The sequence below is a fragment of the Hymenobacter glacialis genome (genome assembly GCF_001816165.1).
In the GTDB taxonomy this organism is placed as follows: domain Bacteria; phylum Bacteroidota; class Bacteroidia; order Cytophagales; family Hymenobacteraceae; genus Hymenobacter; species Hymenobacter glacialis.
This window is the reverse complement of sequence record NZ_MDZC01000015.1, coordinates 1-57,671: the sequence shown is the minus strand read 5'-3', so window position 1 is coordinate 57,671 and position 57,671 is coordinate 1. Positions and strand designations below refer to the sequence as shown.

At 60.6% G+C, this 57,671-nt stretch carries 42 protein-coding genes, 1 tRNA gene and 1 other RNA gene (1 of these 44 running past the window's edge); 25 read left to right on the top strand and 19 right to left on the bottom strand.

What is annotated here, in order from left to right:
* Window positions 1-44, top strand: partial view of an arylamine N-acetyltransferase family protein gene (locus BEN48_RS01475; RefSeq protein WP_070732228.1) — the final stretch only. It extends 745 nt beyond the left edge of the window; only the last 44 of its 789 coding nucleotides appear in the window; its start codon lies off the left edge, out of view; its stop codon occupies window positions 42-44.
* On the opposite strand, the gene BEN48_RS01470 is transcribed toward BEN48_RS01475, so the two are convergent.
* The 3 genes from BEN48_RS01470 to mqo form a co-directional block, all read right to left on the bottom strand.
* Window positions 37-774: a hypothetical protein gene (locus BEN48_RS01470; RefSeq protein ID WP_070732226.1), complete on the bottom strand. Its 738-nt coding sequence runs from the start codon at window positions 772-774 to the stop codon at window positions 37-39. The two genes, BEN48_RS01475 and BEN48_RS01470, sit on opposite strands and share 8 nt — an antisense overlap.
* Before the next feature lie 119 nt (window positions 775-893).
* A complete protein-coding gene (locus BEN48_RS01465) occupies window positions 894-1,448 on the bottom strand; it encodes a GNAT family N-acetyltransferase (protein WP_070732224.1) in 555 nt (184 codons plus the stop codon).
* 357 nt (window positions 1,449-1,805) lie between these two features.
* A complete protein-coding gene (mqo, locus tag BEN48_RS01460; RefSeq protein WP_070732222.1) occupies window positions 1,806-3,311 on the bottom strand; it encodes a malate dehydrogenase (quinone) in 1,506 nt (501 codons plus the stop codon).
* A 301-nt stretch (window positions 3,312-3,612) separates the two neighbouring features.
* On the opposite strand from mqo, the gene BEN48_RS01455 reads away from it, so the two are divergent.
* From BEN48_RS01455 to BEN48_RS01435, 5 genes are all read left to right on the top strand, one after another.
* The gene (locus BEN48_RS01455) at window positions 3,613-4,698 is read left to right on the top strand and encodes an asparaginase (RefSeq protein WP_083320654.1); all 1,086 of its coding nucleotides are present in this window, start codon (window positions 3,613-3,615) and stop codon (window positions 4,696-4,698) included.
* Window positions 4,699-4,815: 117 nt separating this feature from the next.
* Window positions 4,816-4,903 (top strand) — tRNA-Ser (locus tag BEN48_RS01450).
* 274 nt (window positions 4,904-5,177) lie between these two features.
* A complete protein-coding gene (locus BEN48_RS01445) occupies window positions 5,178-7,298 on the top strand; it encodes a glycoside hydrolase family 97 protein (RefSeq protein WP_070732218.1) in 2,121 nt (706 codons plus the stop codon).
* Window positions 7,299-7,412: 114 nt separating this feature from the next.
* Complete coding sequence (locus tag BEN48_RS01440) at window positions 7,413-8,816, top strand: alpha-amylase family glycosyl hydrolase (protein ID WP_083320653.1); 1,404 nt, start codon at window positions 7,413-7,415, stop codon at window positions 8,814-8,816.
* A gap of 182 nt (window positions 8,817-8,998) precedes the next feature.
* On the top strand, window positions 8,999-10,441 hold the full coding sequence (locus BEN48_RS01435) for an MFS transporter (RefSeq protein ID WP_070732216.1): 1,443 nt from the start codon (window positions 8,999-9,001) through the stop codon (window positions 10,439-10,441).
* Between the two features lie 154 nt (window positions 10,442-10,595).
* Here the strand turns inward: BEN48_RS01435 and BEN48_RS01430 are convergent, their stop codons facing one another.
* Both BEN48_RS01430 and BEN48_RS01425 read right to left on the bottom strand, forming a co-directional pair.
* A complete protein-coding gene (locus tag BEN48_RS01430; RefSeq protein WP_070732370.1) occupies window positions 10,596-12,260 on the bottom strand; it encodes an amidohydrolase in 1,665 nt (554 codons plus the stop codon).
* A 233-nt stretch (window positions 12,261-12,493) separates the two neighbouring features.
* Window positions 12,494-13,264 (bottom strand): AMP nucleosidase, encoded by a 771-nt coding sequence (locus BEN48_RS01425; RefSeq protein WP_070732214.1) that lies wholly within the window; start codon window positions 13,262-13,264, stop codon window positions 12,494-12,496.
* A gap of 125 nt (window positions 13,265-13,389) precedes the next feature.
* Between BEN48_RS01425 and BEN48_RS01420 the strand changes: the two genes are divergently transcribed.
* From BEN48_RS01420 to BEN48_RS01410, 3 genes are all read left to right on the top strand, one after another.
* Window positions 13,390-13,854: a type I restriction enzyme HsdR N-terminal domain-containing protein gene (locus BEN48_RS01420; protein ID WP_070732212.1), complete on the top strand. Its 465-nt coding sequence runs from the start codon at window positions 13,390-13,392 to the stop codon at window positions 13,852-13,854.
* A gap of 99 nt (window positions 13,855-13,953) precedes the next feature.
* A complete protein-coding gene (locus tag BEN48_RS01415) occupies window positions 13,954-14,940 on the top strand; it encodes a sulfatase-like hydrolase/transferase (RefSeq protein ID WP_070732211.1) in 987 nt (328 codons plus the stop codon).
* 215 nt (window positions 14,941-15,155) lie between these two features.
* Window positions 15,156-16,244, top strand: coding sequence for a hypothetical protein (locus BEN48_RS01410; RefSeq protein ID WP_125932420.1), 1,089 nt, complete (start codon window positions 15,156-15,158; stop codon window positions 16,242-16,244).
* A 40-nt stretch (window positions 16,245-16,284) separates the two neighbouring features.
* On the opposite strand, the gene BEN48_RS01405 is transcribed toward BEN48_RS01410, so the two are convergent.
* From BEN48_RS01405 to BEN48_RS18950, 4 genes are all read right to left on the bottom strand, one after another.
* On the bottom strand, window positions 16,285-18,195 hold the full coding sequence (locus tag BEN48_RS01405) for an LTA synthase family protein (RefSeq protein WP_125932419.1): 1,911 nt from the start codon (window positions 18,193-18,195) through the stop codon (window positions 16,285-16,287).
* A 138-nt stretch (window positions 18,196-18,333) separates the two neighbouring features.
* Window positions 18,334-19,461 (bottom strand): alanine dehydrogenase, encoded by a 1,128-nt coding sequence (gene ald, locus BEN48_RS01400; protein WP_070732208.1) that lies wholly within the window; start codon window positions 19,459-19,461, stop codon window positions 18,334-18,336.
* A 101-nt stretch (window positions 19,462-19,562) separates the two neighbouring features.
* Window positions 19,563-20,084 carry a VOC family protein gene (locus tag BEN48_RS01395; RefSeq protein WP_070732206.1) on the bottom strand — a complete coding sequence of 174 codons (522 nt, stop codon included), beginning with the start codon at window positions 20,082-20,084 and terminating at the stop codon, window positions 19,563-19,565.
* 134 nt (window positions 20,085-20,218) lie between these two features.
* On the bottom strand, window positions 20,219-20,989 hold the full coding sequence (locus BEN48_RS18950; protein WP_070732367.1) for a DUF1573 domain-containing protein: 771 nt from the start codon (window positions 20,987-20,989) through the stop codon (window positions 20,219-20,221).
* Between the two features lie 246 nt (window positions 20,990-21,235).
* Between BEN48_RS18950 and BEN48_RS01385 the strand changes: the two genes are divergently transcribed.
* Window positions 21,236-23,656 carry an alpha-ketoacid dehydrogenase subunit alpha/beta gene (locus BEN48_RS01385; protein ID WP_070732204.1) on the top strand — a complete coding sequence of 807 codons (2,421 nt, stop codon included), beginning with the start codon at window positions 21,236-21,238 and terminating at the stop codon, window positions 23,654-23,656.
* Window positions 23,657-23,716: 60 nt separating this feature from the next.
* Here BEN48_RS01385 and BEN48_RS01380 read toward each other — a convergent pair whose 3' ends face one another.
* The gene (locus BEN48_RS01380; protein WP_070732202.1) at window positions 23,717-24,307 is read right to left on the bottom strand and encodes a hypothetical protein; all 591 of its coding nucleotides are present in this window, start codon (window positions 24,305-24,307) and stop codon (window positions 23,717-23,719) included.
* Between the two features lie 118 nt (window positions 24,308-24,425).
* On the opposite strand from BEN48_RS01380, the gene BEN48_RS01375 reads away from it, so the two are divergent.
* Both BEN48_RS01375 and BEN48_RS18500 read left to right on the top strand, forming a co-directional pair.
* Complete coding sequence (locus tag BEN48_RS01375) at window positions 24,426-25,424, top strand: phenylacetate--CoA ligase family protein (RefSeq protein ID WP_070732201.1); 999 nt, start codon at window positions 24,426-24,428, stop codon at window positions 25,422-25,424.
* 133 nt (window positions 25,425-25,557) lie between these two features.
* Window positions 25,558-26,064 carry a hypothetical protein gene (locus tag BEN48_RS18500; protein WP_125932418.1) on the top strand — a complete coding sequence of 169 codons (507 nt, stop codon included), beginning with the start codon at window positions 25,558-25,560 and terminating at the stop codon, window positions 26,062-26,064.
* A 227-nt stretch (window positions 26,065-26,291) separates the two neighbouring features.
* Here the strand turns inward: BEN48_RS18500 and BEN48_RS01370 are convergent, their stop codons facing one another.
* Window positions 26,292-27,455 (bottom strand): sigma-54-dependent transcriptional regulator, encoded by a 1,164-nt coding sequence (locus BEN48_RS01370; RefSeq protein WP_070732199.1) that lies wholly within the window; start codon window positions 27,453-27,455, stop codon window positions 26,292-26,294.
* Between the two features lie 272 nt (window positions 27,456-27,727).
* On the opposite strand from BEN48_RS01370, the gene BEN48_RS01365 reads away from it, so the two are divergent.
* Both BEN48_RS01365 and BEN48_RS01360 read left to right on the top strand, forming a co-directional pair.
* On the top strand, window positions 27,728-29,011 hold the full coding sequence (locus BEN48_RS01365; RefSeq protein ID WP_070732197.1) for a PQQ-dependent sugar dehydrogenase: 1,284 nt from the start codon (window positions 27,728-27,730) through the stop codon (window positions 29,009-29,011).
* A gap of 8 nt (window positions 29,012-29,019) precedes the next feature.
* A complete protein-coding gene (locus BEN48_RS01360) occupies window positions 29,020-29,475 on the top strand; it encodes a c-type cytochrome (RefSeq protein WP_070732195.1) in 456 nt (151 codons plus the stop codon).
* 90 nt (window positions 29,476-29,565) lie between these two features.
* Here the strand turns inward: BEN48_RS01360 and rnpB are convergent.
* An RNA gene (rnpB, locus tag BEN48_RS01355) (RNase P RNA component class A) lies at window positions 29,566-29,979 on the bottom strand.
* 741 nt (window positions 29,980-30,720) lie between these two features.
* Between rnpB and BEN48_RS01350 the strand changes: the two genes are divergently transcribed.
* Complete coding sequence (locus BEN48_RS01350) at window positions 30,721-31,941, top strand: S8 family serine peptidase (protein WP_070732193.1); 1,221 nt, start codon at window positions 30,721-30,723, stop codon at window positions 31,939-31,941.
* 639 nt (window positions 31,942-32,580) lie between these two features.
* Here BEN48_RS01350 and BEN48_RS01340 read toward each other — a convergent pair.
* The 3 genes from BEN48_RS01340 to BEN48_RS01330 all read right to left on the bottom strand — a co-directional run bounded on the left by BEN48_RS01340 (window position 32,581) and on the right by BEN48_RS01330 (window position 37,121).
* The gene (locus BEN48_RS01340; RefSeq protein ID WP_070732188.1) at window positions 32,581-34,446 is read right to left on the bottom strand and encodes a M1 family metallopeptidase; all 1,866 of its coding nucleotides are present in this window, start codon (window positions 34,444-34,446) and stop codon (window positions 32,581-32,583) included.
* A gap of 183 nt (window positions 34,447-34,629) precedes the next feature.
* Window positions 34,630-35,850: a Smr/MutS family protein gene (locus BEN48_RS01335; RefSeq protein WP_070732186.1), complete on the bottom strand. Its 1,221-nt coding sequence runs from the start codon at window positions 35,848-35,850 to the stop codon at window positions 34,630-34,632.
* A 287-nt stretch (window positions 35,851-36,137) separates the two neighbouring features.
* Window positions 36,138-37,121, bottom strand: coding sequence for a DUF2279 domain-containing protein (locus tag BEN48_RS01330; RefSeq protein ID WP_083320650.1), 984 nt, complete (start codon window positions 37,119-37,121; stop codon window positions 36,138-36,140).
* Window positions 37,122-37,274: 153 nt separating this feature from the next.
* Here BEN48_RS01330 and BEN48_RS01325 point away from each other — a divergent pair, with 153 nt between their 5' ends.
* Window positions 37,275-40,088 (top strand): DUF4961 domain-containing protein, encoded by a 2,814-nt coding sequence (locus BEN48_RS01325; RefSeq protein WP_083320649.1) that lies wholly within the window; start codon window positions 37,275-37,277, stop codon window positions 40,086-40,088.
* A gap of 246 nt (window positions 40,089-40,334) precedes the next feature.
* Here the strand turns inward: BEN48_RS01325 and BEN48_RS01320 are convergent, their stop codons facing one another.
* Window positions 40,335-41,180, bottom strand: a complete 846-nt coding sequence (locus BEN48_RS01320) for an N-acetylglucosamine kinase (protein WP_070732184.1) — start codon at window positions 41,178-41,180, stop codon at window positions 40,335-40,337.
* 239 nt (window positions 41,181-41,419) lie between these two features.
* Here BEN48_RS01320 and BEN48_RS01315 point away from each other — a divergent pair, with 239 nt between their 5' ends.
* On the top strand, window positions 41,420-42,508 hold the full coding sequence (locus BEN48_RS01315) for a T9SS type A sorting domain-containing protein (protein ID WP_070732182.1): 1,089 nt from the start codon (window positions 41,420-41,422) through the stop codon (window positions 42,506-42,508).
* Window positions 42,509-42,967: 459 nt separating this feature from the next.
* Here the strand turns inward: BEN48_RS01315 and BEN48_RS01310 are convergent, their stop codons facing one another.
* The 3 genes from BEN48_RS01310 to BEN48_RS01300 form a co-directional block, all read right to left on the bottom strand.
* Entirely contained in the window at window positions 42,968-43,756 is a 789-nt protein-coding gene (locus BEN48_RS01310; protein WP_158010069.1) for a SusE domain-containing protein, read from the bottom strand.
* A gap of 67 nt (window positions 43,757-43,823) precedes the next feature.
* On the bottom strand, window positions 43,824-45,437 hold the full coding sequence (locus tag BEN48_RS01305; RefSeq protein WP_070732178.1) for a RagB/SusD family nutrient uptake outer membrane protein: 1,614 nt from the start codon (window positions 45,435-45,437) through the stop codon (window positions 43,824-43,826).
* Between the two features lie 24 nt (window positions 45,438-45,461).
* Window positions 45,462-48,455 (bottom strand): SusC/RagA family TonB-linked outer membrane protein, encoded by a 2,994-nt coding sequence (locus tag BEN48_RS01300; protein WP_070732175.1) that lies wholly within the window; start codon window positions 48,453-48,455, stop codon window positions 45,462-45,464.
* 599 nt (window positions 48,456-49,054) lie between these two features.
* On the opposite strand from BEN48_RS01300, the gene BEN48_RS01295 reads away from it, so the two are divergent.
* The 8 genes from BEN48_RS01295 to trpB all read left to right on the top strand — a co-directional run bounded on the left by BEN48_RS01295 (window position 49,055) and on the right by trpB (window position 57,597).
* On the top strand, window positions 49,055-49,753 hold the full coding sequence (locus BEN48_RS01295; protein WP_125932417.1) for a hypothetical protein: 699 nt from the start codon (window positions 49,055-49,057) through the stop codon (window positions 49,751-49,753).
* Window positions 49,754-49,769: 16 nt separating this feature from the next.
* Window positions 49,770-50,963 (top strand): alpha/beta hydrolase-fold protein, encoded by a 1,194-nt coding sequence (locus BEN48_RS01290; RefSeq protein WP_083320648.1) that lies wholly within the window; start codon window positions 49,770-49,772, stop codon window positions 50,961-50,963.
* A 372-nt stretch (window positions 50,964-51,335) separates the two neighbouring features.
* On the top strand, window positions 51,336-52,760 hold the full coding sequence (locus tag BEN48_RS01285; protein WP_070732172.1) for an anthranilate synthase component I family protein: 1,425 nt from the start codon (window positions 51,336-51,338) through the stop codon (window positions 52,758-52,760).
* A gap of 139 nt (window positions 52,761-52,899) precedes the next feature.
* Complete coding sequence (locus BEN48_RS01280) at window positions 52,900-53,469, top strand: anthranilate synthase component II (protein WP_070732169.1); 570 nt, start codon at window positions 52,900-52,902, stop codon at window positions 53,467-53,469.
* Between the two features lie 148 nt (window positions 53,470-53,617).
* Entirely contained in the window at window positions 53,618-54,613 is a 996-nt protein-coding gene (gene trpD / locus BEN48_RS01275) for an anthranilate phosphoribosyltransferase (RefSeq protein WP_070732168.1), read from the top strand.
* Between the two features lie 79 nt (window positions 54,614-54,692).
* Window positions 54,693-55,517, top strand: coding sequence for an indole-3-glycerol phosphate synthase TrpC (gene trpC / locus BEN48_RS01270; protein ID WP_070732166.1), 825 nt, complete (start codon window positions 54,693-54,695; stop codon window positions 55,515-55,517).
* Between the two features lie 8 nt (window positions 55,518-55,525).
* Window positions 55,526-56,248: a phosphoribosylanthranilate isomerase gene (locus BEN48_RS01265; RefSeq protein WP_083320647.1), complete on the top strand. Its 723-nt coding sequence runs from the start codon at window positions 55,526-55,528 to the stop codon at window positions 56,246-56,248.
* A 152-nt stretch (window positions 56,249-56,400) separates the two neighbouring features.
* Window positions 56,401-57,597 (top strand): tryptophan synthase subunit beta, encoded by a 1,197-nt coding sequence (trpB, locus tag BEN48_RS01260; RefSeq protein ID WP_070732362.1) that lies wholly within the window; start codon window positions 56,401-56,403, stop codon window positions 57,595-57,597.
* Window positions 57,598-57,671: the final 74 nt, after the last annotated feature.

Genomic DNA, 57,671 nt, shown 5'->3' with positions numbered 1-57,671 from the left:
CCAGCCGTTTCGGCATTCACCTGCCCGCCACCCTGGCTATTTAGCCGGGGCGGGGTCTACCATGCGGAGCACCGCGGCCCAATCGGCGTCGGTTTTGGGGCGTTGCGTGGCCACAGCGGTTTTTAGGGCATCGGCCAGGGCCGGTGCGGCGGCCTGCAGGGGCTTGAGGCCAAGCTTTATGGGCTGCAGAACGCCCGCCGGGCTGCGTAGGTAGTACACTGTTTTGTCGTCAATTACATCGTAGCGCTGGTCGTTGCTGTAAGCGCCCTGGTAGTCGGCCTTTTTCATCGACTTGATGTAGTGTTTCAGCAGGGTATGCTGGCCTTCGTGCAACACCTCCACGTAGTCCTGGCGCTGCCGCTCGTTGGGTGCCTCCAGGAAGCGGCGGAACAGGCGGGACCGGGCCGGACCCAGGTCCGAAAGCGGCTCCATCAGCACAAAGCTCACCACCTGCCGGTCGTCAAGCAATAGCGAATCGTTGCCCCGGGTGAGGGGGCGCATCAGCAAGCGGTGCTCCAGCACGTCATACTTCAGCGGAATGGGAGCCAGCGGCAGGTTGTTGCTGAGCGTGAGTTTGGCGGGCAGCCAGCGGGCATCGGCATAGGGCGAGCCCTTCATGCCGTAGCTCTCGCCGCGGGGCAGCATAGCGGGCGAGCCTGCCGTCAGTGCGGCGAGGTTGGCTTGCGCCGCCCCACCGTCTGCAATACCAGTCTGGGCATGGGCCGATGCCGCCGTGACCAACAAACCCAACAGAAGCGAAAATCGAAAGTTCATACCGTAGAATGATTAGACAAAGAAGTCAACGCGGCTCAAATTAACAACAATTGACTGCACACCATGCAGGCATCAGATTTTAGTTGAGCTAACCCCGGCCTAACAATAACGAGGCCACGTTACGTGTGGGAAATAGCCGCGGGCTGCCGGGCGCGCCATTCGTCCTCCAGCATACCCATTTCGATGAGGCTCCAGTACTCGTCGTCGTGGCGCACCACGTCGCGCATCACGCCCTCCTGCTGGAAGCCAGCCTTCAGGTAGCAGTTGATGGCCGCGTGGTTGAAGTCGTACACACCCAGGCTGATGCGGTGCAGGTTCAGGTCCTCGAAACCGATGCGCAGCAGGGCCTTCACCATGCCCTGGCAGATGCCCCGGCGGCGGGCGGTGCTGTGGCCCACCAGCACGCGCGTGATGCGGCCGGCCCGGTCGCGCTGGCTGATGCCGCCCAGCGAAATATGACCCACCGTGGTGCCCGTGGCAGATTCCACGGCTTTGTAAATGAATACGCTGGGGTCTTCCAGATTATTAGAATCCTCGATGTACCACGTAAGGCCGGCCTCGGTCAAGGGAAAAGAAAACATCGAGCCGCTCCATTCTTTCATCAGCCGCTCATCGCTCACCCAGTCAATAAGTTGGGGGAAATCGGTGGGCGTGAAGGGTTCCAGTACAATCATATAAGGCGCGCAGCGCGGGGGATAAGGCCAACAATAAGCCCGCAAGATAAGCCACACAGCGACCGGTTATCAACCATCGGGCCGGGCCACCAGTTAACGGAGTCCGTTTCCCAAAAATCCCCCGCCGCGTATGAACCTCTCCAACAACACGGCGCTGCTTACCGGCGGCGCATGGGGTGGGCCCTGGCCGTTCGGTTACTGCAAGCCGACAGCAGCAGCCCGGCCTGAAAACCCGCATGCACGTCGTAACCGATGCAGCCGAGCTCCACGAGCAATTCGAGCAGATGAACAACCGCCAGCCTGAGCCGCAGAAGCGGGATAAGATTCTTCGTAGGCTCAGAATGACAGGGGAGAGCTCTAATGCTCCAGCTGCAGCGCCTGGCGGCTGCGCTCGCGCACGGCCGCCGTCAGGGCCGGATTGGGGGCCAGCTTCTGGCCAAATGAGGGCACCAACGCGCGGAACCGGGCCTGCCATTCGGGCGAGGCCGCTCGCTCGGGAAAGCACTTCTGCACCAAATCGAGCATGATGGCCACGGCCGTGCTGGCGCCCGGCGAGGCACCCAGCAAAGCCGCCATCGAGCCGTCGGCCGACGTCACCATCTCGGTGCCGAATTCCAGCACGCCGCCCGCTTTTTTGTCTTTCTTGATGACCTGCACCCGTTGGCCGGCTACTTCCAACTGCCAGTCGGCGGGGTTGGCAGTGGGGTAGTACTCGCGCAGGGCGGCGGTGCGGTCTTGCGGCGACTGCAGCACCTGCCCGATGAGGTAGCGCGTGAGGCCCAGGTTGCGCGCCCCGGCAAAGAGCAGCGGCCGGATGTTGCCCAATTCGATGGACCTAAACAAATCGGTGTACGAGCCCTGCTTCAAAAATTTGGTGCTGAAGCCGGCGTAGGGGCCAAAAAGCAGTTCTTTCTGCCCGTTAATCTGGCGGGTATCGAGGTGGGGCATCGACATGGGTGGCGAGCCCACGGCCGGCTTGCCGTACACTTTGGCCTCGTGCCGGGCAATCACGGCGGGGTTCTGGCACTTCAGCCACTGCCCGCTCACGGGAAAGCCGCCGAAGCCGTTGGCTTCCGGGATGTCAGTTTTTTCGAGCAGCGTGAGCGTGCCGCCGCCGGCCCCAATAAACACGAAGCGCCCGCGCACGATGCGGCTTTCGCCCGTGGCCACGTTGCGCACTTTGAGGCGCCAGATGCCGTCGTCCTTGCGCCGGAAGTCTTCCACCTCGTGCCCCAGCTGGAAATTGACGCCGGGCAGGCCCTTCACATAGTGGTACATAGAGCTGGTGAGGGCGCCGAAGTTCACGTCGGTGCCCATGGCCATGCGCGTGGCGGCCACGGGCGTGGCCGGGTCGCGGCCGTCCATCACCAGCGGTATCCAGGCCGCAATTTGGGCAGGGTCTTCGCTGAACTCCATGCCCTGAAACAGGGGCGAGCGCAGCAGCGCAGCGTGGCGCTTGCGCAGGTATTCCACATTGGCCGCGCCCCACACAAAGCTCATGTGCGGAATGCTTTGGATGAAGGAGGCCGGGTCGGGGAGCACGCCTTCCTGCACCAGCGAAGCCCAGAACTGCTTGCTGAGCTCAAACTGCTCGGCAATCTTGTCGGCCTTGCCGATGTCGATGGAACCGTCGGGGCGCTCGGGGGTGTAGTTGAGCTCGCAGAAGGCCGAGTGGCCGGTGCCGGCGTTGTTCCAGGCGTCGGAGCTTTCGGCGGCCACGGCGTCGAGGCGCTCATAGCCGGCAATGGTGAGGGCGGGGTCGAGGGCTTTGAGCAGCACGGCCAGCGTGGCGCTCATGATGCCGGCGCCGATAACGATGACGTCGGAAACGGGTTTGTCGGGGGTAGTGTCGGTTGGGGTCATAAAAAGGGATGGAAGGGCCGCAGGCAATACGAAGCCCGGCGGTGGGGGGGCTGGGCTGGGCGAAAAAAATCCCGCGGGCTACCTTGCGCCAGCAGAACGAAAACTCCCCTCCTTATTTAAGGAGGGGATGGTGCCGCGCCAGCGGCAACGGGGGTGGTGACCTTCGTTGAACGACACCCGAATGATTCAGTCGCGAGTCGTTTGGACTTCGTTCAACGACTTCACCACCCCAATTTCACTGCGTGAAAATGTCCCCTCCTTAAAAAAGGAGGGGAGTTAGTTGTTCTTGCGTTTCCCGTCCATGCCCGACCTCGATTTACCGCTGCTCCCCCTGGCTACCCTCGCCGATGCCGCCAACACCGCGGCCCCGCGGCTGCTCATCATCTACACCGGGGGCACGGTGGGCATGGCCGTGAACCGCAGCGGCGAGCTGGTGCCCATGCAGTTTGGCCGCCTCGACCGCAAGATGCCCGAGCTGGCGCGGCTGCCGTTTCAGCTGGTTCTGCTCAGCCTGCCCGCACCCATCGACAGCAGCAACGTGACGCCTGCCGACTGGCTGTACCTGGCCCAGCTCATTGGCCGGCACTACGCCGACTTTGATGGCTTTGTGGTGCTGCACGGCACCGACACCATGGCGTATTCGGCGGCGGCCCTGAGCTACGTGCTCGAGCACCTGGGCAAGCCGGTGGTGTTTACGGGTGCGCAGGTGCCGGTGGGCGTCAGTCGCTCCGATGCCCAGCGCAACTTGGTGACGGCGCTGGAAATTGCGGCGGCCCGCCACCCCTACGCCCACACGGTGCGCGTACCGGAAGTGTGCGTGTTTTTTAACGACGAGCTCATTCGCGGCACGCGGGCCAAAAAAGTAGAAAGCCACCAGTTTGCGGCTTTCAGAAGCGAAAACTACCCGCCGCTGGCCCGGGCCGGCATCAACCTGGAGTTCGATGATAAAAGCATTCGCCTGCTGCCCGGAGCCAAGCTCAAGGTGCACTCCCATTTGGAAACCAGCGTGGCGGTGCTGCGCCTGTTTCCGGGCATCACCGAAGCCGTGGTGAGTGCCATATTGGGCATTGCCGGCCTGCGCGGCTGCGTGCTCGAAACCTACGGCTCGGGCAATGCGCCCACGGCGCCGTGGTTCCTGCAGTGCCTGGCCGATGCCCGCGCCCGCGGCGTGTGGCTGCTCAACGTGAGCCAGTGCGAAGAGGGCCGCGTGGTGCAGGGCAAGTACGAAACCAGCGCCCACTTCGCGGAGCTGGGCATTGTGGGCGGCGACGACATCACCACCGAAGCGGCTGTGACCAAGCTCATGTTCGTGCTCGGCCTCGGGCTGGGGGAGGACCGCACCCGCCAGCTACTGATGCAGGATTTGCGCGGCGAGATAACGCCTTGAAAAAGAGTGATGAGTTACGAGTTATCAGTTATGAGTTGATGGAACGGCAATTCATAACTCCTAACTCGTAACTTTTAACTCTTTTCCGTTCTATCTTTGCCCCACCAACCACCACCTTGAGGGGTGTCCGAGTGGTCGAAGGAGCACGCCTGGAAAGTGTGTATGGCTCAAAAGGTCATCGTGGGTTCGAATCCCATCCCCTCAACTAAAAACCCCGTTTCCATTGTGAGACGGGGTTTTTATTTTGCCTAAGTTCCTGCCTGTGATGTAGGTGCAGCCGCCAGAATTACCGTCCGTCCCGGGTATTGCATCGACAAGCGCCCAAATGCCGACCGTTGGGGAGCCTGTAGGCTGGTGCATCACTGCAAGTAGCCGCCCGTGGATTTGCGCACGCTTACCTTGCAACCCTGCCTCCAACTCTGAAAAATGAGCGCCGCCAGCAACAATCGGCGCGCACCTGAAATGAATTGAGCTTTGTGATGAAACAACTTCTGCTAGCCATGCTGCTTCTGGCGGCAGGCACCCGCGCCAGGGCCCAGACTACGGCGCCCCTCACTGCCCGCCTCGGCAACGTGCGCCTGACCGTGGCGCTGGCCCCCGACGGGCACCTCACTTACGCCGTGTCCTACGGGGCCAAACCGGTCATCACGCCTTCGCGCCTGGGGCTGGCCTTTGCCGACGGCAAGGGTTTTGAGGGCCCGCTGGTACTCACGGGCAGCGAAACCAAGGACGTGGACGATGCCTGGCAGCCGGTGTGGGGCGAGGTGAAAAATATTCGCAACCACTACCAGCAGCTCACGGTGCACCTGCGCCAGCCGGCGGCCGATGGGCGCCGGCTCGACGTGGTATTTCGGGTATTTGCCGCCGGGGTGGGCTTTCGCTACGAAGTGCCATCGCAGCCGGGCCTGGCCTACTTCACGGTGCAGGACGAAACCACCGAGTTTAACCTGCCGGCCAACCACAAAGCCTTTTGGATTCCGGGCGACTACGACTCCAACGAGTACACCTACACCAGCAGCCGCTTGAGCGAGGTGAACACCACGCCCATTGAGCCCATTCAGCAGCGGGCGGCGCCCAAGCGCATCCAGACGCCGCTCATGCTGAAATCGGATAACGGCTTGTATATCAATATTCACGAAGCGGCACTGGTAAACTACCCGGCCATGACGCTGAACGTAGACACCGAGACGTTTGGCCTTAGTAGCCAGCTCGTGCCCGATGCCACCGGTACGGGGGCCAAGGCCTATTTGCAGGCACCCGAACACACCCCCTGGCGCACCATCGTGGTGGCCGACAACGCCCCGGCCATCCTGTCGTCCAAGCTAATCCTGAACCTGAACGAGCCCACCAAACTCACCGAAACGGGCTGGATTCAGCCCCGGAAATTTGTGGGGGTGTGGTGGGAAATGCACGTCAACAAAGCCAGCTGGAACTACTCTGATGCCAGCAACCTGAAGCTGGCCAGCACGGACTGGGCCAACCTGAAGCCCAACGGCCACCACGGCGCCAACACCGCCAACGTGAAGCGCTACATCGACTTTGCCGCCCGGCACAACATCCAGGGCGTGCTGGTGGAGGGCTGGAACGTGGGCTGGGAGGACTGGGCCAACAACTGGAAGGAAGAGGTATTTGACTTCGTGACGCCGTACCCGGATTTCGACGTGGAGGAGCTACACCGCTACGCCGCCGGCAAGGGCGTGAAGCTCATCATGCACCACGAAACCAGCAGCTCGGTGACCAACTACGAGCGCCGCCAGGACGCCGCCTACCGCTTCATGAAGCAGCACGGCTACGACGCCGTGAAAACCGGCTACGTGGGCCGCATCATCCCGCGCGGCGAGCACCACGACGGCCAGTGGATGGTGAACCACTACAACCGCACGGCCCAACTCACGGCCGACAACCGCATCATGGTCGACATGCACGAAGCCGTGCGGCCCACCGGCCTGCACCGCACCTATCCCAACTGGATGGCCTCCGAAGCGGCCCGCGGCAACGAATTCAACGCCTGGAGCAGCGGCAACCCGCCCGAGCACGAAACCATCCTTCCCTTCACCCGCCTCATGGGTGGGCCCATGGACTACACGCCCGGCATCTTCCAAATCAATCTGGAAAGCTGGAACCCTGCCCGCAACCAGGGCCGGCAGGTACACACCACACTGGCCAAGCAGCTGGCCCTGTACGTAACCATGTATTCGCCTCTGCAAATGGCCGCCGACCTACCCGAAGCCTACGAACAGCACCTAGACGCTTTCCGCTTTATTGAGGACGTGGCCGTGGACTGGGACGACACGCGCATCCTGGCCGCCGAGCCCGGCGACTACCTCACCACCGTGCGCAAAGCCAAGGGCAAAGACGAGTGGTACCTGGGCAGCATCACCGATGAAAACGCCCGCAAGCAAGCCCTGAAGCTCAATTTTCTCACGCCCGGCCAGCGCTACGAGGCCACCGTCTACGCCGACGGCCCAGGCGCGTCCTGGGACAAAAACCCCATGGCCTACCGCATCACGAAGCAGGTGGTAACCAGCAAATCGGCGCTCACGTTGCAGCTGGCACCGGGCGGTGGTGCCGCCGTGAGCTTCAAGCCGCTTAAGAAATAACCGTCTGCTCCCGAAGCAACCTTTTCGTTCGTCATACTGCTGCTGCGCTTGACTTGACGAACGGAAGGCGCTGTTCTTGTGGACTATATTTCATGAATCCATAATCACTGCCTCATGCATCTTGCCAAAAAGGGCTTGAAAAAATACCTGGCGACGTTCTTCGCCCTTGTTCTGCTGGCGGGTTGCAAGAAGGATTTGGTTCCCAGTGTCTTAGTCCCGCCGCCGTCTGCCAACGCCACGCCGCAGTACGGCACGCCCTTCGCCGGTGTGCCCAACCGGGAGGATGCGGTGATGTACCAAGTGAACATGCGGGCCTTTAGCCAGGCGGGCAACTTTGCGGGCGTCACGGCCCGGCTCGATTCCATCAAGGCGCTGGGGGTGAACGTGCTGTACCTGATGCCGATATTCCCCATCGGCACCGACAGCAAATCGGTGAATTCGCCGTACGCCGTGAAGGACTACCGGGCCGTGAACCCGGAGTTCGGCACGCTGGCCGACCTGCGCACTCTCGTAGACGCCGCCCACGCCCGGGGCCTGACCGTGATGCTGGACTGGGTGGCCAACCACACCAGCTTCGACCACGCGTGGATAACGGACCACCCAACCTGGTACCAGCGCACCCCGTCCGGCGCCATTGCCTCGCCCTCGAACAACGGCACGACCTATAACGACGTGGCGCAGCTTAATTTCAGCAACCTGGACATGCGCCTGGCCATGATTTCAGCGATGAAGTCATGGGTGTTCACAGCCAACGTTGACGGCTTCCGCTGCGACTACGCCGACTTCCAGCCCAACGACTTCTGGAAACAGGCCGTTGACACGCTACGCAACGTGAAAACGCACAAGCTGCTGCTGCTGGCCGAAGGCACCCGGGCCAGCAATTTCGCCTCGGGCTTCGACTACAACTTTGGCTTCGGTTTCTACGGCGGCATTTATAACGTGTACCGCAACGGGGCGTCGGCCGCCATCTTTGATGCCCTGAACGCCAGCGAGTTTGTGGGCGCCACGGGCACCCAGCAAGTGGTGCGCTACATCACCAACCACGACGTGAACGGCTCGGACGGCTCGCCCGTCACCTTGTTTGGGGGCCACGCGGGCGCCATGTCGGCCTTCGTCATTGCCGCCTGCTACAAGGGCGTGCCCATGGTTTACAACGGCCAGGAAGCCGGCATGACCGCGGCCATTCCCTTCCCCTTCACCTCTGTGAAAGTGCAGTGGGGCGCCCGCCCCGACGTAACCCGCGCCTACAAGCAGCTGCTGGCGGCCCGTGCGGCCAGCCCCGCCTTGCGTGTGGGCACGCCCACTGCCCACAGCACGGCCAACGTGTGCGCCTTCACCAAAACCGCGGGCTCCGAGCAAGCCCTGGTGCTCGTGAACGTGCGCAACTCCACCAGCACCTACCCCGTGCCCGCCGCCCTGGCCAACACCACCTGGACCAATGCCTTGACGGGTGGCTCGGTGGCGGTAAGCACGCAGGTTTCGCTGCCGGCTTATGGGTATCTGGTGCTGAAGAAGTAGCGGTTTAGCTTATAGGGAAGAAGCGCTTGCGGTCCGTGGGCCTTCAGGCATATTGGCATCAGTCATGTGGGACGCGGCGCCGCATTCAGCTCAGAATGTCACAATTTTTCTCCACTGTTAAACCTGAACCATTAAAACCCGTTACCTTGCCCGGCGAGAATCCACACCTTCGCGCCGCCCCTATGGCCCCCACCACAACTCCGAGCCCCGCCGTTGCGGGCATTGAAAAAGACAACAAGCGCGTTACCACCGGCTGGACCTTCTACGACTGGGCCAACTCCGTGTACCCGCTGGTAATTACGTCCAGCATTTTCCCCATCTACTGGAGCTCCGTAGTGAAGGAAGTGACGGGCACCGACAGCGGCAAGACCCCGGTCGACTTCCTGGGAATGAGCATTCCGGGCACGTCGCTGCAGAACTATTCGGTGTCGGCCGCCTTCCTCATCATTGCCCTCATTAGCCCGCTGCTCACGTCGCTGGCCGACTTCTCGGGCCGGAAGAAGCTGTTCTTGCAGGTGTTCTGCTACATCGGCGCGGCGTCCTGCGCGGGGCTGTTTTTCTTTGAGGCCAGCACCTTTATCCTTGGGGTGTTTGTGTTCATTATGGCCACCATTGGCTTTTCGGGCTCCATTGTTTTCTACAACTCCTACCTGCCCGATATTTCCTCGGAAGAGAAGTTTGACGCCCTTTCGGCGCGGGGCTTTTCCATGGGCTACATCGGGTCGGTGGTGCTGCTGGTGCTGTGCCTCATTCTCATTCAGGGGCCCACGCTGTCTGGTACTCCCCTTTTTGGCCTGACCACCGCCAAAGCCACGCAGTACAGCTTCCTGCTCACAGGTCTTTGGTGGGCGGGCTTCGCCCAGATTCCCTTCGCCACGCTGCCCAAAGACCCAGGGCGTCCCGCCGGCGCTGCATCCGACTCGGGCTGGGTGCTCAACGGCTTTCGGGAACTGGGCAAGGTGTGGGAAGAAACCAAAAAACAGCCCAACCTGAAGCGCTTTCTGCTGGCCTACTTCACCTACAATATGGGCGTGCAGACGGTAATGTACGTGGCCACGCTGTTCGGCTCGGAAGAGTTGGGACTGGAAACCACTGCCCTCATCATCACCATTTTGCTGCTGCAAATTGTGGGCATACTAGGGGCATATCTGTTTGCCAAGCTTTCTGAGCGTATCGGCAACACCCGTGCCCTGAGCTGGGCCGTGTTCATCTGGATGCTGATTTGCATCGCCGGCTACTTCGTGCAGGCCGGCTGGTCTTTCTACGCGCTGGCCTCTGTTATCGGCCTCACCATGGGCGCGGTGCAAAGCCTGTCGCGCTCCACGTATTCGAAGATTATTCCTGAAAACACACCCAACTCGGCGGCGTATTTCAGCTTTTTCGACGTGACGGAAAAGGTCGGCATCGTCATTGGCCTGGTGGTGTTTGGGGGCATTTCGCAGCTCACGGGCGGCAACATGCGCTACAGCATTCTGGCCCTGATTGTCTTTTTTATCCTGGGGCTGATTTTCCTGCTTCAGCTGCGGGGCCGCAAGCTGCGCGAAGACGCGCCCGGCGCAGACGGTGCTTTGCCAGGACCAACCCCGGCTGCGCCAGTTGGCGGCCGGCCGGCCACCATTCAATAAACCCGGTCATGCTGCCAACGTAAGCATCTTCCCGCCGCTGAACGACAGGTTTTACCCTGCATGTAATCGGGCAAAAGGAATACAAAAACGCTGTCCTGCTGAGCTCAGCAGGACGGCGTTTTTGTGAACGGCTTACGCTCGTCCCACAAATCTCTTATTTCTTTTCAAACACCTGCTGGCCACCAATCCAGGTTTGGAGGACGCTGGCGTTGCGCAGCTGCTCGTTGGGTGCCGTGATGAGGTCGGTGCCCATCACCACGAAGTCGGCCAGCATGCCGGGCTTGATTTGGCCCTTGCGCTTCTCCTCGAAGGCGGCGTGCGCGGCCCAGGTGGTCATGCCGCGCAGGGCATCGGGGCGGGAAATGGCGTTTTCCATTTGAAAGCCGCCCGTGGGGTAGTTCTTGGCATCCTGCCGGGCCACGGCCGAGTGGAAGCCATAGAGCGGGTTGATGTCTTCCACGGGGAAGTCGGAGCCCAGGGCCAGTTGGCCGTATTGCTTCAGCAGCTCGGCGTAGGCGTAGGCCGTTTTGAGGCGGGCCGCGCCGAGCCGCTCGCCGGCCCAGTACATGTCCGACGTGGCGTGGGTGGGCTGCACCGAGGGCACAATGCCGTACTGCCCAAATTTGGGCATGTCGGCCGGCGTCACCACCTGGGCGTGCTCAATGCGCCAGCGGCGGTCTTTCTGGCCTTTCAGGGCTTCGCCGTAGATGTTGAGGATGATGCGGTTGGCCGAGTCGCCGATGGCGTGGGTATTCATCTGGAACTTGGAGGCGGCCAGCTCTTTGGCCAGGGCGCGGTACTCTTTTTCAGTGGATAGCAGGAAGCCGGTTTCCTTCAGTTTATCCGCATACGGCTCTACCAGGCAAGCCCCGCGCGAGCCCAGGGCGCCGTCGGCGTACACTTTAAAGGAGCTCACCGTGAGCTGGTCGGTGAGAATGGGGCCGTTTTTCAGGTAGTGCGCGCGGTTGGGGGCCGTAGGGTTCAGCATGACGTGGAGGCGCAGCTTGAGTTGGCCCTGCTGCTGCAAAGCGGCCATCTGCTCAATGTCGGCGCGGTCGAGGCCGGCGTCGGCGAGGCTGGTGAGGCCCACGGCCAGGCACAGCTGCTGAGCTTGCAGCAGCAGGCGGTTGCTTTCGGCCGATGTAGGGTTCGGGATTTTGCTGCTCACCAGGCGGGTGGCGTTGTCCACGAGCAGGCCCGTGAGGCGGCCCTGGGCATTGCGCGTGATGGTGCCGCCGCTAATGGGCGTGCTGGCCGTGACCCCGGCCAGGTCCAGCGCTTTCTGGTTGACCACGGCGGCGTGGCCATCCACGCGGGTGATGAGCACGGGCACGTCCAGAAAGAGCAGGTCCAGCGTGTCTTTGGTGGGAAACTGCTTGGTGGGCCAGTCGTTCTGGTCCCAGCCGCGGCCGGTAAGCCAGGCCGCCTGCGGGTATTTCCGGCGGTTTTCCTGTAGCTTCTGAATGACTTCTTTCCAGGATGAAGTGCCCACCAAATCGGCGCTGGGCAGGGCCAGGGCGTAGCGGTAGAAGTGGCAGTGCGCATCATAAAAACCAGGATACACAAACTGGCCCTTGGCGTCTACTTCCTTGGTGGCCTGATACTTGGCCTTAAGGTCAGCCGACGAGCCCACGGCTACAAACTTGCCGTCTTTCACCGCAAACGCCTCCGCTTTGGCAAAGGTCGAATCGACGGTGTACACGGTGGCGTTGGTCACCAGCAAATCCACGGATTCGCGCGGGCCCTGGCAGCTGGCCAGGGCGCCCAGTGCCAGCAGGGCCACGCCCAGCTTCTGCCCCACAGGCTTGGTAAAGTTCATCATGCGTTGTGCTTGGTTGTTGAAATTTCGCACAAGTACGGCACGAAACCAGAACGGTGCGAGAGAAGGCGTTGCCAGGATGAAACTCCACGAAAACAGAACGTCATGCTGAGCGAAGTCGAAGCATCTCTACCGCGCAAGTAATTAGATTTACTAATGCGGTAGAGATGCTTCGGCAAGCTCAGCATGACGTTCTGTTTGTTCTGCGGCCCAAGTAAGCTGGCCCAGCGACTCTAGTCGAAGCGCATGTGCTTCACCGACTCGCCCGAGAACTGCAGCTCCTGCAGCGACTCGATGCCGATTTGCAGGTGGCGCTTCACGAAGTCGGTGGTCACTTTCGAGTCCGATTCCGAGGTTTTCACGCCTTCGGGCGTCATGGGGTTGTCGCTCACCAGCAGCAGGGCGCCGTGGGGAATGTCGTTCATGAAGCCGCACACGAAAATGGTGGCTGTTTCCATGTCCACGGCCAGGGCGCGAACGCGGAGCAGGTAGTCCTTAAACTCGGCATCGTGCTCCCACACGCGGCGGTTGGTGGTGTACACCGTGCCGGTGTAGTAGTCCATCTCGTGCTTCTTAATCATCGACGACACGGCGCGCTGCAGGCGGAAGGAGGGCAGGGCCGGGATTTCCTTGGGCAGGTAGTCGTCGGACGTTCCTTCGCCGCGAATGGCCGCGATGGGCAGCACCAGGTCGCCGAGCTTGGTCTTTTTCAGGCCGCCGCACTTGCCCAGAAACAGGGCCGCTTTGGGCTTTACGGCCGAGAGCAGGTCCATGACCGTGGCCGCCATGGGCGAGCCCATACCAAAGTTGATGATGGTGATGCCGTGAGCCGTGGCCGTTTGCATGGGCTTGTCCAGGCCGCGCACTTCCACATTGAACTGCTCGGCAAACATGTACACGTAGTTGCTGAAGTTGGTGAGCAGGATGTACTGCCCAAACTCGTCCAGCGGCACACCCGTGTAGCGGGGCAGCCAGTTGTTTACAATTTCTTCTTTGGTCTTCATTTATCCAACGGGTGAATGAGTGAATGGGTGAACGGGTGAATAGAAAGCGGGGGCGTGATTGCAAAATCATTCACCTGCTCACCCATTCACTCATTCACCCATCGAAAAAGGTACCTTTGGAGGTGATGCAAGCCCTGGACCTGCCGCCTTTCAATGCCAAACTTACGCAATCGGCCACAAACCAACCCCTCATCTGGGACGGGCTGCGACGCAAGCACGTGGTGCTCACGCCCGAGGAGTGGGTGCGCCAGCACGTGGTGCACTACCTGGCCGACCACCTGGGCTACCCCCGCGGCCTGCTGGCCCTGGAGCGCGGCCTGCGCTACAACCAGCGCTACAAGCGCACCGATTTGCTGGCCCTGGACGCCGAAGGCAGGCCCCTGCTGCTGGTAGAATGCAAGGCCCCCAGCGTGGCCATTGATGCCGCCGTGGCCCGCCAGGCCACCACCTACAACCAAACCATCGGCGCGCCGCTACTGCTGCTCACCAACGGCCTGGTGCACTACTGCTGGCGCGTGGACTTTGCCACCCGCACCAACCAGCGGCTGGAGGAGATTCCGGCCTACGCCGCCGCCATGCAGCTGCCGTAAGTGGAGCTTCACGGCAAGTGAATATTATTTGGTTATTTAATTATAAATTGTTAAATTAGAATAAGTAACGATATTGTTATTGGTATTGAGCGTGTAGCCATGGCTTTCCTTGCAACTTCGGGGCAGTGGAGCTGCCGGGCCACCAGCTCCCGGTGGCTGAGGCGTGGCCTGGGCCTGGGGCTGCTGGGGCTCATGGCATTTGCGCCTCCGCCTGCCAAGAAGCCGCTGCGGACCAAGAACATCATCATCGTGGTCATCGACGGCCCCCGGTATTCCGAAACCTGGGGAACCGTGCCGGGGCTCATACCCAACATGGCCACCACGCTCAGGCCTCGCGGCGTGTTTTTTTCCAACTTCTACAACAAGGGCTTCACCTACACCAATTCCGGGCACGTGGCGCTCACCACGGGCATCAGCCAGCCCATCGACAACTTCGACCAGGAGCTGCCGCAGCTGCCGTCCTTCTTTCAGCTGTGGCGCAAGGCCACCGGCGCGCCCGCTACCGCTGCCTGGGTTATCTCGAGCAAAGACAAGCTGCACATTCTGGCCAACACCCTGCACCCGGAATGGAAAGACCAGTACCAGCCCTCCGTGGATTGCGGCGTGAGCGGCCCCGGCACCGGCTACCGCGCCGATTCGCTGACTCTGGAAGCCGCCAAGCGCATTCTCACGCAGCACAAGCCCCGGCTGGTGCTCATCAATTTTATGGAGCCCGATGGGTTTGCCCACGCGGCCAACTACCCGTTCTACCTGCGGGGCATTGCCCGCGACGACCGGTACGTGATGCAGCTCTATAATTTCCTGCGAACCAACAGCGCGTATAAAAACAACACCACGCTGTTCATTACCAACGACCACGGCCGCCACCTCGACAGCATCGACGGCGGCTATATCGACCACGGCGACGGCTGCGACGGCTGCCGCCACGTTAGCCTGCTGGCCCTCGGGCCGGACTTCAAAATCGGCCGCACGGTGGCCGATACCTGCACCCTGCTAGATGTGCCATCCACCGCGGCGTACCTGCTGGGGCTGCCCTTTGGCCAGGGGCAGGGCAAGGTGCTGGAGCCCATGCTAAAGCGCCGCTAAGAACCTGTCCGACTAGACTGTCATGCTGAGCGCAGTCGAAGCATCGCTACCGCTTGGGCTGCGCTCAGCATGACCACTCGGGTATTTTCGAATAGACGCTAAAGCAGGCAGCGGCGGCGGCGTTTTTCTCTGACGATGATTGGGGCACATGGCAGCGTGGGGTGCTATGCCGGCCCGGTATTCTCTAAACGGCAGCCCGAAGCTGCCTTGCTGCCATGGTCCAGTTATTCTCGATAGCGGTTCGGGTCAGCCTGGTTGTTTTTCAGCTGGCTATTGCGGTTGTGGCCAGCGGCCAGCAGCTGGCGCCGGTGCTCGCCACCACCAATCCCTTTTTCGACCGGGAAGAAGTGGTGATGCTCACGCTAAGCCTGCCGCTGGAAGATGTGCTCCGCGACCGAGGCGCGAACCCGCGGCCGCACCCTGCCACCCTGGCTTACCGCAACGCCCACGCTGCGCCCACGGAGCTGGCCGTGCAGGTGCAAGTGCGCGGCAACCGGCGCAAGGACCCCGCCGTGTGCGAATTCCCGCCGTTGCTGATAAAGTTTCCGCCGGAAGCCCGGGCCGGAAATATTTTTGGGGAAGTGGCCGAGCTCAAACTGACCACCCATTGCCTCAGCGACACCTACACCCTGCGCGAATACCTGGTGTATAAGCTCTACAACGTAGCTACCGACCTGAGCTACCGGACCCGGCTGTGCCGCATCACCTACCGCGATTCGCGCGGCAGGCGCCGCGTCAGCGAGCAGTATGGTTTCTTCCTGGAAAACTCCGCGGCCATGGCGCGGCGCAACCAGGCCACGCTGGTGGCCAAAGGCATAATAGTGGGCATGGAAAACATGGACCCCGTAGCAACGGCCACCCTGGCCCTGTTCCAGTACATGGTAGGCAATACGGACTGGTCGGTCCCTTATCGGCACAACATCCGCGTGGTGAGCCGGAGCCAGGAAACGGCCCCGGTGCCGGTAGCCTACGACTTCGACTACAGCGGGCTGGTGCTGGCGCCGTATGCGGTGCCGCCGGTAGAGCTCGGCATTTCGTCGGTGCGCCAACGCCTGTTTCGTGGCCACCGGTTCACACCCGAAACCTACGCCGCCGTTCAGGACCACTACAATTCCCGCCGGAGCGCATTCTACAATGTGTACCTGGCTTGCCCTTATCTGAACCAGGAGGAGAAAACCTTTGCCACCCGCTATTTGGATGAGTTTTATAAAACCCTGAACGACCCCAAAGACTTCGAGCGCCGCATCGTGCGGGTGGGCGACCGGAACTCCAAAAAGTATACCCACATCAGGGGCTTCGATTAGGCCAGACCTGGAGCCAGCTCCGCGGCCCTCCCCAACGGCGCTATTTATAGAGCCGGTTATCCAGCAGGCTGTTTACATAAAACTGCACGCTGGCGCGCAGCTCGTCGCCGTATTGCTTCAGCAGCGCGGAGTCGGGGTTTGCCAGCGGCTCCTGCGGGATAAAATGGGTTTGGTAGGGGTAGAGCTGCACCGAATTGTCGCTCTTCAGCTCGGTCACATAGTCGGCGTGTACCAGGTAGAAGGATTCGCCGTCGCGCAGCAGGGCGCGCCCCGTACTGGCCGTGTCGAAGATGGAGGAGCCGAAGGGCAGCAGCAGCTGTTGTTGCTGCCGCAGCCCGAGCACGTCCAGCACCGTGGCCGGAATATCGGCGTGCTGCGTAATGCGGCGCGGGTTGGCAGCGGGCAGGGCGTGGCCGGGCCGCAGCAGCAGCAAAGGGGTTTTGTGGTAGCCCACGGGGTTGTCGTAGCCGGGGCGGTCGGTTTGGGAGGTGTGGTCGGCCGTGAGCACAAACAGCGTGTTCTGGTACCACGGCGCCTGGCTGGCCGTCCGGAAAAACTCGCGCAGCGCGGCATCGGTGTAGGCAATGGTGGGGTGAATGGGCAGCGTGCCCGCTGGCAGCTTGCCCTGGTAGCGGGCCGGCACCGTAAACGGGTCGTGCGCGCTGAGCGTGAACAGGGTGGCGAAAAACGGCTGCTTGGTTGTGTTCAGCTGGCGGCTGAAGTACTGCAGGTAGGGGGCATCAAATATGCCCCAGTGCCCGTCGTAGTCGGGGCTGCTGGCACCGCCGGGGTACTGGCTCAAACCATAATACTGCTGCATGCCCGCAATACCGGCAAACATATCGAAGCCCATGGTGCCGTTGGTGCCGGCGTGGTACATAGCCGTGGCGTAGCCCTGGCGGCCGAGCATTTCGCCCAGCCCGTGCAGCTCCGCCGTCTGAAAGGTGGACGTGATAAACGGCGCGTTCATGAGCGAGGGCAGGCCCGAGAGCACCGCCGGCAGGGCCTCAATGGAGCGCCGGCCGTTGGCGTAGTTTTCCCGCATCAGCAGCGAGCCGGGCGCAGTAGCCAGCGAATCGAAGAAAGGCGTGTAGCCGCCCTGGCCGCCGTTCTCCACGCCCGTGTACTCCGAGGCAAAGCTCTCCAGCAGCAGCACAACCATGTTGGGGCGCTGGCCGGTGCCGGGCAGGCGGGAGGCCACCACCGGCGCACCCAGGGCCGGGCGCAGGGCAGTGTCGGTGGGGAAGTAGCGTATGCGTTCCACCCTGGCCCCGGTGAGGGATTTGAGCACGGTGAAGGTGCTGTTCAATACCAGGTGGCCCAGCACGGCCGGCTGCTGCTCGAAGGCGGCGCCGGGGCGCAGGGGCTTGAGCTGCCAGCCGCCGCGGATGCCCAGCACCACGGCTCCCACCAGCATTAGTAGCTCTGCGCCGCGCCGCGCCCACGGCTGCCGATTACAGGGCCCGGCCATCTGGTCCGCCGGGGGCATGGGCCACAGGCGCCACAGCAAGTACGCCAACGCGCCTAGCGGAATAAACAGGTACCAGTAGTGCGTCATCAGCTGGCCCGCCTGCTGCCGAATGTCCCCGCCCACGGTGGTAAACTCGTTGCTCAACCGCCGGCCAATGAAAGCGAAGTACTCCCAGTCAACAATATTGAGGCTAAACCCCAGCGCATTCACCGCCACAAACAGCCCCCGGAGCCAGCGTTGCCCCCGCCGGGCCCCCACCGGAATCAGCACCGACAGCACCACCAGCGGTAGGTTCAGCCAGAGCAGCGCCGCCACGTCGAAGCGTAACCCGTGCCCAAAAGCCAGCAGCACCTTGCCCGTTTCCACGTTCCTGAATATGCCGGAATTGAAGGCGTAAAACCCCAGCCGTAGCAGCGAGTAGGCCAGCATTAGCAGGGCTAAGCGGCGTAGCAACAACCGAATGGCAGGAGAGGGAAACAAGCGCAGTAAAAACGAAATAATGAGAAATTGGAGTGTGCCAGCAGCGGCTGGCTTCGTTAGTCAGTAGCAGAGCCAGCACAAAGAAAAGCCTTCCCGACGCTAGTCAGGAAGGCTTCTAACTTTTAAGTACTGCTGTGCTTAAACCGAAGCCAGCTCGAGCACGGTTTCCACGTTCACCAGGGGCAGGCCCCAGGCATCGGCTACGCCTTTGTACACCACTTCGCCGTGCACCACGTTCAGGCCGAGGCGCAGGGCCTCGTCGCGGCGGCAGGCTTCCTGCCAGCCCAGGTTGGCCAGTCGCACGGCGTAGGGCAGCGTGGCGTTGGTCAGGGCCAGGGTGCTGGTGTAGGGCACGGCGCCTGGCATGTTGGCCACGCAGTAATGCACCACGTCGTCGATGATGAAAGTCGGGTTTTCGTGGGTGGTGGGGTGGCAGGTTTCGATGCAGCCGCCCTGGTCCACGGCCACGTCTACCACCACGGTGCCGGGACGCATGGTCTTCAGCATGTCGCGGGTGATGAGGTGCGGGGCCTTGGCGCCGGGAATGAGCACCGCGCCCACAATCAGGTCGGAGGTTTTGATGGCTTCGCGGATGTTGTACTCGTTGGAGTACTGCGTTACCACGTTTTTGGGCATGAAGTCGTCGAGCTCGCGCAGACGGTTCAGGCTGATGTCCATGATGGTAACCTGCGCGCCGAGGCCGGCGGCAATTTTGGCTGCCTGCGTGCCTACCACGCCGCCGCCCAACACCAGTACGTTGGCGGGCTTCACGCCGGGTACGCCGCCCAGCAGAATGCCGCGGCCTTTGAGGGGCTTCTCCAGGTACTTGGCGCCTTCCTGCGGGGCCATGCGACCGGCCACTTCGCTCATCGGAATGAGCAGGGGCAGGGCGCGGTTGGGCAGCTCCACGGTCTCGTAGGCCAGGCACACGGCCTTGCGCTCTATCATGGCGTGGGTCAGCTCCTCGCCGCTGGCGAAGTGGAAGTAGGTGAAGAGCAGCTGGTTCTCCTTGATGAGGGGATATTCCTCGGCAATGGGCTCCTTCACCTTCACAATCATCTCGGCCTGGCCGTACACTTCGGCAATGGTGCCGAGCATGGTGGCGCCTGCCATTTGGTACTCCTCGTCGGAGAAGCCGCTGCCTTCGCCGGCGGTGGTTTGCACCAGCAGCGTGTGGCCGTGCTTGCGCAGCTCGGCAACGCCAGCTGGCGTGAGGCCCACGCGGTTTTCGTTGTTTTTAATTTCCTTAGGAACGCCGATAATCATGAGCGAAGGGTGGGAGTGAAGGGTTGGGAAAAGAAGTACTATTACGAGCCGCAAAGATAGGGCGTGCGCCTACTACCATTGGTGCAAAGATTTGGTTCAGCTCAGGCTTCTGCCAGCAGGCCATTCAGGTCCAGGGCGCGGGTATACATCTGCACTTCGCCGGTGGGCGCCAGGGGCCACTGCGCCCGCGGCCGGTCCCAGTAGAGCTCCACGCCGTTGCCGTCGGGGTCATCCAGGTAAATGGCCTCCGACACGCCGTGGTTGGCCGAGCCGGTGATGGGGTAGCTGGCCACCACCAACTGCCGGAGTGCCCCCGCCAGCTCCGCCCGCGTGGCATACAGAATGGCGGTGTGGTAGAGCCCCGCACCCTGTTTTCGGGCGAGCGGCCCCCCCAGGCTGTTCCAGGTATTGAGCCCAATGTGGTGGTGGTACCCACCAGCCGAAATAAAGGCCGCTTGGTTCCCAAACCGCTGCATGAGGGTGAAGCCCAAAACGCCCACGTAGAAAGCCAGGGATTTTTCCAGGTCCGTCACCTGCAAATGAACGTGGCCAATTCGAGTTTGGGCGGGCACCTGGTAGGGAGCCGCCGCTACGGTGCTTGCTGCGAATGAGGGAGTTTTCATAGGGATAATGTTTTAAACGAGGCAACTACAGCGAACGCCAAGCCAACAAAAATGCCCCGCCAAATCGGCAGGGCATTTAAAGTTCAGCTCCCCGTGAGCCGTGTGTTGCAAACGGAGGAAGCAGGCGTAAATAACTATTTAAACGGCACGGCCGGGGCGCTTTCCTTCACCATGCTGTTGCCGCTGAGGTCGCGCACAATGTTGGCGCGCAGCGTGAGCTTGGCGTCGCCGCTCAGGTCGTTGGACGTGATGGTGACGGCGTCGCTGACCTGGCCAAGCTGGCGCTGGCTATAAATCAACTCCACCACGGCGCTTTGGCCGGGGGCAACGGGGGCGGGGGGCGTTTTGTAGCCCACGCAGTAGCAGCCCGACGAGATGGCGCCCAGCACCAGCGGGGTTTTGCCGGTGTTGCGCACGGTGAACCGGGCCGTGGGCTGCTGGCCGGCCTCAAACTTGCCAAAGTCGTGGGTGCTGCGGTCCAGCACCAGGTGCGGCGACTGCGCCAGCTGCGCCGCCGTGAGCGTGGGCTTTATCTCGTCTTTGGTGAGCACCGCGCCCTTTATGGTGAGCACCTTGCTGCCCTCGGTGGCGTTGCTGGTCACGGTCACGGTTTTGTTGAAGGTGCCGGGGCGGCCCGCGCTGCTGTACACGGCCTTGATGATGCCGAATTTGCCGGGCGCTACCGGCGTCTTGGTCCAGTCGGGCGTGGTGCAGCCGCAGCTGGCCTGCACGTTGGCAATCACCAGGGGCTGCTTGCCGGTGTTTTTAAACTTGAACTCGTGGGTGGCCATGGTGCCCTCGGGCACTTTGCCAAAATCGTGGCTGTCGTTTTCAAATTGCATCACGGCTTGGGCACGGGCAGTGAAGGCAAAAGCCAGCAGGCAAATGGTGAGGAGCTGTTTCATGATTGTAGTAGTTGAATTGCCAGCCGTGGCGCACATAGCTACGCAAGCCACGGTTACGTTTAATAAGAAATCCAGCCTGGCGGTGAGGCCCCTGACCAGGGACAGGTCGACCAGCCAATTCATTAGCCCCCAAATATACGCCCAAACCGCACGCGCCATCCGCCCGGCCTCAATTCCGTATTTTTGCACCGCGGTTCCGACCGCGCCGTTCTTCCTGCATTACTCCCACCCCCCGTTCAACTCGCTATGTCCACTGCCGAAACCGCGTTGCCTGCGCTATCCGCACCTCTTTCAAAGGTTGATTTTCTCCATGATTACCGCCTGGCCTGGGAAAGCCGCCTGGCGTCCCTGGCCGGCCGCAAGGAGGTGTTTATGGGCAAGGCCAAGTTTGGCATCTTCGGCGATGGCAAGGAAGTGCCCCAGCTGGCCATGGCCCGCGCCTTCCAGAACGGCGACTTCCGGGCTGGCTACTACCGCGACCAGACCTTCATGGTGGCCATTGGCCAGCTCACCTGGGAGCAATACTTTGCCCAGCTCTACGCCAACCCCGACGTAGAGGCGGAGCCCGCCACCGGCGGCCGCGCCATGAACGGCCACTTCGCCACCCGCATGCTGGACGACGACGGCAACCTCACCGACCTCACCCAGACCAAAAACTCCTCGGCCGACGTTTCGCCCACGGCCTCGCAAATGCCGCGCCTGCTGGGCATGGCCTACGCCTCCAAGCTGTTTCGCCAAAACCCCGAGCTGCACCAATTCACGCACCTCTCCAACAACGGCAACGAAATAGCTTTCGGCACCATCGGCAACGCCAGCACCTCCGAGGGCATGTTCTTCGAGGCGCTGAATGCCGCCGGCGTGCTGCAGGTGCCCATGCTGGTGAGCGTGTGGGACGACCACTACGGCATCTCGGTACCGGCCGAGTACCAGACCACCAAGCAGAGCATTTCGGCTATCATGGCCGGCCTGCAGCGCGAGGGCGAAGGCGAGCAGGGCTTCGAGATTTACGTGGTGCGCGGCTGGGACTACGCCGGCCTGGTGGATACCTACCAGCGCGCCGCCGCCGTGTGCCGCGAGCAGCACGTGCCCGTGCTCATCCACGTGACCGAAGTGACGCAGCCCCAGGGCCACAGCACCAGCGGCTCGCACGAGCGCTACAAGAGCAAGGACCGGCTGAGTTGGGAGGAAGCCCACGACTGCCTGCACAAGCTGCGCGAGTGGCTGCTGGCCGAGGGCCACGCCACGGAGCTGGAGCTCGACGAAATTGAAAAAACGGCGGCTGCCACCATCAAGACAGCCCGCACGGCGGCCTGGGCGGCGTTCTTCGACGCCATCAAGGCCGAGCGCGACGAAGCCGTGGTGCTGTTAGATAAGCTGGTGGCCGAAACCGGCACCGAAAACACGCTGCACGAAATGGTGGAGCAGCTGAAGGTGAACCCCACGCCCATTCGGGCCGACATTGTGCGCACCATGCGCCGGGCCCTGCGCCACGTGCGCAACGAGAAGCGCAGCGCCGGCCGCCGCGCCGTGCAGCGCCACCTGGAGCAGCTGCTGGCTGAAAACGCCGACCGCTACAACTCCAACCTGTTCAGTCAGAGCGAGTACGCCGTGGGTAATATTGAAGAAGTACCGGCCACTTTCGCCGCCGATGCCCCCGTGGTAGACGCCCGCGAAGTGCTGCAGGCCTGCTTCGATGCCAACTTCCAGCGCGACCCCAGCATTTTCGCCATTGGCGAAGACGTGGGCAAGATTGGCGACGTGAACCAGGCCTTTGCGGGCCTGCAGGACAAGTTTGGCGAGCTGCGCGTGACCGATACCGGCATCCGCGAGTGCACCATTGTGGGGCAGGGCATCGGGGCGGCGCTGCGCGGCCTGCGGCCCATCACCGAAATTCAGTACCTGGACTACCTGCTCTACGCCATCCAGATTTTGAGCGACGACCTGGCCTGCCTGCAGTACCGCACCAAGGGTGGCCAGAAAGCCCCCCTCATTGTGCGCACCCGCGGGCACCGCCTCGAAGGCATCTGGCACTCGGGCTCGCCTATGGGCATGATACTGGGCAGCATCCGCGGCATGCACGTGTGCGTGCCCCGCAACATGACCCAGGCCGCCGGCTTCTACAACACGCTGCTGCGCAGCGACGAGCCCGCTCTGGTGATTGAGTGCCTGAACGGCTACCGCCTGAAGGAGCGGATTCCGAGCAACGTGGGCGAGTTTACGCTGCCCCTGGGCCGCCCCGAGGTGCTGCAGGCCGGTACCGATATCACGGTGGTGACCTACGGCTCGATGTGCCGCATTGTGATGGATGCCGCCAAGCAGCTGGCCGAAGTGGGCATTTCGGTGGAAGTAATCGACGTGCAAACCCTGCTGCCCTTCGACCTAGAGCACATGATAGTAGACAGCATCCAGAAGACCAGCCGCGTACTCTTCGCTGATGAGGACGTGCCCGGCGGCGGCACTGCCTTCATGATGCAGCACGTGCTGGACGAGCAGGGCGCCTACCGCTTCCTCGACGCGCAGCCGCGCTGCCTGGCCGCACAGCCCCACCGCCCCGCCTACAGCTCCGACGGCGACTATTTCAGCAAGCCCAACGCCGAAGACGTATTCGACACGATTTACGAGCTAATGAGCGAAGCCGAGCCCGAGCGGTTCGCGGATATCTACTAAAGGGGGAGCCCTGGCGTTCACCTCACCCCTGCCGGGCACGGCAGGGGTGAGGTGAACGCGCTACTGCCCCAGCGTTACCTCCGACGTCTTAATGACGTTGCTTTGATGCAGTTCGCGGTCCATAATGCTGATTTCGAAATACAACACCTGGCCGGCCCGGTACACGGCCCCGTCTAAGAAGAGGGGGAGCTTGTAGCGCAGGGTGCCCCGCAGCGGGGCCGCTTTGGACTCGCTGCCATCGGCATTGCCGTCGAGGCGCAGGTAGCGGCCATCGTATTCGCCCTGAAAGCCAAACGGGGTGATGAATTTCACGAACGCCGTACCCGGACCACCCGAGCGCACGTAGGGCTGGATGAAGTAGTTATAGCTAAAGCCCCGGTTGTTGGGGCCGCCGGTGGTGGCATTATAAGGTGCCCTCTTTATGTCGTTGTCGGAGAGGCCCAGGTCGCCGTCGCCGTCGCGGAAATCGATGGCGAAATTGAGCGTGTCCACCGCCAGCTGGCCGTTGCCGGGGCGGTTTTTGGTAATGGTGAGTGACCTGAAGTCAATATCCGGCTCAACGGCATAATCGGGCGCACTGCTGCAGCCAGTAAAGCTTAGGCCAGCCAAGGCCACGAAAATGGTGCTGCCCAGAGTACGAAACAGGTTCATAAGTAAAGAAAGTGAGAAGACTGAAGCACAACGGCCGAAGTGGCCCCAAAGTACATTTTTTCCAACGAAAAGCTGGGCTTGGTAGTTCGGTTATAGTTGCTAACCCTGACTCCTGGTCATGAGTTTCCGTTCTAATTTTCTGCGTCAGCTATCCGGCGTCACCACTGCTACGTTTGAAGCGGCGGCGCTGGCCCTGTTTCGCCACCAGGCCGCGCACTGCCCACCCTACGCCGAGTACCTGCGCGCACTGGGCCGCAACCCGGCAGCGGTGACGCGGCTGGTGGATATTCCGTTTCTGCCCATCGAGTTTTTCAAGACCCACGAGGTGCGCACCGCGCCCGCCGAGTGGGAAGCGCAGGAGGTGTTTCTGAGCAGCGGCACCACGCTGCAGCAGCGCAGCGCCCACCTGGTGCGTGACCCGGCGCTGTACCGCGAAAACGCTGCCCGCATCTTCGAGAGCAGCTACGGCCCGCTCAGCGGCTGGACGTTTCTGGCGCTGCTGCCGTCGTATCTGGAGCAGGGCCAGTCGTCGCTGGTGGCCATGGTGGATTATTTCGCCCGGCAGTCGGGCCAAACCCAGCCCGCTTTTTTCCTGCACGACCACGTCGCCCTGCGCGCCGCGCTGGCCGAAGCCAAGCAAGTGCCCGGCCGCCGCGTCATGCTGCTGGGCGTGAGCTACGCGCTGCTGGACTTTGCGGCCAAGATGGGCCCGGCACCGGAGCTACAAAACCTCATCGTGCTGGAAACCGGGGGCATGAAGGGCCGCCGCCGCGAGATGATTCGGGAAGAGCTGCACCAGGAGTTGCAACTGGCATTTGGTCCGGCCGGCATTCACTCCGAATACGGCATGACCGAGCTGCTGGGCCAGGCCTACTCGCTGGGCGACGGCTGTTTCCATTGCCCCGCGCCGCTGCGGGTGCTGCTGCGCGACCCTTCCGACCCGTTTGCCATTGGCGGCCGAAATGACGGGGCCATCAATGTTATTGATTTGGCCAACGTGGATTCCTGCGCTTTTATTGAAACAAAGGACTTAGCGCGGATGCACCCGGATGGCAGCTTTGAAGTGCTGGGCCGGATGGATAATTCGGACGTGCGCGGCTGCAATCAGCTGGTGTGAGTAGCGTGGGGAATTATTCGCGTGGTAGTAGCTTGTAGCGCGAACACGACCAACGGTAATCGGATACCCGTTACTGATGCTACTGAGAGTATCGGGTATCCTAGTGTTATGTGCAAGCATAAAGACACCGAATATGACAACAGAAGAATTGACAAAAATAGAAAATGAACTTTACTCAGCTGTAATTGAAATTTACAACCAAGAACAGACATCTGAGCTTAATAATCGCCTAATGGACATCTTTATTTCTTACAGACAAGTTCATATAGACTATTCTGACTTATCTAAACAAAATGACGAGGCTTTAAAACGCGGACTTTTTATTCAGTGGTATGCACTAACAGAGCCAAGCTATTTGACAGGCATTGAGAATATTGACCAAGATGCAGAGGCAATCATAATTGATACTATTGAAGAGCGTATTTGTAATAACACATTAGACAAAGAATTAAAATGGATGCTTAATTATTATGCGACTTGGGATTTTGTATTCGACAGATTTAAGAATCGTAAAGGTTTAGCCCAAGTTTTAGCAAACAAAACCGACTACTTATTCCCAACAAAAGTTGACCGTGAGTCAATGAAAAAACGAGGACAAATGGGACGGTATTGGAACTCATTAGCACGACTTGCGAAATGAAAAGTAAAATGCCAGCGCATAACAGCAGCTACGAGAAATTGGCGGTTCAGTAGTTAGATGAAGCTTTGTTCTTCGTATCAAGTTTTCTGGTGGCAGATAGTTTGGAGCTTCAAAATCGCCTACTTCTTATAGCTGCAAACTGTTAGCTGAAATCATATTGCAACATAAAAAGGAGCGCCAGCATCGTTTGATGCTGGCGCTCCTTTTTATATTGCGTGGTACCTATGCTACTTCCCAGCAAACGCCTTCGCGTCGCCTTCCGAAATCGTGTCGTCGCTCATAATCACGAGGCGCTCTACCACGTTGCGTAGCTCGCGGATGTTGCCGCGCCAGTCCAGGCCCTTGAGGTAGGTGAGGGCGGCGGCGTCAATCTTCTTGGGTTTGTTGCCGTAGTCGGCGGCGATGTCGTTCAGGAATTTCTCAATCAGTTCTGGGACGTCGTCCCGGCGGTCGTTCAGGGAGGGAACCTGAATGAGGATGACCGAGAGGCGGTGGTAGAGGTCTTCGCGGAAGTTTTTGTCCGCGATTTCCTGCATCAGGTCTTTGTTGGTGGCGGCGAGGACGCGCACGTTTACCGAGATTTCCTTTTCGCCGCCCACGCGGGTTATTTTGCTTTCCTGCAGCGCCCGCAGCACCTTGGCCTGCGCCGAGAGGCTCATGTCGCCGATTTCGTCCAGAAACAGCGTGCCGCCGTCGGCCTGCTCAAACTTGCCAATGCGCTGCTTCACGGCCGAGGTGAAGGAGCCTTTTTCGTGGCCGAACAGCTCACTTTCAATGAGCTCCGAGGGAATGGCGGCGCAGTTTACTTCCACCATCGGGCCCTGGGCGCGGTTGCTGAGTTCGTGCAGCTGGCGGGCTACCATCTCCTTGCCGGCGCCGTTGGGGCCTGTTATCAGCACGCGGGCGTCGGTGGGGGCCACCTTTTCAATGGCTTTGCGCACGGCACCCAGTGCCGCCGACGAACCCACCATGGACGAGCCTTTGGCGACGGAGAGCTTCTTTTTGAGGGTTTTGGTTTCGCTCACCAGCTTGGTGCGGTCCAAGGCGTTGCGCACGGTGACGAGTAAGCGGTTGAGGTCCGGGGGCTTGGAAAGGAAGTCGTAGGCGCCTTTTTTGGTGGCTTCCACGGCCGTGTCGATGCTGCCGTGGGCCGATACCATGATGAAGGCCGCGTCGGTGCCCATGGCCTGGGCGCGGGTGAGGACTTCGAGGCCGTCCATCTTGGGCATTTTGATGTCGCAGAGCACCACGTCGTACTTCTGCTGAATCAGCATGTCGAGGCCGGCGGGGCCGTCTTCGGCCTGGTCCACGGTGTAGCTTTCGAATTCGAGGATTTCCTTCAGGGTGTGCCGAATGGCGCGTTCGTCGTCGATGATGAGGATACGGGGCATAGAAACGGGGATAGTAAGTCGGGGCCGAAAGTAATGAATAGCAGCCCGACCCCGGTTCGCGTTAGGCGCGCGGTGGCCTGCGCGGGTAGTTATTATCTTCGCCAATCATCTACCTGGTGCCCCGGTTAGGCTTTTGCGCGCAAGTGGCGCGTTTGGGCCGCCACAATGTTGTGGCAGCCGGCAAAAAATCAGTTTCAAACGCGACGCTGCAGCGCACTGTTCCTGCTCGGTTGTCGTTCCCTGTCTTCCGTATAAACCGAACCATTTCATTCATGAAAAGCGCTACCAGCCGGTACCTACTGCTTTCGACGGCCGTAATCGGCAGCCTGTCCTTATTTGCCCTGAAAAATGAGGATAAAATAGTGGCCGACGCCGACAACGCCGGGCTCAAGCTGCCCGCCGGCTTCGGCGCCCTGAAAGTGGCCGACACCGGCACCCGCGCCCGGCACATCACCGTGACGCCCCAGGGCACCATTTTCGTGAAGCTGAACCGGCCGACCAAGGAAGGCCAGGGCATTTTGCAGCTGCGCGAGGGCGGCACCGGCAAAGCCAGCGTCGTGGCCGGCTTCGGCAACTACGGCGGCACGGGCATCTACAGCACCAAAGACTACCTGTATGCCTCTTCCGATGAGGAGGTGTTTCGCTACAAGCTCAACGCCAAGGGCGAAGTTACCAACCCCACCCAGCCCGAAAAAGTCATCACGGGCCTGCTCAACCGGCAGCAGCACGAGAGCAAGTCCATTACCCTGGACCAGGCGGGCAACATCTACGTGAACGTGGGCGCCTACGCCAATTCCTGCCAGGTGAAAGACCGGCAGAAGGGCTCGATGGGCCGGCCCAACTGCCCCATCCTGGATTCGGCCGGGGGCATCTGGCAGTTCCGGGCCGACAAGCTGAACCAGACCTACGGCGACGGTACGCGCTACGCCACCGGCCTGCGCAACGTAGTGGGCCTGGACTGGAACGCCCAAAGCAACCAGCTGTTTGTGATGCAGCACGGCCGCGACCAGCTGCACGACAATTTCCCCGAGCTCTACGACACCAAGGAATCGGCGGAACTGCCGGCCGAGTGCCTCTACGCCCTCAACAAAGGCGATAACGCCGGCTGGCCCTACACCTATTTCGACCCCGCCAAGAACAAAATAATGGTGTCGCCCGAATACGGCGGCGACGGCAAAAAAGTATCGACCGGCAGCTACCTGGCGCCGGCCATGGCCTACCCCGCCCACACGGCCCCCAATGCCCTGCTGTTCTACACCGGCACCATGTTTCCGGAGAAGTACCGCAACGGCGCGTTTATTGCCTTCCACGGCTCCTGGAACCGCGCCCCCGAGCCTCAGAAGGGTTATTACGTGGTGTTCCAGCCGTTCAAAAACGGCAAGCCTTCCGGCCCCTATGAAGTGTTTGCCGACAATTTTGCTGGCACGCCGGAAAAGGCCAACGCCGGCCGCCCCGACCACAAGCCTTGTGGCCTGGCCCAGGGCACCGACGGCTCGCTCTACGTCACCGACGACAAGGCCGGCTCCATTTACCGCATTGTATACGCTAAGAAATAATTCCTTTGATGAAGCAACTAATGTTCGTTCTGGGCGCGCTGGCGTGGGCTGCCACGCCCGCCGCCGCTCAAAAAAAGCCCGTTTCCAAAGCCAGGTCAGCGGCTAAGCCGGCGGCCGCTGCCATTCCCGCCGCTTCGCTGGCGCTGGGCAAAACCCTCTACGTGCAAAATTGCCTGAGCTGCCACCAGGCCGACGGCGGCGGCGTAGACCGCATAAACGCCCCCCTCACCAAAACAACCTGGGTGCTGGGCGACAAAGCGCCGCTGGTGAAAGTGCTGCTCAACGGCATGCAGGGCGTGGAAATCGACGGGGAGCGGTACGCCAACGTGATGCCCGCCTTCGATTACCTCACCGACCAGCAGCTTGCCGATGTGCTCACCTACGTGCGCAATAGTTTCGGCAACAAAGCATCTGCTGTGAAAGCAACGGAAGTGAAAGCAGTGCGGGCGGCAAACAAGAAGTAGCCCTCTGTCATGCTGAGCGCAGCGCTGAGCATGACGTTCCGAAGTGATAAACCAAAAACGGCCGCCCCTTCCAGGGCGGCGTTTTTTATGTCAGGTGATGGGTCTATAAGCCGGGTTTTGTCCACTGCCGAGGCAATTGCCCCACCATTTATCTAGGCCAGTCGTTGCCGAAAGGCTCCATCAACCTACCCGCTGGCGCCGGACGAGCCGCCCGGTGCCGATGCTGCCGAAGCAGCGCCGGCGTACCAGCTTATTTGGTCTTTCAACCCCTGAGGTTTACCCAGCCGGAACGGTCACCCGCCCGCTGGTGCGCTCTTACCGCACCTTTTCACCCTTACCGGTGGCCCCGAGGGGCCACGTAGGCGGTATTTTCTGTGGCACTGGCTGTCCTGGTTCGCATTATACTCGCCAGTCCTTCCCGTTAGGAAGCAGGGTGCTCTGCGTTGCCCGGACTTTCCTCGACGCCCTTCTTGCGTTGGACGCCGCGGTGGGGCGACCCATCACTGCGGGCAAAGATATGGCCTCATTAGGGAAGAGCACATGGGCAGCCAATGTGTACGATGCCCTGTTGAGGTTATTTTATAAATATATAAAATTTGCTTGCTTGGTTTTGTTTAATAAAAAGCTGTTCAGGAAGCAGTCAGACTTAAAACAGGAATAAAATCTACCGCAGAGTGTAATTTAAGGTGCTCCGTATCTACTTTCTCTCCTCAATGAGAGACTTGTTCAAAGTATTTCATTAATAAATTGATTATTAAATAGTTGTATTATGGTTCGCAAGGCTGTTGACGGGCGTCCCAGCCGGAGAAAGTAGGTGGGGCATTCTGTTCAATCTTGAAATGCGAGCTGCGTGGCGCTGGTTCGTTTTTGTTGCGCTGCAATTCGTTGAAATTGCCCTTCAACCAACTTGCTAAACAGATGCTAAATTGATTTATTTTAAATGCAGTTATATTAATGAGTTTCGATTAACAAAATTTTACACCATTGCTAAATTTAGCGCTGTCCTGCCTAAAAACGGTCGTTTTAGGGTTGATTATGAAATCAAAGTATGATTTTAATGAAAAATATATAAGTTAAAAGTCGCTATTGATTTCTATAATCCCTACCTTACCCCCAGCAAATTAGCCTGCTTGTGCTTACAAAGCACTTAAATGCGCTGGCTTGCACAGCTGCTTTGATGGCAAATTTTGACGAGTGATTTTGCCACCTTCTTACCGATTTTTCTCTCACTTTCTACAACTCAAAATGAAGAAAAAACAACACAACGTTCGCCTAGCGCTGCTTTTAAGCGCTTCGGCACTGGTAGCCAGTACCACCTTCACTGCCTGCTCCACCGACTCCGTCCAGCCCGGCGCTCCCGAGGTTTCGTTGAGCAACGACGCGAAGGGGATAGACGACGCCATTCCTGGCCAATACATTGTGGTGCTGAAGGACGGGGCAGTTGATTTGGGTCAGAGCGAATCTTACACCGAAAAAGTAAGAAAAGTGAAAGCTGTAGGCCAGGGCATTTTGCGGGCGCGAGGTGCCAGTGCTGAGGCGCTGGGCTTTGCCTACGGCCATGCCCTGAAAGGCTTCTCCGCGGCCCTGACCGCTGCGCAGGCCAATGAACTGCGGGCTGACTCCCGCGTGGCCTACGTGGAACAGGACCGGATTATTTCGCTGGGCAAACCAGCCGGCGGGGGCTCTACTCAACCTGACCAGACCACGCCATACGGCATTGCCCGCGTGGGTACCACCGACGGCACGGGCCGAACCGCCTGGGTTATCGATACGGGCATTGACCTCGACCACCCCGACCTGAACGTAGACGTGGCCCGTAGCAAGTCGTTTCTGACCAGCGGTGCCAACTACGCCTCACCAAATGATGGCAACGGCCACGGCACGCACGTAGCGGGCACCATCGCGGCTAAAAACAATACCATTGGCGTAGTGGGTGTAGCTGCCAACGCTTTCGTGGTGGCCGTGCGGGTGCTCGACTCCCGCGGTAGCGGCTCCAACTCCGGGGTTATTGCCGGCGTGGATTACGTAGGAGGCAACGGCAAGGCCGGCGACGTGGCGAACATGAGCTTGGGCGGCGGCGTTTCGAAGGCCCTCGACGACGCTGTGTTCAACGCTTCCTTCGGCGGCGTACTCTTCGCCCTGGCTGCCGGCAACGACGGCGGCGATTCCAACCTTCACTCGCCGGCCCGTGTAAATGGTCCAAATATTTACACCATTTCGGCCATGAACAGCACCGATACGTGGGCATCGTTCTCCAATTTTGGAAACCCGCCCGTTGACTATTGCATGCCCGGCGTAGGCACGCTTTCTACCTGGCTCAACGGTGGCTACAACACCATTAGCGGTACTTCCATGGCAACCCCGCACATGGCCGGCGTCCTGCTAATGAGAGGCAAGAGCTTCACTATCAGTGGCGCCGTTGAGAACGACCCGGACGGCAATGCCGACCCTATTGCGCACCTGTAAGCGCTGAGCTTTAATAAACAAGAAAGGCCAATCCTTACGGGTTGGCCTTTCTTGTTTGTGGGTATGGCGGTAAAATTGGAGCTTGGCGTCGCCCGAAAGCGTCGCGGTGGGGCGACCCATCACTGCGGGCATAAGGTAAGACCGGAATCTTGGAGTATGGTAGCACGTCACTCCGCCAGGAAATCTATTCTATTCCACTTTGGGGTTCTGTCAAAATTAGTGATAAGGCTTGATGCCTAATAAGGTGGCTACACTCATTTTCTCAGGAGCTAGAAAAAAGTAGCCACACAGGAGCGGGAAGAGCATACACACAGCAAAAAAAGTAGCGTATGCAACCGCAGAAGTCAGCCGGTTGCTTGCGAAGTTAGGTGAACTGATTAGCAAATTGCCGAGACCGAAAGGCGCAATAACAGAGAACAGAAGATAAACGAAGGGTGGGCCAAAGACATGTATGCTACCCGTAAAACTCCACATTATCAGTGGCCATATAATTGCTAACAATGCTATGGACAAGCCAGCAAATACGACTGATGGCTTAAGGCGATGAGGCTCGCTGGCCACTGCGAGTGTCGACTGCAACCAAGCGAAAAAAGCCGGGATGAAAACAATTAATAGAACCAAGCTCATTGGATACAATAATTACTTTCCTTCCCACACATTATCCTTCGGGAAACTGTCCGAAACCAGCGTGCTGCCCAGCGTCACTTGCTTCACCGGATGCTTGGTGATAACGGGCACCGTGACGGACGTAGCGCCTGATTCCCAGACGCCAATGTTGCGGTGAATCTGCTGGGTGGTGTTGTCGGCGAAGGTTACGGTTAAGTCTACCGGGACGGGCTTGCTGCCTTTGGCTTGCACGATGATGTCGTAGCCGGCGGCGGTTTTGGTGACGGTGGCGATGGCCAGGTCGGGGTAGCCGTCGTCGAAGAACCAGCGCTGCCAGAACCAGTTGAGGTTGCGGCCCGCGCCGACGTTCATGCTGTTGAAGAAGTCGTAGGGCATGGGGTGCTTGCCGTTCCAGTTGCGGATGTAGGTGTGCAGCGCCTTGGTAAATAGCTCGTCGCCCAGCAAATCCTTCACGTAGAGGTAGCCCATGCCGGGCTTGGGGTAGGAGTTGAGGAAAAACGGCACGCCGCTCTGCTGGGTGCTGAGCGTGACGATGGGCGCGTCGTTTTCGGTAGCGGCGCTGGCACCGTACCGGGCCACGCCGTAGTCGTCGACGATGGTGGGGTCGATTATGGGTGAAATCAGCCACTCGCCGATGGTGGCCCAGCCCTCGTCCATCCAGCCATACTTGGTTTCGTTGATGCCCATGTAGAAGGGGAACATCGTGTGGAAGATTTCGTGGTCGGTCAGCTCAATGGCGTCTTTGCGCGTCTCGGTGGGGTTGTCGTTCACCATCATGGGATACTCCATCTGGTCGAGGCCGTCGAACACGGTTTCGTGCGCGTAGGGGAAGGGCCACTTCGGGAAGGTGTAGCTCATGGCTTCCACCGTTTTGCGGCTGAAGTCGATGACTTCCTCAAAATCCTTGTGCTTGGGGTTGTAGGCCACGTCCACGCGGGTGCGGCGCTTGGTGGCGGGGTCTACCACCAGGCTGGTGCTTTGCCACACGTAATGGTCGGCTGTGGCGAATACGAAATCCGTCACGTTGCGGGCCTCAAAGCGCCAGGTGTTCTGGGCGCTGGGCGCGGTGATGTCGCGCCGTTTGGCATCCTCGGCACTGATAACGAAAGCCACGGCGTCCTTGCGCTCGGCGTCCTGCAGGCGTTGGGCGTACTTTTTCGTAAGCACCTGGTCGGCGTTTTTGAGGTCGCCGGTGGCCCACACCACGAAGTTTTTGGGCACCGTGATGGCCGCCTTGAAATTGCAGAAGTCGTTGTAAAACTCCTGGTCGCCGGTGTAGGGCTGCCTGTTCCAGCCGTCAATGTCGTCGTACACGGCAATGCGGGGAAAGAAATATGCCAGAAACGCGGCGCCAGGCTCCACCTCGCCGGTGCGGATGTGCGAGCCTTTGTTGAGCACGTACGAGTAAGTCACTTTTACCGTGGCCGCTTGGCGCGCGCCAATGGCGCGGCGCAACGGCACGGTCAGGTTGGTGGCTGCAATGGCCAGCTTCTTCACATCAAACACCTCTCCGTTGATGGTAAGGGCCGAAATAGTAACGCCGTCGCCAATGTCTTCCGGCGAAATAGCGCGGTTGCGGGGCGCACCCTTCTTATACAGGTTAGGGTAGAGCTTGAACCAAAGCTGCTGCAGCGAATCAGGGCTGTTGTTCTGATAATTGATGGCCACCGTGCCCGCCACGCGCCGCGTGGTGGGGTCGAAGGCCACGTTCAGGTCGTAGTCGGCCGTGTTTTGCCAGTAGTTGGGGCCGGGCAGGCCACTCTCAGCGCGGGTGCCTTTGGCAAAGGTGGCCTGCAGGTTGCGCGGCACCGGCAGCGGCTGCTGGGCCAGCGCCGGCAGGGTGAGCAGAAGGCAAATGAATGAGAACAGGTGACGCATGAGAAGGAAAGTGGCCGAAGTAGATTGTGGAGCAAATAGAAGAACGTCATGCTGAGCGGAGCCGAAGCATCTCGCGTGCCACCACTAACTGTTAAAATTAGTGCTGCGGTAGAGATGCTTCGACTGCGCTCAGCATGACGTTCTTTTAGTATGACGTTCTTTTGAATCGTCTACTAGAAAAATCTACTTCAGCCGCACCAGCGTGGCGCCGAAGCCGAACTTCTCCTTGCGGGCGTCCTCGAAGAACTTAATGTCCTTGTTGCGGCTCAGCTGGCGGTGTATCTCCTTGCGCAGCACCCCGTTGCCCATGCCGTGAATGAACACGATTTCGTGCATGTTGGTAGCCAGCGCCCGCACCAGCGCGTCTTCAAACGCATCGAGCTGAATGCGCAGAATGGCTGTGTTGCTCAATCCCTCGGTGTTATCGGGCCGCAGGGCCTCCAGGTGCAGGTCGAACTCGTGGGGCGGGGCTATTACGGGCGCCGTGGGCGCGGGCATGGCCGCCGCTATCACGGCTGCCGGCTTGGCAGGAGCGTCGCCGCTGAGTTGGGCTTTGAGGGCCGCGATGTCGACGCCGGCCGGTTTGGCTGGCTCCGGCGTGGGGGCAGGGGCGGGGGCTTCCTGCACCAGCTTCTCAGGCGTGATGGCCGCGGCGGCGCGCTCATCGAGCTGAAACAGGTAGGCGTCTTTGCCGATGACGGGTGCGGGGCGGCTGCTCGAATAGAACGTGCTGGCTTTGAACGCCTGCCGCTTGGTGAGCAGCTCGTAAGCAGCGTCGCCGTTCAGGCGGGTGGGCAGGAGCTGGAAAATAACAGCCGGCCACGTCTCAAAGTCCTTCATGTGCAGGAAGGAAAGGGGCTTGGTGCTGGATTTGGGGGCCAGCTTGTCGGCCGCAAGGGCGCGGTAGGGGCGGGCGCTGGTTTCCTCACCGTAAGTGAAGAGCACGTCGGCCTCGGTGTTGTTGATGAGCGTGACGCCCAGCAACTCCGGCGATTGGTGCACCAGCGCCAGAAACAGGCCCTTGGCCGCCGCTGCCTGCTTGGGAGACGATGCAGCCGGGCCGCCCATCTTGGCCACGCCCGCGCCGCTGGACGCCACCGCGGCCAGGGCTTCCTGCAGCGAAGGCTGCACGGCTTTGGCCGCTACGGGTGCTGATGGGCGCTGGCTGCGGTCTTTTTTGCTGGCGTTGGCGTTTTTGCCCGGCACCTGGCCCGCGCTGTACTCCACGGCCGTGCGGTCGAAGTTCTTGCCTTCTTCCTGGGCCACCACCACCACTTCGCGGCGCAGCACGGGAATGGTAAAATCATTGTCGATGGCTACTTCCACCAGCTCACTGTCGAGCAGGCGTGTAACGATGCCTTCTTCGGTGCCGGTCAGTAACCGGACTCTATCTCCTACATTCATAGACCACGGATTTTTCGGATTTAAACGGATTTCACGGATTTTGTGGACGATTATTGGCCCGCCGGAGGTATCCCGTTTTAATTTCTTTTGACCCTTCCGTTAGGAGGGGGTTTGCAAAAGTACGTTTTTGAGGGGGCGACAGATGCTTTGTCGCCATTTAAACCTTGCGCACGGCCCCCTGGCGACGTCAGAATGTCCGCGAATGCTTCCAGCAGCCCGTTGGATACCAACAAAAAAAGTCGGCTACAAAATCCGTGAAATCCGCTAAAACCCGAGCTAATCCGTGGTCAGAGGTAGAGGCTGTGGAAGCGGAAGCCGTTGCGGCCGTTGTACTCCAAAGCTGGGGCGGGCAGGCGAAAAATGCTGAGCGTGTAGAATACCTTTTTCAGCAGCGGGCTGCGGGTGGGAATGCGCCGCAGGTCCACGTCGAGCGACAGATAATACTGCCGATAGGGCCGCAGGCCCGCCGCCGCGTTGGCTGCGGCATCGTTGTACACCAGGTCCTGGCCCCCGTAGCCCACGGCGGGCTGCAGCCAGCGCGGCCAGCGGTTGCCGGGCCGCAGAAACGCGCCCACGTCGGTGCAGAGCCAGTAGGTCTGGCCGTTGTAGTCCTTGAGCCAGCGCTCCGGCACGTTGCTGCCCAGTACATTGGGGCGCTGGGCGGCGTAGCGGGTGAGGTGAAACGACCATTTGGGCATGATGCGAATGTCGTGCCACGCCAGCTGCTGGGCCAGCAGCGCCGAAGAACCCAGAAAATTGGCCACCAAATCCGTAGCCGAAGCGCCGTAGGCGGGGTCGCGGCCATCGAGTAGCTCCAGGGGGCTTTGGATGGCGAACCCCACGAACGAGCCGTACCAAATGGCTTTTTTCTCGCTCAGGCCCGTCCACCGGAGCATGTCCACCGCGCCCCGGCTTATCTGGAACGAGCCCCAGAAGTGCCCGGCCTTGTCAAGCTGCTTCCATTCCGAGAGGTCGTCGAACCAGCGCAGCGGCGCCCGCTCGCCGGTGTACCACGAGGTGGTGAGGCCGGTATAGAGCACGCCGTAGCCCACGGCCGAGCCGCCCACCAGCAACCGCAGCCGGCGCCGCTGCTGGGCCACCGAGTCGGCTGCCGCCGAGCGCTGGCTGCGTGGCACCACCAGGCGGGAGCTGTCGGCCCGGGGCGCCACCTGGGCGGTGGCGGGGCTGGCCGTCGCCAGCAGCAACCCGGCTCCCAAGCCAACGCCAAGCCCCTGCAGTAGCGAAACCAAAGGGCGGAAGAAGAACGTCATTGTAAGCAAAAAGGAGGTGCCAAAGGTACGGCGTGCCCGGCGGCTCCGAGTTTATTGCGCCGTATCTTGCCACTCCTTATGCCATATCGCCAACTGCGCGGCGGGGGCTGGCCTGCTTTCTCTTTATTTCAATCTTCCACTTACCCACTACTTATGCAAGCATTTCGACATGTAACGGCGCTGCTGCTCACGCTGCTTACGGCCTGGACGGCCACGGCGCAGGTTGTGACCACTCAGCCGGTCTTCTTCACCGAAAACGCGCCCGTTACCATCATCTTCGATGCCACCCAAGGCGATGGCGGCCTCAAGGACTTCACCGGAGATGTATTCATCTACACCGGTGCCATTACGGCCAGCCCCACCAGCACTACCTGGAAATACGTGAAAAGCTCGCCCTTCAACACCGGCGACCCGGACTCGAAGATGACGCGCTCCAGTTCCAACCCCAACCTGTACACCATCACCTTTACGCCCCGCACGTTTTACCCCGGCGTGCAGGCCAATGAGGTGATTTACCGGCTGGGCATGTTGTTCAAGAACGCCGATGGCTCCCGGTCGGGCCGCGCCACTGGCGGCGGCGATATTTTTGTGGACGTGGCGCAGGCCGGTCTTTCGGCCCGCATCACCAGCCCAGCTCCAAACCCCAATGGTAACCCGCTGTTTGTGAACGCCAACGCAACCATCAGCGTGACCGGCACGGCCTCGGCTGCTTCCAATTTGACCTTAGCGCTCAACCGCACCCAAGTGGCCCAGCAGGCCAACGCCACCACGCTCACCACCAGCGTTACGGCCACTCAGGCCGGCCGCAACGTGGTGAAGTTTACGGCCACCAGCGGCACTACGCAGGCTTCCGACTCGCTCGTGTTTGTGGTGCGGCCCGCCGTGGTGACGGCGGCGTTGCCGGCCGGTGCCAAAGATGGCATCACGTACCTGGCCGGCGGCACGTCGGTTATTCTCAACCTCACGGCGCCCAACAAGCAGTTTGTGTACGTGCTGGGCGAGTTCAACAACTGGCAGGCCGAAACCGCCACTTACATGAACCGCACGCCGGACGGCAACAACTGGTGGGTGCAAATCAACGGCCTCACGCCCGGCCGTGAGTACGGCTACCAGTACCTGGTAGACGGCACCTTGCGCGTAGCAGACCCGTATTCGGAGAAGATTCTGCAGGGCGACGACCGGTTCATCCCCGCCGTGACCTACCCCAACCTGAAGCCCTACCCCACGGGCCAGACCACCGGCAACGTGGCCGTGCTGCAAACCAACCAGGCCGCCTACCAATGGCAAACCACCAACTACACGCGGCCGGTGCGCACCGACCTGGTGATTTACGAGCTGCACCTGCGCGACTTCATTGCCCGACACGACTACGCCACGCTGCGCGACACGCTCAACTACTTGCAGCGCCTCGGCGTGAATGCCATTGAGCTGATGCCCATTAACGAGTTTGAGGGCAACGAAAGCTGGGGCTACAATACCTCGTTCTACTTCGCGCCCGACAAATACTACGGCACCAAGGAGGCGCTTAAGCGCCTGATTGACGAGTGCCACGCCCGCGGCATTGCCGTGGTGCTGGACATGGTGCTGAACCACTCCTTTGGCCAGTCGCCGATGGTGCAGATGTACTTTGAGAACGGCAAGCCTACGGCGAACAGCCCATGGTTTAACACGGATGCAACCCACCCCTTCAACGTGGGCTACGACTTCAACCACGAAAGCCCTTTCACCAAGTATTTCTCGAAGCGGGTGATGGAGTTCTGGATGCAGGAATACCGCATCGACGGCTACCGGTTTGACCTTTCCAAGGGATTTACGCAGGTCAACAATCCCAACGACGTAGGCGCCTGGGGCCGGTACGACCAGTCGCGCATTAACATCTGGAAGGATTATTACGACTTCATGAAAGCCATTGATGCCAACACGTTTACCATCCTGGAGCACTTCGCCGACAACTCCGAAGAGCGGGTGCTGACCGATTACGGCATGATGGTATGGGGCAACATGGTGCATGAGTACAACGAAGCCACCATGGGCTACGTGAGCAGCTCCAATTTCAGCGGCGGCTACTTTGGCGCTCGTGGGTTTACCAAACCCAACCTGGTGACCTACATGGAAAGCCACGACGAGGAGCGCCTCATGTACAAGAACCTCACCTTCGGCAACCAGGCCAATCCGGCCCACAACGTGCGCGACCTGAACGTGGCCCTGGCCCGCAACGAAGCCGCTGCCGCTTTCTTCTTCACCGTGCCCGGCCCGAAGATGATTTGGCAGTTTGGCGAGCTTGGCTACGACATCAGCATCAACCAGAACGGCCGCACCGGCAACAAGCCCATTCTCTGGAATTACTACCAGAACGCCAACCGCCGCAAGCTCTACAACGTGTACAGCGAGCTGATTGCCCTGAAGAAGTCGCAGCCCGTGTTCGAAACCGGCACCTACACCCAGCAGCTGAGCGGTGCCGCCAAGTCCATTCACCTCACCGACGCCAACCTGAGCATCACCGTTATCGGCAATTTTGACGTGACGGCCACAACCATCAACCCGGAGTTTCAGCGCACCGGCAAGTGGTACAACTACCTCAGCGGCGACAGCATCACGGTGGCCAACGCCACGGCGCTCATCATCCTGCAGCCCGGCGAGTACAAGGTGTACACCTCGCGCAACCTCAAGAAGACCACGCTGCTCGCCACGCGCGCCCGCAGCACTTCGGCCCTGCGCCTCACGGCCTACCCCAACCCCAGCAGCACCACCGCCTTGGTAGAATACGAGCTGCCCACGCCGGCACCCGTCACCCTCACCGTGCACAACCTGCTGGGCGCTACCCTGCGCACCGTCACCGTTCCCCGGCAGTCGGCCGGCGTGCATGCCCAGGAACTGCCCGTGCAAACCCTCGCTAACGGCATTTACCTAGTGCGTATCGTTACCGGCCAGCTCACCCAAACGGCGCGCCTGGTAGTACAGCACTAGTTCACGGCTGCGCCCGGCCATTTATCGTGGCCAGCTCCAAACAAAAAGGCCACCTCAACTTGAGGCGGCCTTTTTGGTTTATTGAAGCTGTTTAGAAAGTTCTTGGGCGGTCATGCTGAGCTTGTCGAAGCATTTCTACCGCTTCATTTGAGCGGTACAACGAAGCGGTAGAGATGCTTCGACAAGCTCAGCATGACCACTCAGGGTATTCTTCAACCAGCCCCTGAAGCACCCTGCTGGGTTTGGTTAAGCCTCTTCGTGGTAAGTCACCAGGTCGTCGATAGGCGAGCGGATAATCCTGCCCACCTCCATGCCGTGGCCACGGGCCACCTGCGTGAGCACGTCGCGGAAGTTGTAGCCCACCGAGCCGATGCAGTTGAACGAGTAGTCCTGGTAGCGGGGGTAGTGCACCACCAGGTTGCTGAAGAACGTCTCGAAGCCTTCGAGCACGATGTCGCGGCAGTAGCTCACGTTGTTGTGGTCGTAGGCGAATTTGGCGAAGCTGGCCAGGTAGCGGTTGGGCAGGGGCTGGTTGTAGAGCCGGTCCAGAATACTGTTGCGGCTGCCCAGGTCGTAGGTTTCGCGGAAGGTTTCCTGGAGTCCGTCGGGCAGCAGGTTGCGCAGGTAGTCGCGCAGCAGGCGCTTGCCGAAGTACGAGCCCGAGCCCTCGTCGCCCAGGAAATACCCCAGCGAGTCCACGTTGTAGGTAATTTTCTCACCGTCGTACAGGCAGGAGTTGGTGCCCGTGCCCAGAATGGACGCAAAGCCGGGCTGGCGGCCCAGCAGCGCCCGCGCCGCGGCCAGCAAATCTTCGGTCACGGTAACCGTTGCGTTGGGAAACAGCTGTCGCATTGCGGCGGCAATCACCTCGGCTTTTTGGGGCGATGAAACCCCCGCGCCGTAGAAGTGCACTTCGCGTACTTGGTCCCGTGGCAGGGTCTCCGGCAGGTTGTTGCCCAGCGAAGCCACGATGCCGGCGGTATCAATAAAATCAGGGTTATACCCTTCCGTATTAAAGTATACCCGGTTGTGGGCATCGTCGAGTTGGCACCAGCTGCACTTCGTGGAGCCGCCGTCGGCAATTAGAATCATAATGACAGGTTGTATTGGGAAGTCCGGCGAAAATAACAACCAACGAGGCAACAACCCGTGGGGGTAGATTTGCAGTTGGTGTGTAGCTAAATTGAAAACTAGCTTAACAGTACTATTTAAAATTGTTTTTTTAGCGTCAAGTTGTTTACATTTACTTCAATTAGCGCCATTGAGGGGCTTATTTAGCGCTCAGCCACTCTCCATTACCTTTTTTCACCATTCTCATTTTTTACATTGTCATGAAAAAAATCTTTACTCTCGCTGCTGCCAGCGCACTTGTTGCCAGCTCACTGGGCGCTCAAGCCCAAATCACGCTCGACGGCAAAGTCGATGCCACTGAAATCGCCGCCACAAACACAGCCAACAAGTACCAACTCATTAGCTCCTACAACGGCACGCACTCCGTAGCCGATAAGGGCCTGAAGTCTCTGTACGTGGCTACGTCTGCCACCAAACTGTACATAGCAGTGGTGGGTTCTTTCGAGCAAAGCGAATCTTTCCCCGCCGTTGTTGCTTACCTGAACGTACCCGGTAAAACCGGCGTGCCCGCCGGAACGCGGTTGATTGGTGGCGCTGCCGGCGATAGCCCGTTGAAAATTCGGCCTACTTTCGACTTTCAAGTCGACTACGGCGTTCGTCTTACTTTCGATAAATCAATTACCTCCAGCGCTTACTTCAGCTACGTTGATTACACCAACGGCAACACAGTTGCTGTAGCTGACCCCTACCAAGGCGGTGCCAACAAAACCGGTACGCCTATTACCGCGTCGGCTACTGCTGGCCCATTGTTGGGTGCGCGGGTAGCCTACCTGGCATCCACCAGCCTGGCCGCCAACGTTACCAACTCTGCCGTGGAGTTTGAGTTTGACCTAGCCGCATTGGGTTTGACTGCCAACAGCGCTGTTGACATGTTCATTGCCTATACCAACGACGGTGGTGTATTCACTACGGATACATTTCCCCCCGTTGCCGGCCGGACCACCCCATTTGCTCCGGACCAGGACTTCACCGCTATTGCCGGCAATCAGTACCTGACTTACCGCGTAGGAAGCGGCCTGCTCGCTACCCGCAGCGAAGTAGCCAAGTCGCTGCGCTTTGGTGCGTACCCCAATCCCGGTTCGGCTGTTTCGGTAGCCTATACGGTTCCCCAGGGCCGGCAGGCCGTAGCCCTGAGCGTGTTTGACGCCACTGGCAAGCAAGTACGCAGCTTCAGCGAGGCCCAGGCGGGTGCTCAGTCGTACAAGCTCAGCGGCTTGCGCTCCGGCATCTACGTTGTGAAACTCAACGTGGGCGGCGAGGAAACCAGCGCCAAAGTAGTTATCGAATAACTTTCGGTAATAGACAAAAAAGCCTCGGCGCATTCGCGTCGAGGCTTTTTTTTGGCCCTCTGCATCGGCTGCGAGCACATGCCCAATGAGCACGATGTTTTAAACGGCACCCGCTTACTTTGGCACGTCCACTCCTGAACAGCAACCCAAAAAGTTGTCATGAAAATCAACTTAACAGTCGCCCTTACGAAGGGTCCTTTACCATACCAGGCCTGCCACTGAACCACTACCTAACAGTACTCATGGCCCTCATAGAAGTGAAAGTGCTTGGGAATGCAGTTCAGTAGGTGGGAGCAGAACGTATGAGCCACGGGCTCGTGTTGGGGTGGGCTCTCTTGTGCCTGTATGCTCATCTAAGGGTTGGGGAAAGTATAGTGCATGTGCCTGGGGCAACAAAAAAAGCCGCTGGGTTACAGCGGCTTTTTAAGGGAATGCACGGGGTGCTTTTTGAATAATAACCTACGGGGTTACCGTGAGGGTACCACCAGTCACTTTGTCGGCGGCGTCTACCGCAACCACCAGCTTCACGGTGTAGGTGCCGGCGGTGGCAATAGTCAAGTCAGATCCGTTCAGCGTCAGGGGAACGCCGCTGGTTAGGTTGCCAGCCCCGCCCAGATTGGTTCCCCAATCTTTGTTGGCGCGGAACTTAAAAGGACCAGCGTTGAGCGGCATGCGCAGCACATAGGCCCGGGCCTTGCAGTCGTAGGGCAGCACGATGTCGGTGGCCGTGGCACCAGGCCAGCCGTCGCCGGCCGGGCCCACCAGACCCCAGGAGTCCTTCGGAATCGCACAGAAATCATACGGCGTAGCGGCAATAGTGCTCACTGCCGAAGCTTGCGTGGGTGCCGTGGTACCAACCGATGCCAGCACGCGAACGTCCACTTGGGCGGCAGCATCAGCTGGCAGGCCCAGGTTGATGAAGATGTCGTTCAGCTCCGTTACGCGCAGGGTGCGGGTGGTGGCGCTGCCGGCATTAATGGAAATTGGCTTGCTGAAGTTGCCTCCCTTTTTGTCAAACTGCAGGGTATAGGTAGTAGCAGCTGCGAAGCCGAAGTTGGCAGGAGCCCAGGTATACTTCACGGCGTTGTCGTTGGCCATGGGTTGCGAGAGCGTGGCCGTGGTGGCCGAGGCAGTCAGTACGGGGGCTCCGGCGGTGGCAATTGTCACCTTCGTCTCGTCCTTTTCACACGCAGTGAAGGAGAGGAGCACCACAGCACTGGCCGCAATATTTAGGAACCAGTTTTTCATAAAATTCAGGAAGAGGAATAAAACCATTAAGTAGCCGGCTCCTTAACAAGGAGCGGCCGAAAAAAGTTTAGTAGCCGGGGTTTTGCGGCAGGTTGGGGTTCACCACCCGGTCCGTGTTGGGGATGGGGAACAGCACACGCGTGGGTTCCACGTCGCGGCCTTCTTTCACACCGCCCTTAAAGGCCCAGTTGTTGCCCGTGGTGAACTTGCCGAAGCGGATGAGGTCAGTCCGACGGTGGGCTTCCCAGAACAGCTCGCGGGCGCGCTCGTCCAGAATGTCTGGCAGAGCAATGGAGGCGAGCGCCGCCGCGCCCGAACGGGCCCGCACAGCGTTTACCAGCGCCAGGGCCTGGGCTTGGCTGCCGCCCGCACCGCCACGCAGTACCGCTTCGGCGTACATGAGCTGCACGTCGGCCAAGCGGAACATGGGGAAGTCGGTGTCGGGGAAGTCGCCCGAGCCGCCCTGCTCGTTCGAGTCCTTGCCGCCCTTGCCGGTCGAAGTCACGTTCTTATACTTGGTAACCAGCACGCCGCTGCTGAATGCGCCCAGGGTGTCCACGTTGGGGTTTTGGCCCTTCGTGAAGAAAAGGGTCTGGCGCTTGTCGGTGGTGCCGGTGGCGCCGCCGGGGAACAGGCGCGTGAGGGCTGGCTTGGTGCGCAAACCGCCCCAGCCGCCGTTGATGCCAATGGAAGCCGGGGGAATGGCGCGGCCCACGGGTGCGTGCACCAGGAAAGTCATGCCACCGTAGCCCTGCGTGCTGAGGCCGTCGAAAGCAATGGGGAAGATAATTTCGTTGCGGGCCGCCGTCTTGTCGTTGTCGGCCAGAAACAGGAACGTGTAGTCTGGCGTGAGCGTGTAGCCAGCCGCCAGCACTTTGTTGGCGTAGGTGATGGCGTCGGTGGCGCGGTTGGTACCGGTATACACCTGCGCGTTCAGATAGAGCTTGGTGAGCAGCGTCCAGGCCACGGCTTTGTCGGCGCGGGCGTACTCGCCCCGGGGAGCCAGCAGGCCCTCGGTGGTGTCCAGGGCTTTCAACTCCGACTCCACGAAGGCGAACAGCTCGGCGCGGGTCTTGTAGGGAGGCGTGGTGCCAATGCTGGCTTCCTCGGTGGCGAAGGGACCGCCGCCGAACAAGTCAATGGCGTGCCAGTAAGACAACGCACGCAGCAAGCGGGCTTCGGCGCGGTAGGTGCGCACGGTGGTAGCCTCGGTGCCGCCGATGCCGCGTTCCGAGAGCTTGGCGTCGGAGGTTTGGCGGATGAACTCGTTGCACAGGGCAACCTGGTAATAAATCCGGTCGTAGCAGGCGCGCACAAACTCGTTGTCGGCGTTCCACTGCAGCGTGTTCACGCTGGGCAGGTTGCCGTCGTTCCAGCCCAGAATGGCCTCGTCGGTGGTGATTTCCTGCAGCTGCCAGTAGGTGCGCAGGTAGTTCGAGAAACCTTCGTCGATGCCCGAGATGTCGGGCGCGCCGGCGGGGCCTCGCTGGCCGCTCACCGCGAAGGTGGCGTAGAGGCGGGCCAGCACCTGCTTAATCTGAATTGGGTCGCGGTACACTACCTCAGCGTTGGCCGAATAGTCGGGTACCTGGTCCAGGTCCTTGGTGCAGGACGAGGCCATGGTCGTTAGCCCGGCGGCCAGCGCCAGCATCCCTAACGTACGGGTGAATTTTTGATTCATGATAATGATGAAGTTAGGGATGAATTAGAGGCCGAGATTCAGACCCACGGTGAACGTACGAGGCCGGGGGTAAATCGTATTGTCGATGCCACCAATTACTTCCGGGTCGATGCCGTTGTAGTTGGTGATAAGGAATGCATTCTGAACTGCAAACGAGAGGCTTAAGTTTGAATCCTTCTTCAGAAGCGAGCCAAAATTGTAGCCGAGCGTGATGTTTTCCATGCGCAGGAACGAGGCGTTCTCCACGTAGTAGTCCGAGAAGTACTGCGCGTTGCTGAAGTTGGAGTTCAGGGTTTCGCGGTTGGCGTTGCCCACAAAGCCGTTGGTGCTGGTGTCGAAGTAGCTGCCCGAGCGCACGTTGTTGTACACGTAGTTGCCGATGTTCGAACGCATGGTGAAGGCCAGGTTGGCGCCGCCGTAGGTGAGGTTGGCACCGCCGCCGAGGATGACGTCGGGGCGGGGCGACTTGAAGCGGTAACGGTCCGAGCTGTTCAGGGCACCGTCGCCGTTGCTGTCCACGTACACGCCTTCCAGGGGCTTGCCGTCCTGGCCGTACACCTGCTTGTTCACGAAGAACGACTGGGCGGGGAAGCCCACAGTGTTCACCTGAATGGTGTTGCCCACGCCGCCGGCAATGCCGCCGGTAGCCTGGCCGATGTCGTTGGGTGAGTCGTTGTTGTTGAGCTTGGTGATGCGGTTGCGGTTGAAGGTCGCGTTGGTGTTCACCGTCACGTTGAACTTCTCGCTCTTGTACGCGTCCACGTTGGCAATTACCTCCAGGCCTTTGTTGGTGAGCGAGCCCGTGTTGAAGGTGCCGCCGTTCGAGAGGCCTTCCAGGGCCGCCACGGTGCGGAAGTTCAGCAGGTCCTCGGTGTCGCGCTGGTACAGGTCTACCGAGCCGTAGAAGCGGCCGCCGAAGAAGCCGTAGTCCAGGCCCAGGTTGTAGGTCGAAGTTGTTTCCCAGGTAATGTTGGGGTTGTACTGGTCGGGCCGCAAGGTGCGAATGAACTGGTTGCCAAGCTGGTACTGCGCCTGGTTGTTGCTGAGCGTGAGGCCGGCCAGGAAAGGATAGAAGTTGCCGCCCAGGTCCTGCTGGCCGGTTTTGCCGTAGCCCACGCGCAGTTTCAGGTCAGAGATGCTTTCCGAGTTCTTGAGGAAATCCTCGCCCTTCAGGCGCCAGGCAAACGCGCCCGACGGGAAGAAGCCGAAGGGCTCGGGGTTGAAGCGCGAGGTACCGTCGGCCCGGAACGTGCCGGTGAAGAGGTACTTATCGGCGATGTTGTAGTTGAAACGGCCAAAGAAGGCCAGCAGCACGTTGGTGTTCAGGAAGTTGTCCGAGTTGTTGTACGTCAGCGAAGCCGGCTGCTGGAATACTTTACCGTCGGCCGAGTTGTTGTTGAAGATGAAAAAGCGGTTCTGAAACTTCTGGTAGGAGTAGCCACCCAACAGGTCCAGCTTGCCGGGGCCCACGGTGCGCTCGTACTTCACGAGGGCTTCGAGCAGGGTGTTGTTCAGGTCCTGAGCGTACTGGTTGTTCACGCCCAACTGGTTGAACGCCTGCGCGGCGGCAGCCGGCACGGCCACGGTACCACGCCCGCGCTGCACGTCGTAGCCCAGGTTGAGGTTGGCGCTCAGGCCGGTCAGGAACGGCAGCTTGTAGTCGAGCTGCACGTTGCCGATGCTGCGCTTCACGGTGCTGCGGTCGCGGCGCGTGTTGATGAGGCCAATCGGGTTGAGGGGGGCCAGGGAGTTGAGGCGGCCGTTGCCGCTGGGGTCGAGGAACTCCACGTAGCTACCGAAGGGCGCGTACTTGGGGGCGTTCGAGGTGATGGGCTGAGTGGGGTCGTAGCGCACGGCGGCGCCCACGGCACCCTGGTTCGAGAAGTCGTTGTCAATCCACGAGCCCTTCAGGTTGAGGTTCACGCGCAGGGCACCGTCGAGTAGCACGGGGTTCAGGCTCAGGGCGCCGCTGTAGCGGCTCAGCTCGTTGCGCTTCAGCAAGCCCTGCTGGTTGAGGTAGCCCAGCGACACGCGGTAGGGGAGAATGCCCGTCGAGCCGCTCAGGGCTACTGTGTTGTCGGTGGTGTAGGCGGGACGGAAAATCTCGCGCTGCCAGTCGGTGTTGGCCGTGCCCAGCGAGGCCTGCTGGCCACTGGTGCCGCGCGCCTTTACCAAGGCCCGGAACTCGTCGGCGTTGAGCACGTCCGCGTACTTGGCCACGGTAGCTACCGAGTGCTGCGTAGACACGTTCACGTGCATCACATCACCGGCAATGCCCTTTTTGGTGGTCACCAGAATAACGCCGTTGGAGGCGCGCACCCCGTAGATGGCCGTCGAAGAAGCATCCTTCAGCACCGTGATGCTCTCAATGTCGCTGGGGTTGATGAGGGTGAGGGGGTTGCCCGTGCCCTGAATGGTGGTGTTGTCCACCGGCACGCCGTCGATGATGATGAGCGGGGCGTTGGAGGCCGCCAGCGACGAGCCGCCACGGATGAGAATCTGCGAGCCCGCGCCGGGCGAACCGCCGCCGGTGGTAATCTGCACGCCGGCCACTTTGCCCTGAATGAGCTGCTCGGGGTTGGTTACCTGGCCTTTCACAAACTGCTTCTCGGAAATCTGCTCCACGGCGCCGGTCAGGTCCTGGCGGCGCTGGGTGCCGTAGGCTACTACCACGGCTTCGGAAAGCTGGGTGGTGCTTTCAGCCAGCGTGGCCGAAACCTGGGCATTTTGCCCGGCCACCACGGTCACGGCGCGGCGCACGGTGGTGTAGCCCACAAATGAGATAACCAGGTTTTGCGCTCCGGCTGGGACGTTCTGGATGCTGTAGGTGCCATCCACGTTGGATGAGCTGCCCAGCGAAGTGCCTTCTACCAGCACCGTGGCGCCGGGAATGCCTTCGTTCTTACTATCGGTAACCCGGCCGCTCAGGGAGCCAGTTTGCGCAACGGCCTCGGAAACGAGACCAAAGCATGCGAATAACAGCAGAAACAATAGTTTTGCCAGATAAGGGTGTTTCATGGGAAACAGATATTTGGTGGAAAAAAGTGAGTGGTGGGGAGGATTAAAGATTTGGCAAAATCTGAAAGGGTGCAAGTTACCCATTATATGGCATTACAATGCATTGCTCACAGATTTTGTGGCCTGCTGGCACATCCATAAAAAGCAATTAATCTAATCATATGCAGCAGAAATGCAAACAAATAAGTGGGAAACAATTTATTGTATAAAACACTATAAATGAATAAGTTGTAAACCGGTGCTCATGTTTTATGCCCCTTGTTGAATTCAGTGCCAAGGACCGGTACAATCCCACGCGGACATTGAAGCAAACTGTGTGCGACAGATTAAGTCCCCGCTGGGAAGGAGGCGGTTAGCACTATTTTTAGCCGCCCGCAGAAGTGGGAAGCGAACGGCGCTACAGCCCAAAACGGAGCTGCCAGGATTTAGGATAAATGCAGGAAGTCCAAAACCAAGCCCTGCTATCAATCCTCCGTAGCATCATGGCGGTGAGATGGTGCTCGTATTCGGTCCTGAATGGCACTGCTTCCGCCCGACTCTTGCCACAAAGCTTTTGCAAGGCCACTGGTACCTGGTTACATTTGACTTTTCCTGAGAAAATGAGAAAGACCCTCCCGCTTGTTGCACTGCTGCTCGCCGGGGCTCAGGTCGGCGTCAGCGCGCAGTCGCGGCCCAGCCCCCGCAAGCCCATTCCGGTAAGCAGGGCAATGCCTGCCGCCAGAAGCATCCCCAAAGCGGACCCCGTGGTGTACGCGCCCATCACCACCCGGCGAGAAGAAACCGAAAAGAAACCGGCCTCTACCCTCTACGTGGGCAAGGTCAAGCTCAAAAAGCCCGTGCTGGTGTATTATCAGGAGCCTGCTCCGGGCAAAGCCGTGCAGCAGCTCATCTTGTCTGAGGAAAATCTGGGCCTGCTCAAAACCCTGGATTTGGAGCAGCTCATGGCCCGCCGGGAGGTGTTTGTTGACGGCCTCGGCAACCTGCCCCTGCCCGGCAGCGACATTACCAGGTACCGCCTGCTGGGCACCAGCTCGGTGGCCGAAGCTACCCGCCGGCCGGTTGGCGATGGACGCAGCTCTTATTCCCGTCTCAAAGTGCCCTCGTCCGGAGTCCTGTACGTGGTACGGGAGTCGGCCGAAGAATACCGCCACTTTGTGAAAGGCCCGCAGAAGCGGGGGTACCTGCTGGATTTTGGCGCCAACGGCTTGCCCGGCGTCGATTCTGTGCGGGCCGTGTACACGCTGCGCAAAATGGAGGCCTCCGAGCGCGGCGCCGGTGCTGGCGAAACCATTCGATAAGTAAGACCGAACCGAAGTGCACACCCTCAACCTCGTCTTCCTGTCAGCAGGCCTCGCCCTGGGAAGCCTTTCCGCTGCGGCCCAGACCGTCCTGAAAATTGACCGGGTGCCCGCCAACACCCCGCCCACCGATACACTGTTTGTAGCCGGCTCCTTCAATAACTGGAACCCGCACAGCACCGCGTACGCCCTGCTCAAAAACGCCGACGGCACCTACCAAATCAGCCTGCCCGGCACCCTGGGCGCCGTTGAGTACAAGTTTACGCGCGGCAGCTGGGCCACCGCCGAGACCAATGCCAGCCAGCAGCCCCTGCCCAACCGCCGGGCCGACCTGCGCCAGGCCACCGAAGTACGCCACGACGTAGCGGGCTGGAGCAAGCCCGGCGCCGCCACCCCCAGGAAGCACACCGCCACCGCCCAGGTCCATTTGCTGAGCGACAGCTTCGGCATGCCCCAGTTGGGCCGCACCCGGCGCGTGCTGGTGTACCTGCCCGCCGACTACGCCAAAAAACCACAGCGGCGCTACCCCGTGCTCTACCTCCACGACGGCCAGAACGTGTTCGACGAGGCCACCAGCTTCAGCGGCGAGTGGGGCGTAGACGAAACCCTGGACCGCCTCCGCGCCGCCGGCCAGGACCCCACGGGCTCCATTGTGGTGGCCGTGGACAACGACAACCAGCACCGCGCCGACGAGTACATTCCCTGGCACAACCCCCAGATAAAAGCCGGCGGTCAGGGCGGCGCCTACGTCGATTTCCTGGCCCTCACCCTCAAGCCCTACATCGACGCGCACTACCGCAGCCAGCCCGATGCGGCGCATACCGGAGTGGCCGGCTCCAGCCTGGGCGGCCTGATATCGGTGTATGCCGCCCTCAAGTACCCGCGTGTGTTTGGGCGGGTAGGGGCATTTTCGCCCGCGTTTTGGGTGTGCAATGATTCCCTGCAAGCCTTCGCGAAGCAGCACCCGCCGGCGCCTTCTACCCGGTTCTATTTTGTGTGCGGCCCCAAAGAATCCGAAACCATGCTGCCGCTGATGGCGGCCTGGCGCCGCGACCTTCAGGCCCAAGGCGTGCCACCGGCCAACCTGGCGTTTAGTGCCCCGGCCGATGGGGAGCACAAGGAATGGTTTTGGCGGCGGGAATTTCCGGCCGCGTATCGGTTTCTGTTTGGTGCCGCGCCCCGCACCCGGCCCAGCCCGGCCAAGCGCTAGCTGGGCCGGGGGTAATGGTGTGAAATAGCCGTGGTTGACTGATTTGGTCGAGCTAACAATTCGGTAGGTAATGGAAGTAATAATTACCACTATTGCATAGTTGCTGAGGGTCTGTTGCTGTTGTTTCAGTAAATGTCTGTTAACTTTGCGTCGCGTTTAAATAAGCGCATCTCTACAAATGACCTTAAAACGTACTTCCCAGGCTTGGTGGTGGCAGTTCCGAAACATCGGACCGGCCTGCCCGTGCGCTTAGTGAAGTCACCCCTGATTTTACCTTTGAACACAAAAGCCCGGCCCGCAGCCGGGTTTTTTGTTTTTTATTACTAGCCGAGGCGGTCACCAACCTGCCTCCTCAGTTCACTTCCCGCTTCCGTGCCAACCCAACTCACCACCCGCCACCGCCGCCTCCTGGCCGACACCGTGACCCCGGTGGGCCTGTACCTGCGCCTGCGCGACCAGTATTCCAACTGCCTGCTGCTGGAAAGCGCCGACTACCACGGCCAGCAAAACGCCTTCAGCTACCTGGTGTGCGAGCCGCTGGGCACCTTTGAGCTGCGCCGCGGCGGCGAGCTGCGGCAGTCCTTTCCGGGCCAGGCCGAGCCGAGCGTGCGGCAGCTAAGCGAGCCGCGCCAGGCCCTGGCCGAGCTGCGGCAGTTCGCCGCCGCCTTCACCGCCGACGAATCGGCCGCTAAGATGCCCTTCATCAGTACCGGCCTGTTTGGGTACATGGGCTACGAGGCGGTGCAGAGCTTTGAGGACGTGACCTTTGACGCGGCCAAGGTGCCCGCTGGCGACGTGCCGCTCATTCGCTACGGGGTGTTCCGCTACGTCATTGCTTTCAACCACTTCCGGCAGGAGCTGTTTTTGTTTGAGCACGGCGTGGCCGGCGAGCCCGCCACCGACGGCCTCGACCGCCTCGAAAACCTGGTGCGCAACCCCAGCGTGCCGGCCTTCGATTTTGCTACGGTGGGGGAGGAAGTGAGCAACCAGACCGATGCGGAATTTCTGGCCCGGCTCACCCAGGGGCAGGCCCACTGCCTGCGCGGCGACGTGTTTCAGATTGTGCTCTCGCGCCGCTTTCAGCAGGAATTTTCCGGCGATGAGTTCAGCGTGTACCGGGCCCTGCGGTCCATCAACCCCTCGCCGTACCTGTTTTACTTTGACTACGGCGACTACAAAATCTTCGGGTCCTCGCCCGAGGCCCAGGTGCTGGTGCAGGGCCGCGAAGCCAGCCTTTACCCCATAGCCGGCACCTACCGCCGCACCGGCGACGACACCGCCGATGCCGCCGCCGCCCAGCGCCTGGCCGCCGACCCCAAAGAAAACGCCGAGCACGTGATGCTGGTGGACCTGGCCCGCAACGACCTGGCCCGCCACGGCAGCCAGGTGCAGGTCCGCATCCTGCGCGAAATTCAGTTTTACTCCCACGTCATCCACCTCGTGAGCCACGTAACGGCAGAGCTCGACGCCGGCACCGACACCCTGCAGGTGGTGGCCGATACCTTCCCGGCCGGCACGCTCTCGGGCGCGCCCAAGCACCGCGCCCTGCAGCTCATCGACGGCCTTGAACCCACCGCCCGCGGCTACTACGGCGGCTGCATCGGCCACCTGGGCTTCGATGGCAACTTCAACCACGCCATCATGATTCGCTCGTTTTTGAGTACCGGCAACCAGCTGTATTTCCAGGCCGGCGCGGGCGTGGTAGCGGCTTCCAGCGTGCAGTCGGAGCTGGAAGAAGTGCACCACAAGCTGGGTGCCCTGCGCGCCGCTTTGCGGGCAGCGGCGCAGGAACGGTAGCAACCCTAAAAGTGGAGAGAACGTCGTGTCGAGCGCAGCCGAGACATCTCGCGCGCCACCACTACCCAAACGTTCCGACGAAGCGAGCAAGATGTCTCGGCTGCGCTCGACATGACGTTCCTTATCAAGTTCAACCCCTATGAAAATCCTCGTTCTCGATAATTACGACTCGTTCACGTACAACCTGGTGCACCTGCTGCGCGAGCTCGGCCACGGCGCCAACCTCACCGTGACGCGCAACGACCAGCTGCCCCTCGCCGCCGTGGACGCCTACGATGCCATTATGCTGTCGCCCGGGCCCGGCATTCCCGCCGAAGCCGGCCTCATGCCCCAGATTATTAAAGCCTACGCGCCTACCAAGCGCATTCTGGGCGTGTGCCTGGGCCACCAGGGCCTGGCCGAAAGCTTCGGCGCCACGCTCTACAACATGCCCGCGGTGCTGCACGGCGTGGCCAACGAGGCCGAAGTAACGGCCCCCGACGAGCGGCTGTTCGCGGGCCTGCCCACCCGCTTCCAGGTGGGCCGCTACCATTCGTGGGCCGTGCGCCCCGAAACCATGCCGGCTGAGCTGGAAACCACGGCTCGCGACGCCAACGGCGAAGTGCTGGCCTTCCGGCACCGCCACTACGACGTGCGCGGCGTGCAGTTCCACCCCGAAAGCATCCTCACCGAGCACGGCGCCAAAATGCTGGAAAACTGGCTGGGCTGAGTTGGCTTAATTATTAAAAAAGGTTGTCATGCTGAGCGCAGTCGAAGCATCTCTACCGCTGTAGTAAAATCATATAGTTGCGCGGTAAAGATGCTTCGGCTGCGCTCAGCATGACGTTCTGAACACCCTGCGGTTACAGGCTTAAAAAATGAAACACATTCTTAACAAGCTATTCGACCACCAGCCGCTGTCGCATGCCGAGGCGCACGCTGCCATGCGCCAGCTGGGCGAGGGCGGGGCCAACGCGGCCGAGACCGCCGCTTTTCTGGCCGTGTACCGCATGCGGCCCATCACGGTGGCCGAGCTGGCGGGCTTCCGGCAAGCCCTGCTCGACCTGAGCCGGGACCCGCAGCTGGGCACCAACGAGGTGCTGGACATTGTGGGCACGGGCGGCGATGGCAAAAACACCATCAACATCTCCACGCTGGCCTGTTTTGTGGTGGCTGGAGCAGGGGTGAAGGTGGCCAAGCACGGCAACTTCGGCGTGTCGTCGGTGTCGGGCGCGTCCAATGTGCTGGCCCATTTTGGCTACAACTTCGAAGCCAGCTCCGACCAGCTGCGCCGACAGCTCGACCAGGCCGGTATCTGCTTTCTGCACGCACCGGCGTTCCACCCGGCCATGCGCCATGCCGGGCCCATTCGGCGTGAGCTGGGCTTGCGCACCTTCTTCAACATCCTGGGGCCGCTGGTGAACCCGGCGCGGCCCAACGCCCAGCTACTGGGCGTATTCAACCTGGAGCTGCAGCGCGTGTACCACTACCTGATGCAGGCCACGGGCACCCGCTACGCCGTGGTGCACGCCTTGGATGGCTACGACGAGCTGGCCCTGACCGGCCCGGCCAAAGTCGTTTCCTCGTTTGAAGGCGAGCGGCTGCTCACCGCCGAAACATTGGGCTTGGCCGCCTGCACAGCCACCGACCTGGCCGGCGGCAGCACGGCCGCCGCCTCAGCCGAGCTGTTCAAGGAAATTCTGAGCGGAGCGTATACCCCCGCCCAGCGCAACGTGGTGACGGCCAATGCCGCCCTGGCGCTGCAGTGCGCCCGCCCGGGCCTGGGCTGGGACGATGCCCTGGCCCAAAGCCGCGAATCCCTGGATTCCGGCGCGGCCCGGCGCGCCTTCGAAACCATGCTGAACACCCAATAACAGCCGCTCACTCGCGGCTGGTTAAATAAATATTCATTGCCGAGTGAAGCAAAAGCTTCGCCCTTCTGTTTGCTAAGTCATGTCTCAGTCCACCATCCTAGAAACCATCGTCGCGCACAAGCGGAAAGAGGTATCCGCCCGTCAGGAGCTGGTGCCCGTCAAGCTGCTGGAGAGCAGCCTGTATTTCCAGTCCAAGCCCCTTTCGATGCGTCAGTACCTGCTGCGTGAAAACAGCAGCGGCCTCATCGCCGAATTCAAGCGCAAGTCGCCTTCCAAGGGCTGGATAAACCAGTACGCGTCGGTAGAGCGCACCACGCTGGGCTACATGCAGGCCGGCGCGGCGGCGCTTTCCATTCTCACCGATGGAGAGTTTTTCGGTGGCAAGAACGAGGACCTGACCCTGGCGCGCCGCATCAATTTCTGCCCCATTCTCCGCAAAGATTTTGTGGTGGGGGAGTACCAGATTCTGGAAGCCAAGAGCATCGGGGCCGATGCCGTGCTGCTCATCGCCGCGGTGCTCACGCCCGAGGAAATTCACACGCTGGGCGGCCTGGCCCGCTCGCTGGGCCTGGAAGTGCTGCTGGAAGTGCACAACGGCGAAGAGCTGGCCCGCTCCGCTGATGCCGACGCTGTTGACCTAATCGGCGTCAACAACCGCAACCTGCACGATTTCAGCCTGAGCCTTGATACGTCAATGGAGCTGGCCGACGCCATCCCCAACGAGTTTTTGAAGGTGTCCGAGAGTGGCATTTCCACCGCCGCGGCCATTGGCCAGCTGCGCGAAGTGGGGTACCGGGGTTTCCTGCTCGGCGAAGCGTTCATGCGCGACGCCCGGCCCGAGCGCGCCTGCGCGGCCCTGGTGCAGGATATTGCAGCCCTGCCTAAAGCTGCCGTCACCTTCTAAGCACTGCCATGAAAACGCCTCGCCACCTTCCTGCTGATGTTGCGCTTGCCGCCGGTTTGCCGGAGGCTACGGCGCCGGCGCCGGTGGGCCCGTCGCGGCTGCTGGTGAAGGTGTGCGGCATGCGCGACGAGGCGGCCCTGGCAGAAGTAGCGGCTTTGGCCCCGGACTTTCTGGGCTTTATTTTCGCGCCGGCCTCACCGCGGTACATGGCGGCGGCGTTGGCCGCTGAAAAGGTGCAGGGGCTGCCCGCCAGCATCTGGAAAGTGGGCGTATTTGTGAACGCCACCACCGAGACCATTCTGGAAGCCGCCCGCCGGTTTGGGCTGGCTGCAGTGCAGCTGCACGGCCAGGAACCGCCCGCGCAATGCGAGGAGTTGGGCGAAGCCGGCCTGCTGGTGATGAAAGCCTTTTCGGTGGGCAACGCTGTGAATGTAGCTAGGCTGCTGCCCTACGTGCCGTTTTGTGACTTCTTCCTCTTTGACACCAAAGGCGCTGCGCCCGGCGGCAACGGTACCGTTTTTGATTGGTCGCTGCTGGCTGGCTACAACCTACCCGTGCCTTATTTCCTGGCCGGTGGGCTGGCCCTTGAGCACGCCGCCGAGCTAGCAGCCCTGCGCCTGCCCGGCCTGGTGGGTGTTGACTTGAACAGCGGTTTCGAAACCGCTCCCGGCGTGAAGGATGCCGGCCGACTGGCGCAAATGCTGCAGGCGTTGCGTGTGAACCGAGAGTAGTAAATCATGAATCGAAAAAAAAGAACGTCATGCTGAGCGTAGCCGAAGCGTCTCTACCGCGTAAGTAATCAATTTAGTATTGCGGTAGAGATGCTTCGACAAGCGGACGCCAGATAAGCATGACGGCCACTAAAAAAAAATCAAACAACGATATGCAAACCTCCTATCAGCAGCCCACCGCCCGCGGCTACTACGGTGAATTCGGTGGCGCTTTTATTCCCGAAATGCTTTATCCCAACGTGGAAGAGCTGCGCACCAGCTACCTGGACATTCTGGCCGACCCGGACTTTCAGATGGAGCTGCAGCACCTGCTGCGCGACTACGTGGGCCGACCCACGCCGCTGTTTGAAGCCAAGCGGCTGTCGGAGCGCTACGGCACCCGCGTGTTTTTGAAGCGGGAAGACCTGTGCCACACCGGGGCACACAAAATCAACAATACCGTGGGGCAGATTCTGCTGGCCCAGCGGCTGGGCAAAAAGCGCATCATTGCTGAAACCGGCGCGGGCCAGCACGGCGTGGCCACGGCCACGGTATGTGCCCTGATGGGCTTCCCCTGCGTGGTGTACATGGGCGCTACCGACATTGAGCGCCAGGCGCCCAACGTGGCCCGCATGCGCCTGCTGGGCGCCGAAGTGCGGTCCGTGACCAGCGGCAGCCAAACCCTGAAAGACGCCACCAACGAAGCCATCCGCGACTGGATTGCCAACCCCGTGGATACGCACTACATCATCGGCTCGGTGGTGGGGCCGCACCCGTACCCCGATTTGGTGGCGCGCCTGCAGGCCGTTATCAGCGAGGAGATGCGGGCCCAGCTGCTGGAGAAAACCGGTACCGAGCTGCCCAACTTTGTGGTGGCCTGCGTAGGCGGCGGCTCCAACGCTGCCGGGGCGTTTTATCATTTCCTGGACGAGCCCTCCGTGCGGCTCATTGCGGTGGAGGCGGCGGGCCACGGCATCAATTCCGGGCACTCGGCGGCTACGTCGGTGCTGGGCACGCCGGGCATCATTCACGGCAGCCGCACGCTGCTGATGCAGGACGAGCACGGCCAGATTACGGAGCCGTATTCGCTGAGCGCGGGCCTCGACTATCCAGGTATTGGTCCGCTGCACGCCCACTTGGGCGCCTCGGGCCGGGCGGAGTTCATCTCCATCACCGACGACGAAGCCCTGAAAGCCGTGAGCGAGTGCAGCCGCTTAGAAGGCATTATTCCGGCGCTGGAAACGGCGCACGCCCTCTCGGCCCTCGGCCAGCTGGGCGCCGGCCCCAACGACGTGGTGGTGGTGAACCTCTCCGGCCGCGGCGATAAGGACCTGGAAACGTATTTGAAAAACATGGACAAACTCATCTGATTTTTAGCCCGCAGAGGGCGCTGAAGGAGGCGCAGAAGCCGCAGAACGTTCTGCGGCTTCTGCGCCTCCTTCAG

Excerpts from the sequence above, each read along its gene's own strand:
- trpD (WP_070732168.1), top strand. The coding sequence starts at position 53,618 with ATGAAACACATTCTTAACAAGCTATTCGACCACCAGCCGCTGTCGCAT.
- BEN48_RS18500 (WP_125932418.1), top strand. The coding sequence starts at position 25,558 with ATGACAACAGAAGAATTGACAAAAATAGAAAATGAACTTTACTCAGCT.
- BEN48_RS01420 (WP_070732212.1), top strand. The coding sequence starts at position 13,390 with ATGCAAGCCCTGGACCTGCCGCCTTTCAATGCCAAACTTACGCAATCG.
- trpC (WP_070732166.1), top strand. The coding sequence starts at position 54,693 with ATGTCTCAGTCCACCATCCTAGAAACCATCGTCGCGCACAAGCGGAAA.
- BEN48_RS01365 (WP_070732197.1), top strand. The coding sequence starts at position 27,728 with ATGAAAAGCGCTACCAGCCGGTACCTACTGCTTTCGACGGCCGTAATC.
- BEN48_RS01410 (WP_125932420.1), top strand. The coding sequence starts at position 15,156 with ATGGTCCAGTTATTCTCGATAGCGGTTCGGGTCAGCCTGGTTGTTTTT.
- BEN48_RS01300 (WP_070732175.1), bottom strand. The coding sequence starts at position 48,455 with ATGAAACACCCTTATCTGGCAAAACTATTGTTTCTGCTGTTATTCGCA.
- mqo (WP_070732222.1), bottom strand. The coding sequence starts at position 3,311 with ATGACCCCAACCGACACTACCCCCGACAAACCCGTTTCCGACGTCATC.
- BEN48_RS01295 (WP_125932417.1), top strand. The coding sequence starts at position 49,055 with ATGAGAAAGACCCTCCCGCTTGTTGCACTGCTGCTCGCCGGGGCTCAG.
- BEN48_RS01335 (WP_070732186.1), bottom strand. The coding sequence starts at position 35,850 with ATGAATGTAGGAGATAGAGTCCGGTTACTGACCGGCACCGAAGAAGGC.
- BEN48_RS01455 (WP_083320654.1), top strand. The coding sequence starts at position 3,613 with ATGCCCGACCTCGATTTACCGCTGCTCCCCCTGGCTACCCTCGCCGAT.
- BEN48_RS01325 (WP_083320649.1), top strand. The coding sequence starts at position 37,275 with ATGCAAGCATTTCGACATGTAACGGCGCTGCTGCTCACGCTGCTTACG.
- BEN48_RS01395 (WP_070732206.1), bottom strand. The coding sequence starts at position 20,084 with ATGAAAACTCCCTCATTCGCAGCAAGCACCGTAGCGGCGGCTCCCTAC.
- trpB (WP_070732362.1), top strand. The coding sequence starts at position 56,401 with ATGCAAACCTCCTATCAGCAGCCCACCGCCCGCGGCTACTACGGTGAA.
- BEN48_RS01385 (WP_070732204.1), top strand. The coding sequence starts at position 21,236 with ATGTCCACTGCCGAAACCGCGTTGCCTGCGCTATCCGCACCTCTTTCA.
- BEN48_RS01435 (WP_070732216.1), top strand. The coding sequence starts at position 8,999 with ATGGCCCCCACCACAACTCCGAGCCCCGCCGTTGCGGGCATTGAAAAA.
- BEN48_RS01425 (WP_070732214.1), bottom strand. The coding sequence starts at position 13,264 with ATGAAGACCAAAGAAGAAATTGTAAACAACTGGCTGCCCCGCTACACG.
- BEN48_RS01330 (WP_083320650.1), bottom strand. The coding sequence starts at position 37,121 with ATGACGTTCTTCTTCCGCCCTTTGGTTTCGCTACTGCAGGGGCTTGGC.
- BEN48_RS01340 (WP_070732188.1), bottom strand. The coding sequence starts at position 34,446 with ATGCGTCACCTGTTCTCATTCATTTGCCTTCTGCTCACCCTGCCGGCG.
- BEN48_RS01415 (WP_070732211.1), top strand. The coding sequence starts at position 13,954 with ATGGCTTTCCTTGCAACTTCGGGGCAGTGGAGCTGCCGGGCCACCAGC.
- ald (WP_070732208.1), bottom strand. The coding sequence starts at position 19,461 with ATGATTATCGGCGTTCCTAAGGAAATTAAAAACAACGAAAACCGCGTG.
- BEN48_RS01280 (WP_070732169.1), top strand. The coding sequence starts at position 52,900 with ATGAAAATCCTCGTTCTCGATAATTACGACTCGTTCACGTACAACCTG.
- BEN48_RS01265 (WP_083320647.1), top strand. The coding sequence starts at position 55,526 with ATGAAAACGCCTCGCCACCTTCCTGCTGATGTTGCGCTTGCCGCCGGT.
- BEN48_RS01430 (WP_070732370.1), bottom strand. The coding sequence starts at position 12,260 with ATGAACTTTACCAAGCCTGTGGGGCAGAAGCTGGGCGTGGCCCTGCTG.
- BEN48_RS01350 (WP_070732193.1), top strand. The coding sequence starts at position 30,721 with ATGAAGAAAAAACAACACAACGTTCGCCTAGCGCTGCTTTTAAGCGCT.
- BEN48_RS01445 (WP_070732218.1), top strand. The coding sequence starts at position 5,178 with ATGAAACAACTTCTGCTAGCCATGCTGCTTCTGGCGGCAGGCACCCGC.
- BEN48_RS01380 (WP_070732202.1), bottom strand. The coding sequence starts at position 24,307 with ATGAACCTGTTTCGTACTCTGGGCAGCACCATTTTCGTGGCCTTGGCT.
- BEN48_RS01375 (WP_070732201.1), top strand. The coding sequence starts at position 24,426 with ATGAGTTTCCGTTCTAATTTTCTGCGTCAGCTATCCGGCGTCACCACT.
- BEN48_RS01470 (WP_070732226.1), bottom strand. The coding sequence starts at position 774 with ATGAACTTTCGATTTTCGCTTCTGTTGGGTTTGTTGGTCACGGCGGCA.
- BEN48_RS01305 (WP_070732178.1), bottom strand. The coding sequence starts at position 45,437 with ATGAATCAAAAATTCACCCGTACGTTAGGGATGCTGGCGCTGGCCGCC.
- BEN48_RS01320 (WP_070732184.1), bottom strand. The coding sequence starts at position 41,180 with ATGATTCTAATTGCCGACGGCGGCTCCACGAAGTGCAGCTGGTGCCAA.
- BEN48_RS01465 (WP_070732224.1), bottom strand. The coding sequence starts at position 1,448 with ATGATTGTACTGGAACCCTTCACGCCCACCGATTTCCCCCAACTTATT.
- BEN48_RS01440 (WP_083320653.1), top strand. The coding sequence starts at position 7,413 with ATGCATCTTGCCAAAAAGGGCTTGAAAAAATACCTGGCGACGTTCTTC.
- BEN48_RS18950 (WP_070732367.1), bottom strand. The coding sequence starts at position 20,989 with ATGAAACAGCTCCTCACCATTTGCCTGCTGGCTTTTGCCTTCACTGCC.
- BEN48_RS01315 (WP_070732182.1), top strand. The coding sequence starts at position 41,420 with ATGAAAAAAATCTTTACTCTCGCTGCTGCCAGCGCACTTGTTGCCAGC.
- BEN48_RS01370 (WP_070732199.1), bottom strand. The coding sequence starts at position 27,455 with ATGCCCCGTATCCTCATCATCGACGACGAACGCGCCATTCGGCACACC.
- BEN48_RS01360 (WP_070732195.1), top strand. The coding sequence starts at position 29,020 with ATGAAGCAACTAATGTTCGTTCTGGGCGCGCTGGCGTGGGCTGCCACG.
- BEN48_RS01310 (WP_158010069.1), bottom strand. The coding sequence starts at position 43,756 with ATGAAAAACTGGTTCCTAAATATTGCGGCCAGTGCTGTGGTGCTCCTC.